Consider the following 53,301-nt stretch of genomic DNA (forward strand, 5'->3'; position numbering starts at 1 on the left):
TGGGCTTTTCGAGCGGCATCACCACCGGCGTGTGGATGGGGCGCGACGACGCGCGCGCGGTCGGCGGACTGCAGGGCGGCCGCGCGCCGGCGCGCGCCTTCCACGATTTCATGGAAGTCGCGGTCGCCAAGCGCCCCGTCGAGACCTTCGACACGCAGGTGACGCTGCCCGAATGGCAGCTCGAGCCCGACGAGGAAGCCTATTTCGGCGAGCCCGATCCGGGCAATTATGCCGGCGGCTATCCGGGCGGCGACTTTGTCGACGAGGACGGCAACCCGATCCAGTTCGAGCCCGGCTTCGACGGTCCGCCGCCGGTGACGGCGCCCGAGGACGGCGAGGATGTCGTCGCGCCGGAGCGGATGGACCAGGAATGGATCGACCGCATGCTGGACCGGCCGGTGCGCCAACCGCCGGGCCGTCAACCGCTGCAGGAGCAACCTGCCGAGGAGCGCCGCATCGCCCCGCGCCGCGATCAGGAGCCGGCGCCCACGCCGATCCCCTGAATCGCCGCGCCGTGCCGCGCCAGCCAGGCGCGCGCGGCCTTTGGGTCGCCATCGGCGATCTCCGCCACCAGCGCATGGAAGCGCGGCGAGTGATCCATATGCACCCGGTGCGCCACTTCGTGCGCGACGGTCGCGCGGCGGACATGCGCGGGCGTCAGGATCAGGCGCCAGCTGTAGCGGATCGCGCCCGAGGCGGCGCAGCTGCCCCAGCGTGACTTGGGATCGCCCACGGACACGCGCGTGACGCGGACGCCCGCGCGCGCGGCGAACTCGGCGGTCTCGGCCGACAGCAGCCGCAACGCTTCGGCGCGCAGCCAGCGGAGCGTAGCCGCGGCCAGCCGATCGGGCGCGCCGCCGATGTGCAGCACGTCGCCCTTGCGCAGCACGCCGCGCTTCCGCGACGGATCGTGACGCAGCGTCAGCGTTCCGTCGCAGAAGGGGATCGCCACGCCATCGGCCAGCGGCAGCGCGGGCGGCATTCGCCGGCTCTGCGCCTCGACCCAGCCCTCCTGCGTTCGCGCCCAGGCGATCGCGCGGTCGAGCGAGGCGCGCGGCGGCAGGCTCAATCGCAGCGTCCCCGACCGCATGTCGAAGGCGAGCCTGGCGCGGCGCGAACGCGGATGGCGCCGCACCGTCACCGCCAGGCCGGCGATCTGGATCACAGCTCGCGTTCGACCAGATGGTGCTCGAAATCGACCACGTCGCTTTCCGACACGGTCCAGCCGCGCACCGACTGGCCCGCGCGGTGCACCGCGTCGCGATCGCCGCACACCAGATAATGCCAGTCAGGGAGCGGCTTGCCGTCGCCGCGCAAGCGATAGGCGCAGGTCGCGGGCAGCCATTCGATCTCGCGCACCAGCCGCGGCGTCAGCCGGACGCATTCGGGGACGAAGGCGCGCCGGTGGCGGTAGTCCGCACATTGCCCGCTGCGCCGGTCGAGCAGCTTGCAGGCGACGTTGGTCGGATGCAGCTCACCCGTCTCGTCATCCTCCAGCTTGTGGACGCAGCATTTGCCGCAGCCGTCGCACAGCGCCTCCCACTGCGCGCGGTCGAGCCGGTCGAGCGGCAGGTCCTCCCAGAATTTTCCGGTCAGCGCACCCATCGCGCCAGCTCCGCCGCCACCGCCTCGGGGCTTTCGTCCTGGGGCAAGAGCGCGATCGGCTTGCCGTCCGGCCCCATCAGATAGGTCTGGCGGCTGTGGTCCATCAGATATTCGCTGGCGCCTTCATTCTCCGCCTTGCGGTAATAGACCGCATAGGCCTTGGCCGCGGCGGCGACCTCCGCCTCGCTGCCGGTCAGGCCGACCAGCCGCGGGTGGAAGGCGGCGACATAGGTCTTGAGCGCCGCCGGCGTGTCGCGCACCGGATCGACGGTGATGAAGAGGGGCTGGACCTTCTGAGCCGCCGCCGGATTCTCGCGTTCGAACAGGCGCAATCCCTGCATCAGCTTTTGCAGGTCGACGGGGCAGACGTCCGGACAATAGCTGTAGCCGAAATAGACGATGCGGTATTTGCCGGCGAAGTCCTTGTCGGTGACGCGCCGGCCGTCCTGGTCGACGAGGCTGAACGGGCCGCCGATGCGCGCCCCGGCGAGCGGGCCCGCCGCGGCCTGCTGATCGTTGCCCGCCTGCGGAGAACAGGCGCCGGCGAGCAGCGCAAGGGCGAAAAACATGCTTCGGTTCATGACAAGGCCAGCCTTGGCCTGCTACGTCCTGCACTGCAAGATCGAATGAATCCGGCAGGGTGGACGATGATTCAAATGATGGTTCGGGCGGCGCTGGCGTTGATCGCGGGCGGCATCGCGATGACGGCGTCGGCACAGAATTATTCCGACGGGTACAAGTTTCTGCAGGCGGTGCGCGAGCGCGACGGCAACACCGTGACCAGCATGATCGAGGCGCCCGGTTCGCGCGTGATCAACTCGCGCGACATCTCGACGGGCGAAAGCGCGCTGCAGATCGTCATCGCGCGCCAGGATCTGACCTGGCTCGGCTTCCTCCTCTCCAAGGGCGCCAATCCCAACCAGCAGGACGATGACGGCGACACGCCGATGCTGCAGGCGGTCGAGGAAGGCTTCTCCGAAGGCGTGCGCCGCCTGATCACCGCCAAGGCCAATATCAACCTGGCCAACCGGTCGGGCGAGACCCCGCTGATCCGCGCGGTGCAGAAGCGCGATCCCGAGCTGGTCCGGCTGCTCATCGCGAACGGCGCCGATCCCGATCGCAGGGACGTGATCGCGGGCATGTCGGCGCGCGACTACGCCAAGGCCAATACCCGGATGCCGATCCTGCTCGAGCTGATCGAGAAGGCGGAAACCAAGCCGGCCAAGGGCGTATCGGGCCCGGTTCTCTAACCCGAAGGCAGCACGGCCGCCTCGGGATCGACCATGAACAGGAGCCGCCGCGCCGCGCGGCGGGCGAAGGCGAGCGTCTCGCGCTTGCGCGCCGCGGCAGACAGCGGATGGCAGGCGGCGTCGCGCAGGATCGCCGCGTCGTAGCGATCGGCGACGATCAGCCCGGCGCGCTCGGGCAGCATGTCCGGCCAGTCGAACGGCGCGCAGTCGAATCCCGCCGGCACCGCCCAGAAGAACCGGTCGCAATGCTGCAGATAGTCGCGCCACTTGGCGTCGCCGAGCAGATCGGCGCGCGAGACCTTGATCTCCACGATGGTGATCTGCCCGCGCGCGTCGATCGCCATCAGATCGGCGCGGCGGCCCGATCCCAGCGCGACCTCGGGCGCGGCGACGATGTCATGCCGCAGCCACAACCGCTGCACGCCGCGCGCGACATCGGCGGCGCACAACCGTTCGTCGAGCGGGGAATCGCAGGCGGCGGGGCGGGTCAGCATCGTCCGCAGGGATAGAACATCCCGCGAACGTCTGCAAATTTGAGGTCTGCCCATCCGTCGCCCCTGCGCAGGCAGGGGCCTCAGTCGGCATAGGCGGTGCTGGATGTGCCACAAACCCGGAAGGCCCCCGCCTTCGCGGGGGCGACGGGTATTGGGCCGCCGAACTCAGCGATAGAAGATGTGATTGCCCACGGCCGCGACCCGCTTCAATCGCCAGCGGGGGGAGACGCGGCGCGCGTGGAAGAACAAGGCGTCGGACGCCTTGCTTTCCCAGGCCTCGTCCTGGGCGATCTGGGCGACCGCCACCGCCTCTTCCCAGGCGTCGCTGTTGCGGTTGACGGGCGGCATCTTGCCGCCGCGAACGAAGGAGAATTGGCCGGGCTGGTGCACCACGCCGCAGATCGAATCGGCGAAACGCCCCGATTCGGCGCGGTTGATGATCACCTCGGCCACGGCGAGCTGTCCTTCGAGCGGCTCGCCGCGCGATTCGAAATATGTGGCGCTCGCCAGGCATTCCAGCTCGCGATCGAGCGTGCCGGGCGTGTCCTGCGCGGCGACCGCGGCGCTCAATGTCGCAAAGGCGACCGGCGCCGCCGCGACGGCGGTGCTGGCGGTATCGACGATGGTGGGGGCCACCAGCGGAGCGGTGCTGGGCGTGGCGGCGATATCGGTCGCCAGATCGGTGCTCAGGGAGGCGTCGGGCGCCATGCCGGCCGCGCGGGTCACGACTGCCGCGCTTTCATCTTCAACCGCGATGCCGGGGCTTGCAAAGGCCAGGGCGGCGGCAGCGGTCAAAGCGGCCGAGATCGCGGCCGCACGGGTGACGAGTTTCATTCGAACTTCGCGCTTTGCGGTTGGCCGCCCGGCCCGGGAGCGAAGATACTGGCTCCGGCGGCTTACCCCCCGACTGCGTAACCGCCCAGGGAACAAAGGGCGGCGCAACGCATTTCAATATGTTGCACCCCTAAGCCTTGTGCGGCGCAACAGAGTCAACCGCCGGCGATCGTTTCAGCGGCGAACCGTTCCGCATCCGCGACGTTCGCCTCCACCACCCACAGGTCCGGATCACGCGCGCGGCGCCGCTCCGCATATTCTTCTATTTCGGCAATGTTTTCAGGTGATTGTGGGCCTGAAACGGCCATCGCATAGCCGCCGTCCAGGCCCATCTGCCGCTCCAGAGCGACGGGATTCCGCCCGTTATGATGTGCCAGAACGAGAATCGCGCCAGAGGTCGCATCCCCCTTGTGGACGATGGTGGCGAAGCCGCCCGCCGCCCCGATTCGCTTCCTGAGCGCGCTGACCAGCACCTCCGCGGTGAGCCGCGGGGTCATGCCGTGCGGGCGTAGCCGGGGAGCGTCGCAAGCGCGATGCGCGAGCGCATGAAGGTGCCCGTGCCCCGCGCCGCCTCCTCGCCTTCGCCGTCGATCAGCCGCGCCTCGGCGACGAACACGCGGCGCTGGCCGCTGATCCAGCGCCCTTCCGCCGTCACCGGGCCGGACTTGATCGGGCGGGTGAACAACAGGCTGAACTGCGTGGTCAGCAGGAAGCGATCGGTGACGAGGCTGTTGGCCGCGTAGAAGGCGGCATCGTCGAGCATCTTGAAATAGGCGGTGCCATGCGCCGCTCCGGCGGCGTGATGGTGCGCCTCGCCGATCTCGAACTCGATCCGCGACGCGCCGGGCGTGTCGATGTGCAGCCGCGAGGGGAACAGGCGGTTGATCGGCGCGGCGGCATAGAGCGATTCGAGCGCGCGGAAATGCGCCTCCGCGCCGCTGTCAGCCCTGCCGCTTCCGTCAGGCGGCATCGCGCGCTTCGACGCCGGCGAGCAGCGCGTAGAGCGCATCGGCCGAGCCGGCGCCGCGCAGCTTGGCGACGAAGGTGCGTTCCCGCATGCGCCGCGACACGCGGGCCAGCGCCTTCAGGTGATCGGCCCCGGCATCGGGCGGCGACAGCAACGCGAACACCAGGTCGACCGGCAAATGGTCGATCGCCTGGAACTCGATTCCCTGGGGCAGCTGGATGAAGAAGGCCGCGACCTCGCTCAATCCGGCCATCTTGGCATGGGGCAGCGCGATGCCGCCGCCGAACCCGGTCGAGCCCAGCCGCTCGCGCTCGCCCAGCCGTTCGACCACCTCGACCGGATCGACGCCGAGACGCGCGACCGCGAGCGCGGCGATCTGCTGGAACAGCGCCTTCTTGCCCGCCACCGCCTCACCGGTGACGACGCTGGCCGGCGTCAGGAGATCACTGAGATCGGTCATCATTGGTCCAACAAAGGGGGATTCAGCCGGCGGCGCGCTGCGGTTCGACCCAGCCGATCGTGCCGTCGCCGCGGCGATAGACCATGTTGTACGATCCGGTGCCCGAATTGCGGAACAGGAGCGCGTTGGTGTTCCTCAAGTCGAGCATCATCACCGCGTCCGATACGCTGGCGTCGGGCACGTCGACGCGGGTTTCGGCGATGATCGGCGGGTGATCCGACGCCTCCTCGCTCTCGGCCTCTTCGCGGAACACGGTGTAGCCCGCGGCATCGGCGGCGATGTCATAGCCGTTCGCGGCGCCCGCGCCCGAGTTGCGGTCCTTGAGGCGGCGCATATAGCGGCGCAGCTGCTTCTCGATCTTGTCGGCGGCGCCCTCGAACGCGGCGTGCGCGTCCATCGCGTCGTGTCGGCCCTTCAGCACCAGGCCCTGCATGACATGCGCGACGATGTCGCAGGTGAAGCCGTTGTCGTGCGGCCCGCTGCCGAAGGTGGCGTGCGCGGAGATGGCGCGCGAGAAATATTTGTCGGCGATTCCCTGGAGCCGATCGGTGACGTGCGTCTTCAGGGCCTCGCCAACGTCGATCTGATGGCCGGATACGCGGATATCCATGATCGGGAACCTCCTCAAAAATGAGGGCGCGACCTAGGGACGCGCCCCCGAAGCGTCAACCAGTGGCTTGGGCGGCGGGCGCCGCGGGCCAGAGCGGATCGTCGAGCGTCGCGACGAAGGCCGCATGGCGGGCGAGCTCGGCGGGTGAAGCGGAATGGGGCCGTGCGGGGCGGATGACGGCCGTGCGCGACGCGGCGGCGACGCTGACGGATTCGACTTCGATCACGGCGGCGTCGAGGCCGAGCCCGATCTGCCGCCCGCCCATCAGCTCGACATAGAGCTGGGCGAGCAGCTGCGCGTCGAGCAGCGCGCCGTGAAGCACGCGGTGGCTGCGGTCGATGCCGTAGCGGGTGCACAAGGCGTCGAGGCTGTGCTTGGCGCCGGGATGCCGCTGGCGGGCGATGGCGAGCGTGTCGACCATCCGCGTCGGGCACACCGCGGGCTGGCCGCACAGCGCCATCTCGTTGTTCAAGAAGCCGAAATCGAATCCCGCATTGTGCGCGATCAGCGGCGCGTCGCCGATGAATTCGATCAGCGCGGCGACGGTTTCGGCGAAGCGCGGCTTGGCCGCGAGGAACGCGTCCGACAGGCCGTGCACCGCATAGGCCTCCGCCGGCATCGCGCGTTCGGGATTGAAATAGGCGTGGAACACCTGCCCCGTCTCGACCCGGTTGATCAGCTCGATGCAGCCGATCTCGACCATCCGGTCACCGCCAGCGGGGCTGAGGCCGGTGGTCTCCGTATCGAAGACGATTTCACGCATGCGGGATGTTATCGGCCTTTCGGCGCGCGGAGGCAAGCGATCACCGCGCGCACCGCCGCTCTGGTTTCGTCGATCGAACCGCCGGTCGGAATGACGTGATCGGCGCGCGCGACCTTTTCCGCGTCGGGCATCTGACGGGCCAATATCGCGGCGAATCTGGCCTCCGTCATGTCCGGCCGGGCGAGGACGCGCGCGCGCTGGACCTCGGCCGGGGCGGAGACCACGACGGTCGCGTCCACCGCTTTGTCTCCGCCGGTTTCGAACAGCAGGGGAATGTCGAACAGCACCATCGGCGCATCGGCGTGGGTCTTGAGGAACCGTTCGCGCTCGGCCCGGACGGCGGGGTGGACGATTCCCTCCAGCCGCTTCATCGCCGCATCGTCGCCGAGCACCGCCGCGCCCAGCGCGGCGCGGTCCACGCCCGCCGGGCCGGTGGCGCCGGGAAACGCCAGCTCGATCGGCGCGACCAGCGCGCCGCCTGCGCCCTGCAGCGCGTGGACGCACGCATCGGCGTCGAACACCGGCACGCCTTCGGCCGCGAACATCGCCGCGACGGTCGATTTGCCCATGCCGATCGATCCGGTGAGGCCGATGCGGATCATGCCATCAGCAGCTCGCGCAGTTCGCCATCGCGATCGCGCGGCGGGGGCTTGCCGAAGAACAGCTCGAACGCGGCGGCCGCCTGACCGACCAGCATGTCGAGCCCGTCGACCGTTTCCAGCCCGAATTCCTCCGCCTTGGCGATAAGCGGGGTGGTCACCGGGTTGTAGACCAGATCATAGACCGTCGCGCTGCTCGGCAGCTGGAAGATGTCGATCTCGAGCGGCGGCTGGCCGATCTGGCCGAGCGGGCTGGCGTTGACTAGGAGCGCGACGGGCTGGATCGGCACGTCGAGCGCCTTGACGTCACCCTCCAGCCCCATCTTGTGGATCAGCACCATGCCCTTCAATGGCTGGCGGCAGCGCAGGGTCACCTTGGCCACCCCCGCCTTTTTGAGCGCGAACAGCACCGCGCGCGCGGCGCCGCCCGCGCCGATCACCGCGACGGTCTTGCCGGAGAGGTCCATGTCGGCGATCGGGGCGTAGAAGCCGGCGGCGTCGGTGTTGGTGCCGATCAGGCCGCCGTCCTGGCGCACGATGGTGTTCATCGCGCCGATCGTGCCGCGGATGTCGCCGGGATCGGCGACATGCTCCATCACCGCGACCTTGTGGGGCAAGGTGACGTTGCAGCCGCGCCACGCGGGATCGTCGCGGCGCCGGGCGATGAAATCGGCCAGTCCCTCGCGCGTCACCTGGGTCGCGCGATAGTCGCCCTCGATCCCCATCGCGTCCAGCCAGAAACGGTGGATCAGCGGCGATTTCGAATGGGCGATCGGATCGCCGATGACCTCGGCATATGCTTTACTCACGACGCGACCAACTTTCTTGTTCTCAGATAATCCAGCACCGGCAGCAGCGGCATGCCGAGGATCGTGAAATGGCTGCCCTCGATCCGGCCGAACAGCTGAACGCCCGGGCCCTCGATCCGATAAACACCCACGCAACCCGAAATCGCCGGCCACTCCCCCCCAATATAATCCTGGATGAAGGCTTCGGACAGGGTGCGGACGTGCATCCGCGCGCAATCGACGTGGCGCCACACCGGCCGGCCGCCTTCAGCGATCACGGCGGCGCTATACAGATCGTGCCGTGTGCCCGACATGCGCCGGAGATGATCCGCGGCCTCCTCGCGCGAGGCGGGCTTGTCGAGCAAGGTCCCGTTCTCCAGCGCCACCACCGAATCGCAGCCGAGGACGAGCGCCTGCGGATGACGCTGCGAGAGCTTCAGCGCCTTCAGCTCGGCGAGCGCATCGGCGAGATCGCGCGGGGGGAGTGCGGCGAGGCTCGCCTTGGCCGAATCCTCGTCGACGCCCGCCGCCATCGCCTCATGCGGCACGCCGGCGGCGTCGAGCATCGCGCGGCGCGCGGCGCTCTTGGAGGCGAGGATCAGCCTCACGCCTCGGCCCGGTCGGAGACCATGCGGATGATCGCCGCGGCGGTCTCCTCGATCGAGCGGCGGGTGACGTCGATCACCGGCCAGGCATTGTCGGCGAACATGCGCCGGGCATAGGCCACCTCGGCGGCGACCGCCTCCTGATCGACATAGGCGGTCTCGGCTGCCTGATTGAGCGACAAGAGCCGGTTGCGGCGGACCTGGATCAGCCGGTCAGCGCTGGTGGTGAGGCCGACCACGAGCGGGTTCCTGAGCGTGAAGAGCGTCGGCGGGGGCGGGCTTTCGACCACGATCGGGATGTTCGCGGTCTTGAACCCGCGATTGGCGAGATAGATCGAGGTCGGCGTCTTCGAGGTGCGCGACACGCCGGCGAGGACGATGTCCGCCTCCTCCCAATCCTCAGGCGTGATGCCGTCGTCATGCGCGATGGTGAACTGGATCGCGTCGACGCGCGCGAAATAGGCGGCGTCGAGCATATGCTGGCGCCCCGGGCGGCCATGCGCCTGCTGGCCGAGCATCGCGGAAAGCGCATCGGTAACCGCGTCGAGCGCCGGCACGGCGGGCAGGCCCAATGCGCGGCAGCGCGTCTCGAGCATCATCCGCGTCTTGCCATCGACCAGGGTGAACAGCACCAGCCCGGGATTCTGCGCGATCTCCTCAAGGATGCGGTCGAGATGGCCTTGGGTGCGCACCATCGGCCAGAAATGGCGGATCGTCTCGACGCCCTCGAACTGCGCCAATGCCGCCTTGGCGATGTTCTCCAGCGTCTCGCCGGTGGAATCGGACAGGAGGTGGAGGTGGAGACGGGTCATTTCGGGATAAGCGTGTGGATAACAACGCGCACCGGCGCAAGCGCGGAACGCGTCTTCGCGCCGGCGTGGACAAGGCGATGAATCGTCCACAACCCCGCCCACAGCGCCCGGTTCCAATCCACAGCCTGTGAATCATGCGGAGGAGACGAGGGAATCGCCGCGCCCCCGCGCCGCCCGACGAGTCAAGCTGTTGGCATTTGCTGGACGCCCGCCTAATCCCCGGCTCCAGCCCGCCCACTACCATCACATCCTTTTTCTAGAATCCTTATATTGAAGAAGAGGAACCGGTTCTGACCGCGATCGATCGCCCGTTGCTCGCCGTGCTGAAAGGGAAGGCGCGCGAACGCCCGCCGGTATGGCTGATGCGCCAGGCGGGCCGCTATCTGCCCGAATATCGCGCGCTCAGGGAACAAAAGGGCGGCTTCCTCGAACTGGTCAACGACAGCGAGGCCGCCGCCGAGGTGACGCTGCAGCCGATCCGCCGCTTCGGCTTCGACGGGGCGATCCTGTTTTCGGACATCCTGATCATCCCCCATGCGCTGGGGCAGGACCTGTGGTTCGAGACGGGCGAAGGCCCGCGCCTCGCGCCGCGGCTGGCCGACAGCGAGCTGGCCGAGCTGGTTCCAGCGAGCGCGAGGCTCGACCCGGTCTATGAGACGGTCCGCCGGGTGCGCGCCGAGCTGCCCGCAGCGACGACCTTCCTGGGCTTCGCCGGATCGCCCTGGACGGTCGCGACCTATATGGTCGCCGGCCAGGGCAGTCGCGACCAGGGCGAGACGCGGCGGCTGGCCTATGGCGATCCGGCGCGCTTCACCCATATCGTCGACGCGATCATCGCGTTGACGGTCGAGTATCTCTCCGGCCAGATCGAAGCGGGTGTCGATGCGGTGCAGCTGTTCGACAGCTGGGCGGGCAGCCTCAGCCCGGCGCAATTCGACCGCTGGGTGGTGGAGCCCAATGCGGGCATCGTCGCAGCCTTGCGCGAGCGTCATCCGGACATACCGGTGATCGGCTTTCCCAAGGGCGCGGGCGGCAAGCTCCGGGCCTATGTCGAGGGGGTGAAGCCCGATGCGATCGGCCTCGACGAGACGGTCGATCCGCATTGGGCAGCGGAAATCCTGCCGGCCGATCTTCCGGTGCAGGGCAATCTCGATCCGCTGGCGCTGATCGCCGGCGGCGCGGCGCTGGACGCGGCTGTCGACGCGATCCTTGATGCCTTCGCCGGGCGACCCCATATCTTCAATCTCGGCCACGGCATCTTGCCCGATACCCCCATCGCGCATGTCGAACGGCTGCTGGACCGCGTGAGGGGAACCACCGCATGATCGCGCTGCTGCAGGCCTGGTATCCCTGGCTGAAGGCCGCGCACCTGATCTTCGTCATCTTCTGGATGGCGGGGCTGTTCATGTTCCCGCGCTTCCTGGTCTATCACCAGGAGGCGGCGCCCGGATCGCCCGAGGAAGCCAAATGGATCGAGCGCGAGGACAAGCTCCGCCGGATCATCCTGGCGCCGTCGATGGTGATCGTCTGGGTGCTCGGCCTGCTGCTCGCCTCCACGATCGGCGCGTGGACGATGGGCTGGTTCCACGCCAAGCTGGCGCTGGTGATCCTGCTTTCGGGCTATCACGGCTGGATGCTGGGCTATGCCCGGCGGCTGGCCAAGGGCGAGCGCAAGCTGTCCGGCAAGGCGCTGCGCATCGCCAACGAGGTGCCGGGGATCGCGGTCGCGATCATCGTCGTGCTGGTGATCGTCAAGCCGTTCTGACGCGCGCTTGACTTGAATCGGGCCCAAGCCTAACCCGCCACTATCCGTGCCGCGGCGTCCGCCGTGGCGCCCGCGAATCCCAATACATCCCCCGCTTGTGCCAGCCGCAATTTCCCTGCCCGGCCACATCCAAACCCCACGCGGACAATATCCATGCATCTGAAAGACTTGAAGAAGAAAGCCCCCGCCGAACTGGTCGAGATGGCCGAGGAGCTGGGCGTCGAGGGCGCGTCGACGATGCGCAAGCAGGATCTGCTGTTCGGCATCCTGAAGGCGCAGGCGGAGAATGGCGACCAGATCATGGGGCTGGGGACGATCGAGGTGCTGCAGGACGGCTTCGGCTTCCTCCGCAGCCCCGAGGCCAATTATCTCGCCGGGCCCGACGACATCTACGTCTCGCCCAACCAGGTGCGCAAGTTCGGGCTGAGGACCGGCGACACGGTGGAAGGCGAGATCCGCGCGCCCAAGGACGGCGAGCGCTATTTCGCGCTGACCAAGCTTTCGACGATCAATTTCGACGATCCGGAAGCCGTGCGCCACCGCGTCAATTTCGACAATCTGACGCCGCTCTATCCCGAAGAGAAGCTGACGCTCGATCCGCAGGACCCGACGATCAAGGACAAGTCGGCGCGGGTGATCGACATCGTCTCGCCCCAGGGCAAGGGCCAGCGCGCGCTGATCGTTGCGCCGCCGCGCGTCGGCAAGACCGTTCTGCTGCAGAACATCGCCAAGGCGATCACCGACAACCACCCCGAGGTGTTCCTGATCGTGCTGTTGATCGACGAACGGCCTGAGGAAGTCACCGATATGCAGCGCAGCGTGAAGGGCGAGGTGATCTCCTCGACCTTCGACGAGCCGGCGCAGCGCCACGTCCAGGTCGCCGAGATGGTGATCGAGAAGGCGAAAAGGCTGGTCGAGCACAAGCGCGACGTCGTCATCCTGCTCGATTCGATTACCCGTCTGGGCCGCGCCTACAACACCGTCGTCCCCTCATCGGGCAAGGTGCTGACCGGCGGCGTCGACGCGAACGCGCTGCAGCGGCCCAAGCGCTTCTTCGGCGCGGCGCGCAACATCGAGGAGGGCGGATCGCTGTCGATCATCGCGACGGCGCTGATCGACACCGGCAGCCGCATGGACGAGGTGATCTTCGAGGAATTCAAGGGCACCGGCAATTCGGAGATCGTGCTCGACAGGAAGGTCGCCGACAAGCGCATCTTCCCCGCGCTCGACGTCGGCAAGTCCGGCACGCGCAAGGAGGAGCTGCTGGTCGACAAGTCCAAGCTTTCGAAGATGTGGGTGCTGCGCCGCATCCTGATGCAGATGGGCACGATCGACGCGATGGAGTTCCTGCTCGACAAGATGAAGGATTCGAAGACCAATGAGGACTTCTTCGACAGCATGAATCAATAGCCGGTTGCCGGCTGGCCACGACCAGCCGACCGCAACCGGCTCGGCCTGCGGGGCTTCAAGCCCCGGCCGGCGGCATGGGCTTCGCTCATGCCTGCGCAACAAGGGGGAACCTAACCGCCCCCGCCCGCGTAACCAAGACAACGCACCGCACAGGGATAGCCGATGCCCGAGATCTGGAACCACATCGTCAACGACATCGCCACGCTGTTTTCGGGCGATGCGAGCGCCTGGTTCGCCTTCGGCCAGGTGCTGATGATCGACATCGTGCTGGCGGGCGACAATGCGATCGTCATCGGCGCGCTCGCCGCGGGCCTGCCCGCCGACCAGCGCAAGAAGGTCATCCTGATCGGCATCATCGCCGCGCTGGTGCTGCGCATCGCCTTCGCGCTGGTGGTGACGCAGCTGCTCCAGATCGTCGGGCTGGTCTTCGCCGGCGGATTGCTGCTGCTGTGGGTCGCGTGGAAGATGTATCGCGAGCTGCAGCCGTCGGGCGGCGCCGGATCGCCCGAGGTGCAGGGCGACGAGACCGAGCACATCAAGCCGGCCAAGAGCTTCGCCGCCGCCGCCTGGGCGGTCGCCATCGCCGACGTGTCGATGAGCCTCGACAATGTGCTGGCGGTCGCGGGCGCCGCGCGCGAGCATCCCGGCATCCTGATGATCGGCCTGGTCTTCGCCGTCGCGCTGATGGGCGTCGCCGCCAACATCATCGCCAAATATATCGAGCGCTACCGCTGGATCGCCTGGATCGGCCTCCTGGTGATCCTCTATGTCGCCGGCAGCATGATCTATACCGGCTTCACCGATCAGGAGATCGGGCTGCAGACGCTGTTTTGATGTCCCGTCGCCCCTGCGCAAGCAGGGGCCGCAGTCGGCAAGTGCGGCTTTGGAAGTGCCACAAACCCGGAGGCCCCTGCCTTGGGTCCCAGCAAAGTAATACTTTGCTGGGTGCCCTGCGCAGGGGCGACGGGCTAGCCTAACCGATCCCCACGGCCTGCCTGACCTCGACCATCGTCGCTTCGGCGCGCGCGGCGGCGGCTTCGGCCGAGCGGTCGAGGATGCGGCGCAGGCCCGCCTCGTCGCCGCGGATCGCGTGGAAGCGCTCGCGGACCGGGGTCAGGCCGGCGATCACCGCGTCGGCGACCGTCGTCTTGAGCTTGCCGTACCCGGCGCCGTCGAACTCGGCCTCGCACTCGGCGCGGGTCTTGCCGGTGAAGGCGCCGTAGATCGCCATCAGGTTGACCACGCCGGGCGACAAGGGCTGCGACAGGTCGACGCCGCTGCCCGAATCGGTCTTGGCCGACTTGAACGCCTTCATGATCGCCGCGGGCTCGTCGAGGATGCCGACGGCATGGCCCCTGGCGCTTGACGACTTGCTCATCTTCGCGGTCGGATCGTCGAGGCCCATGATCCGCGCGCCTTCCTTGCGCGCGAGCATCTCCGGCCGGGTGAACTGATAGCCGAAAAGGTTGCCGAAGCGCTGGGCGATGTCCTGCGCGATCTCCAGATGCTGGCGCTGGTCGTCGCCGACCGGCACCAGATCCGCGTTATAGACCAGGATGTCCGCCGCCATCAGCACGGGATAATCATACAGGCCGACGCCGATCGTCTCGACATTCTCGGACTTGGACTTGAACTGCGTCATGCGGTTCATCCACCCCATCGGCGTGACGCAGTTGAGGATCCAGGCGAGCTCCGAATGCTGGCGCACCTGGCTCTGGACGAAGATCAGCGACCTGTCCGAGTCTATGCCGCAGGCCATGTAGAGCGCGGCGACGTCCAATGTCTTCTCGCGCAGGCCGGCGGCGGTGATCGCCTCCGGGATGGTCAGCGCGTGGAGATCGACGATGCAGAAGATGTTGTCGTGCTTGTCCTGCTCGGCGACCCACAGCGAGAGCGCGCCGATATAATTGCCGATGGTGAGGTTGCCGGTCGGCTGGACGCCGGAGAAGACGGTTTTCTGGTTGGTCACGCACGCCTCGTTCTGTCAGCGACGCGGCGAAGCCGCGTCGTCGGTCGGCGCTGTAGCGCCGCCGGCCGGGCGCGCCACCCCGAGGCGGCGATTTAGCTATGCTAAATCTGCGCGTGGCGCGCTGGAGCGGGCGAAGGGATTCGAACCCTCGACCCCAACCTTGGCAAGGTCGAGCCCGCGAGTCTCTGATAGCGGCCCGAAGTCTCTACCGTATTGCGTAATCCCCGGAAACCATAGCTATTGCGGGCATTTGGCGTTATCGGTTCGTCTCTGGAAGGGCCGGGCAGCGGCGGGGCGTAACCCCTACCGCTAAGACCCTAGCCGTAACCCTAGGAGCCGCTGACCGATGCCCACCGCCGCCGAAAGCCAGTCCGTGAGGGACGTGACGAAGCAGACAAGATTGAGCGCGCAGACTGTCGAGGCGATGCGCCCCGCGCCGACTCGGACGCGAATCGAGCACCGGGACACCGGCTGCCCCGGCCTGCGGCTGCGGGTGAGCCAGCACGGCGCGAAAACGTGGTCGGTCGTCTACCGCGTGCGCGGAACGGGGGCGGACGGCAGCAGCAAGGGCGACCCAAGGCGCGCGTCGCTGGGCGCATATCCGCACATCAAGCTCGACAAGGCCCGCGCGCTGGCGCGGGAGGCGATGGACGCGGCCGATGAGGGGCGTGACTGGGCCGGGGAGCGCAAGGCGGCGGCGGAGACCGCGAAGGCTCTGGAGGCGACGGGCGGGCGCGATCCCAACTGCGTCGAGGTGTTGGCCGGGCAGTTCGTCGAGCGGCACGCCAAGCGCAAGGTGAAGGAATGGCGCAACGTGGAGCGCTGGCTTCAGAACGTCGTGGTGCCGGAGTGGCGCGAGCGCCCAATCCAGAGCATCCGCCGCGCCGACGTGCAGGCCTTGCTCGACAAGGTCGTCCGCGAGCGCACCCCGGCGGCTGCGCTGGAGGTTCGGAAGCACTTGAGTGCCATGTTCAACTGGGTGGTCGACCGAGATGAACACGGCCTCACCGCAAGCCCGATGTTCGGGCTCAAGCGGCCCGAGCGATACGTCCCGCGCGACAACAAGCTGACGCGGGCGGAGCTTCGCCGAGTGTGGGACGCTGCGGGCGACCTGGGCTACCCATTCCGCGAGATGTTCAGGCTGCTGATCCTGACGGGGCAGCGCCGGTCGGAAGTTGCAGAGCTGCAAGTCGGTTGGCTGTTCGAGCGCCAAGACTGCGGGCGCGGCGTTCGCGTGCCCGCGGCGGCCTACAAGACCGGCAAGACGCACGAGTACCCCCTGTCCGCCCCGGCCGCCGCGATTGTGAAAGGCCTGCCGCGCCACAAAGCAGGTCCGTATCTGTTAAGCGGGATGCACTCGAAGTCGCCGCCGGGGAAGGCACCCGTCAGCGGCTTCTCCAAGGCGAAGGACCGGCTGGACAGGGCCATCGCGAAGCGCGCGGAGAAGGCGAGGGAGGAGGGCGTGGAGCTGCCGCCCATGCCGACCTTCACGGTGCACGACATCCGGCGCTCGGTCGCCACCGGCATGGCGGAGATCGGGGTGTCGGTGGAGCACATCGAGCGCGTGCTGGGGCATGAGCTGGGCGGCGTTGCTGGCACGTACAACGTGCACGACTACTTCGCTGAGAAGCTGGCGGCGCTGGAGCTGTGGGGGCGGCAATGGAGCTGACTGACGCTCAGCGGGCGGAGCTCGCGGCCATGACCGAGTTTCTGGAGTTCGGCAGCGACGCGGATATGGACCTCCGACCCCGGGACAAAGGCGAGTATCGCAAGTTGCAGGCGAAGTTGCACGCTTTGAAGAAGGCCTGGAGCGCGCTTGACGATGATGTGCAGTGGCACCTCGTCTGTGGCGTAAACACCATGTTTAAGGACGAGGCGGACGACCATCTTCCAAACATCGCTCCGCTGGTGGACGCGTTGATTGATGAGATGAAGAAGCCGACCGGCGCGCCTATACAGATCGACGGTTTGAGCCCGGTGGTCGAGTTCCTATGGTCAGTGCGATGTCGACAAGAGCTCGGCGGCTATGTCCCGCTTGAGCCTGCCATTGAGCCGATCGCTGCTGAGGTGAGCCGGACCTTTCTCCTGTCCCAGGAAGAGGCTCGGCGGCGCGTTGGTCACATGCTGCGCCGTCTTGAGAAGCAGGGCTGGCTACCGCGCCGCCCGACAGCTCGGGATGAAGTGAAGGGGCGGGGATAAGGGTAACTTCGCCTAACCAGATTACCCGAGAGCCCTAGCGGCCCGAAAAGAGCCCTGACCCCCGCGCGCCAGCGGGCAAGCAAGGAGCAAGCCGCCGTGTCGCAGGCCGTTGAACCCGTCGAGTACATGCCCCTTCGGGAGGTCATGAGCGAGACCTCGCTGAGCAAGCCCGTCCTCTACCGCATGATGCGCGCCGGGGACTTCCCCCGTCAGGTGCCGTTGTCGCCGCGCCGTGTGGCGTGGGTCCGGGGCGAGGTGGAGGCGTGGAAGCGCGCGAAGCAGGACGCCCGCGAGGCCGCCTGAAGATGGTCCCACCCCCGGGAGACTGAGTGGGGGCGGGACCGAGTTCTCAGGCGGTGCCGGGACGATCAAATACCAGCACCGGGGGGAAGTATAGCTCCCCGGCGCGACGGGGCAGAGACCCGTCCCTTGATCGACTTGCCGAACCTGTGAACCGACCCGCTCTGGCCGCCGGGCTGAGCGTGAGTGCGAATTGATGGCCGACGAGCCCAATACCGAAACCGAGACGGCGAGGTTCCTTGCTTGGCTTCGCCCGGCCGAGAGCGCCTTTCCCGGTGTGACGCTGACCGCCATCCCGTTGGGGGGCGGACGAACCACCACCGACACACACTTCGACGCCAAGGCGGGCGCGGGGTGGATCGCCCGCTTCGCCGGGCGGCAGAACTGCTACTACATGGTCAATCCGCCGGTTGGCGCGCCTGAGAAGAAGGCCGCGAAGACGGAGGTCGCGGCGGTCGCGCTGCTCCACGTCGATATTGACCCGGCGAAGGGCGGGGACTGGCAGGCTGAGCGCGAGCGCATCCTTGTGTCCCTTGAGGCATACCGGTCCAGGCCGTCGGCGGTGATCGACAGCGGGAATGGCTTTCAGGCGCTGTGGCGCTTGCCGCCTCGTACCACACCTTGCCGTGGAGCAGGCGGAACAGCGTCATGCCCAGCGCCCAAACGTCCGACTTGGCACTGGTGCCCTTCCCGTTCCAGACCTCGTAAGCGATGTGATCGCTGTACCCGGCCTGCGATGCGTAGCCGAGTACGAGGTCGTCGGTGACGAGCCCGAAGTCGCTGATTTGGGCCTCCGCTTTGATGTTGAGGAGGATGTTCGCGGGCTTAATATCGCGGTGGATCAGCCCCCGGGTGTGCATGGTGCTGAGGCCCATCAGAACGTCCGTGCCAACCTTCCGCACCGCGGAAAGCGTCATCGGCCCATTTTCGAACGGCGTTTGGAGAGACCCCCCGGGACAAAACGCCATGCAGATGACCACGCTGTCACCGTCCGGGGCCTCGACGACATGATGGACTTGGACGACGTTGCGGTGAGTTGCCTTCGCGAGGTTTTGGGCTTCAGCGAGGTAGCCAGCCTTGTAATCGGGCCACGTCGCGTCGTCGTGAAACCACTCGCGCTTGAGAACCTTCACCGCGACCTCGCCGTGTGCCGGGTCGTTGCCCCGAAAGACCTCGCCAAACGCGCCGTTTCCCAGTTTATCGCCGATCTTCAGCCCCGATACGAAATCCGCCACTATGCGTTCCTCGCCGCAATTAGGAGCATCGCGGCCTCGCGGCTGAGCTTCCGCAGGTTTCCGCCCGTGGTCTGGGCCGCCCAGAATGCGTCGTCTGCAACGTACTCATCGACCTTGCGGTCCCCGTAGGTCTTGCTGATCACCGCCTTCGACAGCGCCTTCACCGGGCACTGCGAGGCGGCGGCCGCCAAGACGACGCCCCGGACCTCCGCGCTGAGCAGGAAGCCTAGGGTGGCGGAGCCCTTCCCCGCGACGGCGCTGGCCTTAACGACAACGCTGTCTATCCCATTCTCTCGGACGTAGTCGGCGCATTGCTGGTGAAGCACGTTGTAGGCGGCCGGGCGGTCGCCCTTCTGCACGCGCCATGTGTCGTCCGCGTTGATCAGTATCGGACCGTCGTCGTCCGGTATGGTGGCATCGACCACGACCACCGCCTCCTTTGAGGCCGTAAGCCCCAGCCATCGCTCTGCCATTGAAAACACCCTGTTGTTAGAGCGTTCTGATACAGCGGGCTGGCGACACAGGGAAGCAATGAGAACGGACAGGGTCCGATCGCTCCGATTTGGACGCTAAAGACCGCGGGCTCGCGACCAAGGGCTTCGTAACCCTCGTCGTAACCCCGGAAACACCGAAAATGTCGGAAATTGGAGCGGGCGAAGGGATTCGAACCCTCGACCCCAACCTTGGCAAGGTTGTGCTCTACCCCTGAGCTACGCCCGCTCTGGCGCCTGGCCCGGCATCGACATCCGGGCGGGTAAGGTGGGGGCCACTAGCAGCGGCTTTGCGGGGAGGCAAGGGGTTTAGGAAAGGCTTTGCAGCCTTGCAGGCTGGCCCCCATATGGGCGCGACACGAAGGAGATTGGCATTGGCGACGCTGGGATTGAGTGCGGCGGACAAGGAGGCGGTCGAGCGGTTCCGCAAGGACGTGGTCGAGCCGTCGATGACGAAGCTCGTCATCCTCGATTTCTGGGCCGAATGGTGCGGGCCGTGCAAGCAGGTCGCGCCGATGCTGGAAAAGGTCGCGGCCGATTATGCCGACAAGGGCGTGGTGCTGGCCAAGATCGACGTCGACCAGGAGAAATTCATCGCCGCGCAGTTCCAGGTGCGCTCGATACCGACGATCTATGCGATGTTCCAGGGCCAGCCGGTCGCCGATCTGAGCCAGATCAGGAGCGAATCGCAGCTGAAGACGACGCTCGACCAGATCCTCGGCCAGCTTCCGGTCCAGAGCGAGGCGGCGAGCGCCGAGGCCGAGATCGAGCCGCTGATCGCGATGGCGGAGGGCGTGCTGGCCGAGGGCGACGCCGCGCGCGCGCTCAACATCTTCGACCAGATCGCCGAGATGGCGCCGGGCCATGCCGTCGTCACGGCCGGGCGCGCGCGGGCGCTTATCGCGCTCGGGCGCCATGACGAAGCGGGCGCCGCGCTCGACGCGCTGGGCGAGGAGGCAGCGAGGGCGCCCGAGGTGGCGCGCGCGCGATCGGCGCTGGCGCTGGCGCAGGAAGCGCCGGCGGTGGACGACCTCGCTCCGCTCAAAGCCGCGGTCGACGCCAATCCCGACGACCATGCCGCGCGCTACGAGCTCGCCGGCGCCGAGATGGCGGCGGGCGACAACGACGCCGCGGCGAGCTCGCTGCTCCACATCATCGCCGCGGACCGGGACTGGAACGAGGGCGCGGCGCGCACGCGGCTGTTGAAGCTGTTCGAGGCGGTCGGCCTGGAGGACCCCTGGGTCGGCCAGCAACGGCGCAGGCTCTCCGCGATCCTGTTCGGCTGATGGCGGCGGAGGCGACCCGGCTTTCGGTCTTTCCGCTCCCCGGCGCGCTGCTGTTCCCGCGCATGCACCTCCCGCTGCACATCTTCGAGCCGCGCTACCGCGCGATGGTGAGCGACGCGATGGCGCGAGACCGCCGGATCGGCATGGTCCAGCCGCGCCCCGGCCTCGCCGAAAAGGGCGAGGCGGCGCGGCCGCCCCTGTTCGACATCGGCTGCGTCGGCCGCATCGCCGATGTCGAGATGCTCGAGGACGGGCGATCCAACCTCGTCCTCGAAGGCATCGCGCTGTTCCGCATCATCCGCGAGCTGGAGGTGACCACCGCCTTCCGCCAGGTCGAGGCCGAGCTGCTGCCGCCGCGCGAGGACGAGACGCTGGCGCTCGCCGAGCGGTCCTCGCTCGAGATGGAATCGCGGCGCTTCGCCGACGCGCAGGGCTATGCGGTCGATTGGGAGGCGGTGACGCGGCTCGACGACGAGGCGCTGGTCAACGGCATCGCCCAGATCGCGCCGTTCGACGTCGCCGCCAAGCAGGCGCTGCTCGAGGCGCCCGACCTGTCCTCGCGCGCGGAGCTGATCGTCCAGCTGATGCAGTTCTTCGGCCGCCACGACGGCGAGGACCGGGTGACGCTGCAGTGAGGTTTGGGCAGTGAGCCTCGACCCCTGGCTGCTGGAGATACTGGTCTGCCCGGCGACGCGCACCAGGCTGCGCTATGACGAGGCGGCGCAGCGGCTGGTGTCCGATGAGGCCGGGCTCGCCTATCCGGTGATCGAGGGTGTGCCGGTGATGCTGATGGAAGAGGCGCAGCAGCTGAAGGCGAGGTAGGCGATGACGGAAAATCTCTTCGGCCTGATCGATCCATTCGCGGCCGCGCTCGAACTGTTCGGCGTCGCGGTGATACTGGTTTCGGTGCTGCTGGCGACCGCCAAGTTCGCCGGAGATGCGGCGCGGGGCGCGCGCAAGACCGCTTATGACCGGTATCGCGCCAATCTTGGCCGGGGTATCTTGCTCGGCCTCGAGCTGCTGGTCGGCGCCGATATCATCGCTACGGTGACGGCACCGCTCACGCTGGAGAGCGTCGGCCTGCTGGCGATGATCGTGCTCATCCGCACATTTCTCAGCTTCTCGCTCGAAACCGAGATCGAGGGCACCTGGCCTTGGCGCCGCAAGCAGGACGAGGGCGGCGCGGAGGTGCGGTGACGGACGGTCAGGCCGTTTCCGTAGCCGCGCGGCCGATGCCGAGCGCGACGAAGGCCGCGCCGAGCAGGGTGGCCGCGGCGATGGCGAAGGACAGGCCCGGCAGGCTTGCGATCGACAGGCCGTAAACCCAGCCGAAGAACAAGGGCGATCCGACCCCGGCGATGCTGGCGACGCTGTTGTTGGCGCCCTGCAGCTGGCCCTGCTCGCGCTCCGACACGCGCCGCGTCATCATCGCCTGCAGGGTCGGCATGGCGAGGCCCCACAGCGCGTTGGGCAGCAGCGCCAGCGCGAACAGCTCGGCGGTGGGGGCGATCCCCATCGCCAGGAGGCCGCCCGCGCCGCCGACCAGCCCGACCAGCATCGTCCTGCGATCGCCCAGCCGCTTGCTGGCCGGCCCGACCAGCGCGCCCTGCACCGCCATGTCGAGCAGGCCCGCGGCCGCGAGCATCAGCCCGACTTCGAACGAGCCGATGCCGTAGCGGTGCCCGGCATAGAGGACGTAGACCGCCGAGAAGACGTGATGGGCGAAGTAGAGCAGGAAGTTGACGCTGGCGAGGCCGGTCAGCTCCGGGTGCGAGCGCAGCAGCTTGAGCGCGCCGAGCGGGTTGGCGCGTCGCCAGGAAAAGGCCATCCGCCGGTCCGCGGGCAGCGATTCGGGCAGCACGACCAGGCCGTAGAGAAAGGCGATTCCCGACATGCCCGCGGCGACCCAGAAGGGCAGCCGCGCGTCGAACTCGCCCAGCACGCCGCCCAGCGCCGGCCCCGCGACGAAGCCGAGGCCGAACGCCGCGCCGATCAGGCCGTAGGCGCGGGCGCGGCCCTCGGGCGGGGTGATGTCGGCCATATAGGCGTAGACCGCGGTGAAGCTCGACGAGGTGATGCCGCCCAATATGCGCCCCACCGCCAGCCACCACAGATTGGGTGCGAGCGCCATCAGCACCCAGTCGGCTGCGAGTCCCAGGGTCGAGATCAGGATCACGGGGCGGCGGCCGTACCGGTCGGAGAGCGAGCCGATGACGGGCGAGAAGAGGAACTGCATCGCCGCCCACAAAGCGACCAATGTGCCGTTCCACACCCCCGCGCTCGCGGCCGAGCCGGCGAACTCCTCGATCAGCGCGGGCAGCACCGGGATGACGATGCCCATCGCCATGACGTCGAGCATCGCGGTGACGAGGATGAAGGCGACCGCCGGGCGATACTGACGAGGGGCGATCATGTCCGGCGCTTAGCGCGCCCGATCAGCCGCTGCCATAGGGCCTGGTGATGATTTCGAGGAGATGTCCGTCGGGATCGGGGAAATAGACGCCTCGGCCGCCGTCATGATGGTTGATCTCGCCGGGCCTGGTCCGCGCAGGGTCGGCCCAATATTGCAGGCCGGCGGTCTCGATCCGCGCGAAGGCGGCGTCGAAGCCCGCCTCGTCGGTCAGGAAAGCATAATGCTGGAGCGCGATATCGCCGGTCTTCTCCATGAAATCGAGCGATACCGCATTGTCGAGCGTGACGACCATGAAGTGCATGAAGGGCTCGGGCGGCACGCAGCCGAGAATCCCGGCGAGGAAGGCGGAGGACGCCATCTTGTCATGGCACCAGACGATGGTGTGGTTGAGCTGGACGGTCATCGGCGCACCTGTCGGTCGGGACGCCCCCCTATAACCTAGCTCAGCGCGCGATGCGAAAGCGTGAGGAGCAGCGCCAGCAGCGCGAGCATGGAGGGGTAGAAGGTCAGCGCGAAGCCGAAGGCGCGCGCCGCGGCGCCCCCCGCATAGCCCGCCCAGAACAATGTCCGTCCGATCGAAAACAGCCCGGCCAGCGCGGCGATGGCGAGCGCCGAGCGATCGAGCGCGACCGCAAGGCCGATCAGCACCAGCGCGGCGAGCGCGGCCTGTTCGAGCGTGTTCTGCAGGATCGCCTGGCCGCGTTGGAGCGCCGCGTCGGTCGGATCGTCGGCGCCGCCGGCATCGATCGCCGAGGGCGTATGGAAGCGCAGCCAGGCGACGCGGGCGATGGCGGCGCCGAGCCATGCCGCGAGGACCGCCATGGCCGTCGCCGCCGCGACGAGACGCGTTTCGATCGGCTGCGCCTGTCCCCAGTTGAGCGCCGCCAGCAGCACGACGACCGATACCGCCAGCGCGGCCGCCATGCCGCGCGCGACGCCGCGCTGGGTATCGCGGAAACGCGTGGCGGGCGGGATCAGACCGTCACCCCTTGCAGCAATTTGGGCAGCTGCCCGCTCTCGCCGCGCGCTTCGGCCATGAAGCGATCCTTCAGTGGCCGGATGCGCTGCACCGCGCCGAGGCCGAACCGCCGCACCGCGCTCGCCGTCTTGCCGGGCAGGCCGAACAGGCGGGTGAGGCCGTCGGTCGAGGCGGCGACCATGAAGGTGTCGAGCGCGCGCCAGCGTTCGTAACGCGCGAGCAGTTGGGCGTCGCCGGGATCGAGGCCGAGGCGCATCCCCTCGACGATGACCTCGGCGAGCGCCGCCGCGTCGCGCAGGCCGAGGTTGAGGCCCTGCCCGGCGATCGGATGGATGCCGTGCGCCGCGTCGCCGACCAGGGCGAGCCGCTCGGCGGTGATCTTCGCGGTGTGGTGGAAGCCGAGCGGATACGAGGCGCGCGGCGCGTTCATCGCGATTGTCCCCAGAAAGCCGCCCATGCGCTTTTCGAGCTCATGCGCCAGCGCGCGGTCACTGAGCTTGGCGAGGCCCGGCGCGTCGGCGGCGTGCGTGCTCCAGACGATCGCCGAGCGGTGGCGGCCATCCTCGCCGTCGATCATCGGCAGGATGGCGAAGGGCCCGGCGGGATAGAAGATCTCATACGCGACATTGTCGTGCGGCCGTTCGTGGCTGATGCCGGTGACCATCGCGACATGATCGTAGGACCAGCGCGCGACGTTGATCCCCGCGGCGGCGCGCGTCGGCGAGTTGCGCCCCTCCGCCGCGACCAGCAGCGGCGCGGTGACGGTGCGGCCGTCGTCGAGCGTGACGGTCGCCGCCGCGGCGTCGCGATCCTGCGAGACGGTGCGGTGGCGCATGGCGAGCGTGACGTGCTTCGCCTCGTCCGCCGCGTCGAACAGTGCGCGGCGCAGCGCCCGATTCTCGTACATCGTGCCGAGCGCGCCATCGCCCTCGTCGGGCACGAAATCGAGCGCGCCCGGCTCCAGCCCGTCGGAGACGCGGATCGCCTTGATCGGGCAGCCGAGCCCGGCGATGCGGTCCGCCACGCCGATCGCCTCGAGCATGCGGTGGCTGGCGCTGGCGATCGCCGAGGCGCGGCCGTCGAAGCCGGGCGCGAGCATCGCCTGCGGATCGGCTGGATCGATCACCACGCTCGCGACTCCATGCGCGTCGAGCGCGAGCGCCAGCGTCAGGCCGACCAGGCCTCCGCCGAGGATGATGACGTCGGTGTGCTGCATGGCAGCGGTGTAGAATGTTCGGAGCGGTCCGGAAAGCCACGTCGCCCCTGCGCAGGCAGGGACCTCAGTCCGCAAGCGTGGCGGCCGGTGTGCCACAAACTCGGCGGCCCCCGCCTGCGCGGGGGCGACTGGCTTGGCTGCCGCCTTGACGCCGGACTCCGCATCTGGGATTCTTCGCTGTGGATATTCGGGGGACGAACGACATGGCCAGCCGGGCGCAGAGGCAGGGCACGCCGCTGTGGCGCGAGGCGATGCGCGCGGGCGCGATCCGGTCGGGCGCGCTCATCGGATCGATCGCGCTGTTCGCAGGCGTGGTGCTGACGTTGCTCGCGCTCGCCAGCTACCACACCAGCGATCCGGCGTGGAACACCGCCGCGGGCGGCCCGGTGCGCAACCTGGTCGGCATGCCCGGCGCCTATCTGTCCGACGCCCTGCTGTCGCTGGCTGGCCCGGCGATCGCGCTGGTGCTGCCGCTGGCGCTGGTCTGCGCCGCGCGGCTGTGGCGCGCCGATCCGGTGGGGCCGTGGCCCGGAATGCTGCGCGGCACGCTCGCCGGCATCGCCTTGATGGCGATCGCGCTGACCTTGGTCGAGGGCGACGCGGTCGCCGCGCTGCCCGCCGGCTGGGGCGGGATCGCCGGCCTGATCGGCGCGGCGCTGATCCATTGGGCGACGGGCTTCATCGGCGATCCGGCGATCGCGCTGTGGATCGTGCGCGGCCTGTGTGCGCTGACCGCGATCGGCGGCGTCATCCTGTGGGCCAGGAGCCTCGACCTCGACGTCAGCGAGCGCGACTGGCTGTTCCGCCGCCGCCAGAAGGCGGAGAGCGACGGCGATCTCGATACGCCCGTCATCCGCGCCGAGCCGCTGCCCAAGGCCGCGCCGCGCGCCAGGGCTGTGCTGGAGGACCGCCCCGCGCCGGTGATCGCCGAGCGCGCGCTGGCGCCGTCGGCCGCCAAACCCAAGGCGGCGCAGCAGGCGAGCCTCGACTTCCGCGACGGTTACGACCTGCCCGGCATCGATCTGCTGGTGCCCGCGCCGCCCGCGCCCGCCGGGTCGATCGACAAGAACGGGCTCGAACGCAATGCGCGGCTGCTCGAATCGGTGCTCGACGATTTCCATGTGAAGGGTGCGATCACCGAGGTGCGGCCCGGCCCCGTCGTCACCATGTACGAGCTTGAGCCGGCGAGCGGCATCAAGGCCAGCCGCGTGATCGCGCTGGCCGACGATATTGCGCGCAACATGTCCGCCATCTCGGCGCGTGTCGCGACGATCCCCGGCCGCACCGTGATCGGCATCGAGCTGCCCAACAAGAATCGCGAGACGGTGGCGCTGCACGAGCTGATCGGCAGCCAGGCCTTCGCCGATCAATCCGCGCAACTGCCGCTGATCCTGGGCAAGAACATCGCCGGCGATCCCGTCATCACCGATCTCGCGCCGATGCCGCACCTGCTGGTCGCGGGCACCACCGGATCGGGCAAGTCGGTGGGCTTGAACGCGATGATCCTGTCGCTGCTCTACCGGCTGGGGCCGGACCAGTGCAAAATGATCATGATCGATCCCAAGATGCTCGAACTCAGCATCTATGACGGGATTCCGCATTTGCTCGCCCCCGTCGTCACCGATCCGCCCAAGGCGATCCGCGCATTGAAATGGGCGGTCGAGCAGATGGAGGACCGTTACCGGATGATGGCCTCGGTCAACGTCCGCGGGCTCGCCAGCTTCAACGAGAAGGTGCGCGCGGCCAAGGCCAAGGGACAGCCGCTCGGCCGGCGGGTGCAGACTGGGTACGATCCCGAGACCGGCCAGCCGGTCTATGAGGAGGAGGTGCTCGAATTCGAGCCGTTGCCGCAGATTGTCGTCATCGTCGACGAGCTCGCCGATCTGATGATGACCGCGGGCAAGGAGGTCGAGTTCCTCATCCAGCGGCTGGCGCAGAAGGCGCGCGCGGCGGGCATCCACCTGATCATGGCGACGCAGCGCCCCTCGGTCGACGTGATCACGGGCGTGATCAAGGCAAATTTGCCGACGCGGATCAGCTTCCACGTCACCTCCAAGATCGATTCGCGCACGATCCTGGGCGAGCAGGGCGCCGAGCAGCTGCTGGGCAAGGGCGACATGCTCTACATGCCCGGCGGCAAGGGCATCGTCCGCGTCCACGGTCCCTTCGTCAGCGACGACGAGGTGCGCCGCGTCGCCGACCATTGGCGATCGCAGGGCTCGCCCGACTATATCCAGAGCGTCACCGAGGAGCCCGAGGACGGCGGCTTCGCCCTGGACGGCGCGCCGACGGGCGAGGATTCGGCCGAGGACCAGCAATACAGGAAGGCGCGCCAGCTGGTGGCGGAAAGCCAGAAGGCGTCGACCAGCTGGCTGCAGCGGCAATTGCGCATCGGCTACAACTCCGCCGCGCGCCTCATCGAGCGGATGGAACGCGACGGCCTCGTCTCGCGCCCCGACCATGTCGGCCGCCGCGAGGTGCTGATGGACCCCGAAGGGCGGCCGCTGGGGTAACGGCGGGGGATTCACGCCGTGAATCCGGTGTGTTATCTTGTTTGCGGAGGCACCATGACTGACGCGGCATTGGCTCAGGAAATCGCGCGTAACTTCGATTACTTGCAGCGTAATCTGGCGGCATATCTACCGTTGCACCGGGATCGCTACGCCTTGCTCAAGGCTGGTTCCATCATCGATTTTTTCGATACCGCCGGTGACGCTGACGATGCTGGCGCGACGAGGTTTGCCGATAACCTGTATTCGATCCAGCAAGTGACGAACGAACCCGTCGAACTGGGCCTGTACGCGAATGCCCCTGATTGAGTGGAGCCACAATCGTCAGCGGTTGGTGCTCCCAATTGTCGTTATGGCGCCGCTCCGCGCGGCGAATCCGAATCTATCGATGAGAACGATGGGATTGATTGATACCGGCCCCACCGGAACGGGCATCCGGGCTGACGTCGCTGAGGCATTGGAGTTGCGCGCGAAAGGCCAGCGCCGCGTTCACACGGCCAACGGCATGATGATGGCCGCTGAATATCTCGTTCGGATTGGTTTTGTGTGTGGCGACTATCGTGATCCTGATTTCGTCGCGGATCGACATCAACCTTATGTTCTGGACAAGCAGTATACCGGTTTTGCTTTGCAAAAGGGGGTTCGCCTACCCCTTCTGATTGGGATGGATATTCTTGGTGAGGCGGATCTGTCGTTGTACCGCGATGGCGACGCCCGGCTTCATCTTTATTGATGGCTTCGGCTGAATATCGGCCAACACACGGGTTCAGAGCGCGTTCAAGCCGCGGCCTGCAATAACATCCGCATGATGGAGACACGAATGACCCGCCGCCTCGCGATCGCCCTGGCCGCCGCGCCGCTCGCCCTGCTTGTTCCGGCCACCGCGCCGGTGACGGCGCAGCAGGCGTCCGGATCGCTCGCCCAGGCGCAGGCGCATCTGCGCGGCGTCAACACGATGACCGCCAACTTCACCCAGACCGATCGCGCCGGCAAGGTGCTGACCGGCGTGCTCACGCTCAAGAAGCCGGGCAAGATCCGCTTCCAGTATGAAAAGAGCGTGCCGATCCTGATCGTCAGCAACGGCAAGACGCTGACCTTCATCGACTATTCGGTGCGCCAGGTGCAGCCTTGGCCGATCGGCGATTCCCCGCTGTCGGTGCTGCTCGATCCCAACAAGGACATGAGCAAGGTGGCGAAGGTCGTCCCCTCGGGCGATCCGCGCATCCTGCTCGTCGAGGCGAGCGACCCCAAGCGGCCCGAATATGGCCGCATCACCCTCGCCTTCGCCAGGAACGCGCAGGCCCCGGGCGGGCTGATGCTGCAGGGCTGGGTGGCGCTCGATTCGCAGAACAACCGCACCACCATCCGGCTGACCAACCAGAAGTTCAACGTGCCGGTGAACGACAGGACGTTCCGTTACAACGACCCGCGCCCTCAGGGGGCCCGCGGATGACGGCTTCCGTTCATATTGGTGACAGGTTGGCGGGGCTAAAAGGTTAACGCGGATGTGGGGCTGACCAGTCGGGATTTTCCCCCTGTTGCCCGGCCTTCCCCCATCCCGCCTGCGTGACGAACGCTAGGTCGGCCCTCGCTCCATGCCCCCGGAGCGGGGGCCTTTCCTTTTCTGGCGCTCGGGCGCGTGCGCCGCTACATCGCGGGGGATGACCGATACGCTCAAGATCGCCTCGTGGAACATCAATTCGGTGCGCTTCCGGATCGGCATCGTCGAGCAGTTCCTGAAGAACGAAGCGCCCGACATATTGTGCCTGCAGGAGACCAAGACGGTCGACGAGACCTTCCCGGCCGACGCCTTCCGCCAACTGGGCTATGTCCATCAGGTGCTGAACGGGCAGCGGATGCACCACGGCGTCGCGATCGTCAGCCGGGTGCCGATCGCCGAGGACGACCGGCTCGACTGGCAGGCCAATGGCGAGGCGCGGCACGTGGGCGTGCGGCTGGGCAACGGCCTGAGGCTCGAAAATGTCTATGTGCCCGCGGGCGGCGACATCCCCGACCGCGATCTCAACCCCAAATTCGGCCAGAAGCTCGATTTCGTCGAGCGGATGACGCGCTGGTCCGAAGGGCTGGACGTGCCGACCCTGCTGGTCGGCGATTTCAACATCGCGCCGCTCGAATGCGACGTGTGGAGCCACAAGCAGCTGCTCGACGTGGTCAGCCATACGCCCATAGAGGTCGAGGCGCTGGGCCGGCTGCAGGCGGCGCATGGCTGGATCGACCTCGGCCGCCGCTTCGTGCCCCCGCCGATGAGGCTCTACACCTGGTGGAGCTACCGCGCGAAGGACTGGGCGGCGTCGGACAGGGGCCGGCGGCTCGATCACATGTGGGCCAGCCCCGCCGTGGCCGAGGCGGCGGTGGCGCACCGCGTCTATGAGGATAGCCGGGGCTGGCTGAAGCCGAGCGATCACATTCCCCTGCTGACCGAGTTCAGGCTGTGACCGATCCGCGCCCGAGCGATCCGAAAGCTGCGGCCCGCGCGATCGATGCGGTCCGGCGCGGCTGGCCGGTGGCGGTGGGCGGGCTTGCCTGCCTGGCGATCGAGACCGCGGACGACGCCGGGCTGGCCGCGTTCGATCCCGATGGACGCGCCGACATCCTGATCGGCGCGGGCCGCGCGGCGACCTTGAAGCTCGCCAACCAGATCGAGGCGGCCGATCCGGAGCGGCCGGTGCGCGTCGCGCGCGCGAAGTGGATCGACCTGGATGTGGCGACCGCGCTCGCCGATCCGGGCCGCGACCTCGCCACGCCGCTCAAGGGTCCGTTCCGCGCCGCGCCGCTGGGAGAGGCGGAGGCGGCGGCCGCCGTGCTTCGGCTGGCGCGTATCGCCGGGGTGCTGCCCGCCTACTTCGTGCGCGAAGGCGGAGCCGACACCGTAGTGACGCCAACCGATATCGCCGCGCACGAAGATGCCGCGCGGCTTGCTATCGCGACGCGCGCGCGCCTGCCCGTCAGCGCCGCCGAGGATGCCGAGATCGTCGCCTTCCGGTCGGCGGAGGGCGGCGACGTGCATGTCGCGCTGATCGTCGGGCGGCCCGACGGCAACCCGCCGCTGGTGCGCCTCCACAGCGAATGCCTGACCGGCGACGTGCTCGGCAGCCTCAAATGCGATTGCGGGCCGCAGCTGCACGCGGCGCTCGCCGAAATCGCCGGCGCGCGCTGGGGCATCCTGCTCTATCTACGCCAGGAGGGGCGTGGGATCGGGCTGATCAACAAGCTGCGCGCCTACCAGCTGCAAGACCAGGGGTTCGACACCGTCGACGCCAACACGCGGCTGGGCTTCGCCATCGACGCGCGCGATTTCGGCGTGGCGGCGCGGATGCTGGCGCTGCTGGGGCAGGACAAGGTCCGCCTCTTGACCAACAACCCGGCCAAGGTGGCGGGGCTTGAGGTGGCGGGGATCGCGGTGGTCGAGCGCGTGCCGCACGCGCTGCCGGCCAATCCGTTCAACCAAGCATATTTAGCGACCAAGCGCGACCGCACCGGGCACCAGTTCTAGCGCCGCTTCCCCGCCGCTCTCGCGATCGTCAGCAGCTCCGCCGCCGCGCCCGCTTCGATGGGGTCGGCGCGCATGATCGCGCGCTGGGCGGCGGCGGTGCGGGCGATCGCGGTGGCGATGCGGTCGCTCGTCCAGCCTCGCAGCTGCCGCTGGATCGCGGGCTTCTCCTTCCAGAAGATCGCCTTGGTGTCGGTCACGCGCTCGATGCTGTCGCCGCCGTCCACCTGCGATCGGAAGCCCGCCAGGCGGACGAGGTGGACGCCGAACTGGCGCAGCACCATCACCATCGACGCGCCCTCCTCCTCGAGCCGCTGCAGCTCGCCCGCGACCGCGTCGGTGCGCCCGTCGAGCACCGCGGCGAACAGGCGGTTCATGTCCGCCTCGCCGGCATCCGCGCCGACCGCGTCAAGCGCCGCCATGTCGAGCGTCTGCGGCCGATCGGGCGCGGCGTCGAGATAGAGCGCCAGCTTCTCCAGCTCGCGGCGCAGCAGCAGCCGGTCCGGGCCCATGCCGGCGATCAGCCGCTGGGCGACCTCGGGATCGACTCGCAGGCCGAGCTCGCGCCCGATCGCCGCGGCGAGCGCATCGGCCTTGCCGCCCTCGGGCGCGTAGCTCGCATGGCCGATGGCGAGCGGCGAGGCGGCGACGAGCTTGACCGACTGCGCGGTGGCGCGCAGCGCGCCGGTGAGGATCGCGACCGGGTTGCCGGCGGCCGGAACTTCAAGAAGTTCAGCTATGGACGCGGCGCACTCGTCGCCCGAAGCCGTTACGCGTACGAAACGGATTTCGCCGAACAGCCCCATCGACGCGGCTTCCTCGGCAAGGCGGCCGGGGTTCGATTTGAGCGTGGCGGCGTCGATATCGATGCGCTCGGCCTCGGGCCCCATCGCCCGCGCGAGGCGTTCGAACTGGGCGGCCGATCCGGCCTCGTCGGGGCCGTAGAACAGGTAGAGGCGCACCTGCGGATCGGGCCGGTCGAGCGCGCGCTCGATCTGGCCTTCCTTGAGGATCACTGGCCGCCCTGCGTGCGCTCCGCATAGAGCGCGAGGCGCGCGACGATCTGGTCGGCGACCGCCTCGGTCAGCCGCTCGAGCGCCGAGTTCTCCGCGGCGATGGTGGCATATTCGGATCCGACCGAATCGATCCCCGCGTCCGATCCGGCGGTGGCGTCGAGCACCACCGTGCCCCTGGCCAGCTCGACCAGGCGGTAGCGCGCGCGCAAGGTGCGGCGCTGGCGCGCGATCGAATCGTCGGCGCGCACGCCCAGGCCGACGATCTGGTCGTCGAGCTCGACCTCGAGCCGATAGGCCGGCGTCGCCTCGCCCGACGCGGCGAGGCGGTCACGCAGCGCATTGCTCATCAGCCAGCCGTTCTGGCCGGGCAGCTGATCGACCTCGACCGTCGCCAGCAGGCTCGCCACCGGCCCCGACGTCCCGTTCGAATAGAGCGGGCGCAGGCCGCATCCCGCGAGCAGCGGCGCGATGAGCAGCAGGAGCGCCGCGGCCCTCATGCCACGAGGTTCACGAGGCGATCGGGCACGACGATCACCTTCTTGGGCGCGCGCCCTTCGAGGAAGCGGACGACATTGTCGGACGAGAGCGCCGCCGCCTCGACATCCTCGCGCGCCGCGCCCTTGGGCATGGTCAGCGTGTCGCGCAGCTTGCCGTTGACCTGGATGGCGATCGTCACCTCGTCCTCGACCAGCAGCGCCGGATCGACCTGGGGCCAGGAAGCGTCGGCGATCAGCCCGGTCTCTCCCCAGGCCGCCCAGGCTTCCTCGGCGACATGCGGCGCCATCGGGGCGACGAGCAGCGCCAGTGCGCGGATCGCCGCGGTGCGCGAGGCCGATGGCTGGGCGCGCTCGATCGCATTGACCAGCTCGTAGAGCTTGGCGACGGCCTTGTTGAAGGCGAGCGCGTCGATATCGGCGGCGACGCCGGCGATGGTCTGGTGCAGCTTGCGGTCGAGCGCGGTGTCCGCGACGCCCCCTCCACCATTCGCCTGCGGCGAATGGTCCCCCTCGCCCGCCTTGCGGGGGAGGATTTCAGGGGAGGCGAACAGTCGCCACAGCCGCTGGACGAAGCGCCACGAGCCTTCGATCCCCGCCTCGCTCCACGGCAGGTCGCGCTCGGGCGGGCTGTCGGAGAGCATGAACCAGCGCACCGCGTCCGCGCCATATTGGTCGACGATCGGGCCGGGCTCGACGGTGTTGCGCTTGGACTTGGACATCTTCTCGACGCGGCCCAGTTCGACAGCTTCGCCGGTGGCGATTTCCCTGCCGTTTCGCACTTCGCCCGGGCTCAGCCAGCGGCCGTCCGCCGCCTTGTAGGTCTCGTGCGTCACCATCCCTTGGGTGAACAGCCCGGCAAAGGGCTCGGCGACGTCGAGCTTGCCGAGATGCTTCAGCGCGCGCGTCCAGAAGCGGGCGTAGAGCAGATGGAGGATCGCATGCTCGACCCCGCCGATATACTGGCCGACCGGCAGCCATTTCTCCGCCTCGGCCCGGTCGAACGCCTTGTCATCGGGCTGGCTGGCGAAGCGGATGAAATACCAGGAGGAATCGACGAAGGTGTCCAGCGTATCGGTCTCGCGCCGCGCCTTGGCCCCGCATTGCGGGCAATCGACATGCTTCCATGTCGGATGGCGATCGAGCGGATTGCCGGGCACGTCGAAGCCGACATCCTCGGGCAGCACCACCGGCAATTGATCGCGCGGCACCGGCACCGCGCCGCACGCGTCGCAATGGATGATCGGGATCGGCGTGCCCCAATAGCGCTGGCGGCTGACGCCCCAGTCGCGCAGGCGATAGACCGTCGAGCCGCGGCCCCAGCCTTCCGCCTCGGCGCGTTCGATCACCGCGCGCTTGGCGTCTTCGACGTCCATCCCGTCGAGGAACCCCGAATTCACCACCGCGCCGAGGCCGGTATAGGCGGCATCACCTTCGAACACCGGATCGGCGCTGTCGCCGTCGGCGACGACGCGGCGCACTTCGAGCCCATATCTGCGCGCGAATTCCAGGTCGCGCTGGTCGTGCGCGGGCACGCCCATCACCGCGCCCGAGCCGTAGTCCATCAGCACGAAATTGGCGATATAGACCGGCAGCGTCCAACCGTCGTCGAACGGGTGCAGCACTTCCAGGCCGGTATCGAAGCCCAGCTTCTCCTGAGTATCGAGTTCCGCCGCCGTGGTGCCGCCCGCCTTGCATTGCTCGATGAACGCGGCTGCGTCGGGCTGCCGGCCGGCGATCTCGCGCGCGATCGGATGATCGGGCGAGATCGCGACGAAGCTCGCGCCGAAGATCGTGTCGGGCCGGGTCGAATAGACCTCGATGCTCTCGGCAAGCGGCGCCAGCGGGGCGAAGCGGAAGGTCAGCCCCCGGCTGCGCCCGATCCAGTTTTCCTGCATCAGCCGCACCTTGTCGGGCCACTGGTCGAGCGATTGCAGGCCTTCGAGCAGCTCGTCGGCGAAGTCGGTGATCTTCAGGAACCACTGGTTGAGCTTGCGCTTCTCGACCAGCGCGCCCGAACGCCAGCCGCGCCCGTCGATCACCTGCTCGTTGGCGAGCACGGTATTGTCGACCGGATCCCAGTTGACCGCCGATTCCTTGCGATAGACCAGGCCGGCGTCGAGCAGATCGAGGAACAGCGCCTGTTCGTGGCCGTAATAATCGGGCTCGCAGGTGGCGAGCTCGCGGCTCCAGTCGAGCGCGAAGCCCAGCCGCTTCAGCTCGGCCTTCATCGTCGCGATGTTGGCGCGGGTCCAGTTGCCCGGGTGCACGCCCTTTTCCATCGCGGCGTTCTCGGCCGGCATGCCGAACGCGTCCCACCCCATCGGATGGAGCACGGCATGGCCGGTCATCCGCCGATAGCGCGCCAGGACATCGCCCATCGTATAGTTGCGGACGTGTCCCATATGGATGCGCCCCGAAGGATAGGGAAACATCTCAAGCACATAGGATCGCGGACCGGCGCTGTCGCTGTCCGCGCGGAAGCATTGGGCCGCGTCCCAGGCGGCCTGCCAGCGGGCGTCCGCCGCAAGCGGGTTGAAGCGCACCGCCATTGGAGGGACCTTAGCCGATGGCGCCGCGGCGCAGGTCGCGGGCGCGGGTGAGGATGATATCCTCCAGCTTCTGCACCGTCGCCGCCTGCACCGGCGCATCGAGCCACTGGCCGTTGGTGTTGGTCTGGCGCGCCATCGCGACGCTGAGCGCATCGGCGCGCAGATCGGTGCCGAGCACGGTGACGGTCACCTTGACCCGCTCGTTCGGCGTCTGCGGGTTCACATACCAGTCGGAGACGATCACCCCGCCGTTCGAATCGGTCTGGGTCAGCGGCATGAACGACAGCGAATCGAGCGCGGCGCGCCAGATATAGCTGTTGACGCCGATCGTGGTGAGCTGCGCGGGCGCGAGCTGGGCCGAAGGACGGTCCTTGCCGCCGCAGGCGGTAAGCAGGGCGATCGCGGCGGTGAGCGACGCGGTGCGCAACAGGCGGCGGCGGGACATGGTCGACCTCTTAAGAAAAGCTGGGTTCATACGCACCTCTATAAAGCGCGGAGCGTGCCGGCAAGCGGCACTGACGCGCCCGAGTCTGTGGGCCTTTTGCCACAGGTCGCGGAAAAGGAGTCTTCGGCGTGGCGCGGCCGGAACGAATCATGGTAGCGAAGGTCTTGAAGGGGTGAGGATTCGATGATCGCACGTCGCGCGATTGCAGCTGGAACGCTGGGGGCATTGATCGCCGCCGGCGTCGCGCTCGCGCCCGCGACCGGCGCCCCGCAGGACGGCCGCGTGACCAAGCGGTCGCCGTCCCTGGCCCGCGGAATCGGCAGTTTTACGCCCGCTGCGGGCGATCCCAAGCTCGCCGCGGCGCTCGCCGCCGCGGGTGTCGACGGCAATGGCTTCCGCTTCACCCCGTCCGAAGCGCGGCGCAACGGCAAGCGTCCGATCACCGTCGCGGTGCGCGCGCGCAGCAACACGAGTCGCAGCCAGGCCGAGCGAGTCGCAGCCGCCGCGCCGACGGTGGGCCTGACGCCGATCGCGTATAATCTGGGCGTCGCCGTCGGCTGGAAGCGTTTCGCGCTCTCGGGCGACCTCGCGCGCGTCGACCTCGCCGGGCTGCCGGGCAGCCGCGAATCGGTCGATGTCGGGGTCAGCTATACCGGCAAGCGGGCGAGCGCGCGGGTCAAGGCGGGGGCGGACCGGCCGGTCGGATCGGCGCCGGCGCTGGTGGCCGAGGATCCGAGCTATTCGGTCGATCTGGGCGGCTCCTATTCGCTGACCCGCAACCTCGATGTGACCGCGGGCGTGCGCTATTCGAGCGACCGCGAGCGGATCCAGCCGATCGAGGACAATCGCCGCGATTCGCAGGCGGTCTATATCGGAACGGCGTTCCGCTTCTGAGTTCGCTGGAGTTTGGTTCGCCCAACCCGCGCCCCGGAACATGCCTGTCCTGAGCCTGTCGAAGGGTCCGGGGTGACGATCACTCCTCTTCCGATGACTTTGGCTTGGGCATCCAGGCGTCGATCGCCGCCCATCCGTGCAGCCTGAGCGATCCGAGGCGTCGGAAACCGCGCGCATCCATGCCGCCGAGCGCGACTGCGGGAATTTCGATCCCGCGCAGCATCAATCCCAGCCTGACCGGGCCCAGCGTCCGCGCGCCGGGGTGCGAACGAGTCGGGAAGACGGGCGATACGAAGATCAGGTCCGCGCCGGCGCGGGCGGCGGCGATCGCTTCGATGCGCGAATGGACCGGGCGGGAGAGCAGGCCGTGAGAGCGACGGGCCGTACGGCCGTGAATCCCGTCCGCGCCCGGCAGCGCGTCGCCGGTCACTAGCAATGTCAGCCGCCGCCGCCGCGCGATCCGGCGGATGCGCTCGAACAGCGCGCGCCGCTCGGCCGGGGGCGTGGCATAGTGACGGAACACCACGCCCGCGCCGCGCGGCAACCGCGCGAGCGCGTCCCACAACCCCTCCCCCATCCGCTCGTCGGTCATCAGCCACAGCCGGGGCATTGAACGGGGGTGGCGGGCGCGCATGGGGCTGCCTATAGCGGCGCGCGATGACGACCGACACCGCCGCGAGCCGCCTTGCCGATATTCAGACGCGCATCGCCAGGGCGGCCGGGCTCGCCGGGCGCGAACCCCGCGACGTCGCGCTGATCGCGGTGTCCAAGACGCACGACGCCGACGCGATCCGCCCGCTCATCGCCGCGGGAGCCCGCCTGTTCGGCGAGAATCGCGTGCAGGAGGCCGAGGCCAAATGGCCCGCGCTGCGGGCCGAGGCGCCGGATATCGCGCTCCACCTTGTCGGCCAGCTGCAATCGAACAAGGCCGAGGATGCGGTGCGGCTGTTCGACGCGATCCACGCGGTCGACCGTCCGTCGCTGGTCGAGGCGCTGGGCAAGGCGATGGCGCGCACCGGCAGGCGCCCCGATTGCTTCATCCAGGTCAATATCGGCGACGAAGCGCAAAAGGGCGGCTGCGCCGTCGCCGATCTGCCCGCGTTGCTCGATCGCGCCCGCGAAGCCGGCCTGCCGGTCGCCGGGCTGATGTGCCTGCCGCCCGCCGGTCTGGAGCCCGCCCCCTATTTCGCGCTGCTGGCGAAGCTGGCGCGCGAGCATGGGCTGGCGGGGCTCAGCATGGGCATGTCGGGCGATTTCGAGACCGCGGTGACGATCGGCGCGACGCATGTTCGCATCGGCGCCGCCCTGTTCGGTGAGCGCGCATGAAGCCCAACGCGATAATCTTCGATTTCGACGGCGTGCTGCTGGAGAGCGAATATGCCGGAAATCTGCACCTGGCCGAGACGTTGACGTCATTGGGCCATCCGGTCTCCACCGAGGAGGCGATGGCCAGGTTCATGGGGCTCGCCGGTCCTGATTTCCACGCCGCGATCGAGCGGCATATCGGCGGGCCGATCCCCGAGGCGTTCCACGACAGCCGGCGCGCCGAGGATGCGCGCGTGGCGGCCGACGGGCTGGAGGCGGTGGCCGGCGCGATCGCCTTCGTCCGCGCGCTGCCGGCCGATCTGCCGCGCGCGGTCGCGTCCTCCAGCTCGATCGCGTGGATCGACCGGCACCTGCGCCATCTCGGCCTGCGCGAGGCGTTCGGCGAGCACATCTATTCGGGGCGCGAGCATGTCGCGCGCGGCAAGCCGGCGCCCGATATCTATCTTCATGCCGCCCAGCAGCTCGGCGTGCCGATCGAAGATACGCTGATCATCGAGGATTCGCCCGTCGGCGTCACCGGCGCGGTGGCGTCCGGCGCGATGGTGGTGGGCTTGTGCGCAGGGCGTCACTGCCCGCCCGATCATGCCGCGGTGCTGCGCGCGAAGGGCGTCGAGCACATCGCCCGCGGCTTCGACGAGATCGCCGCGATGATCGGGCTGACGCTTCCCGTTTAGTTTGGGCCCATGGCATGGGCAAAGCCCATGCCCGCCGGTCGGGCAGCGCCCGCCGGCCGGCTTGCGCTGGTCGGGCGGACCTTCGGTCTGCCCGGCGCTGCGCCCTAGATCCGCTCGCCCGACAGCCGCTGGCAGATCATGTCGAGCTGGTCGAGCGTCGAATAGGCGAGGCTGAGCGTGCCGCCCTTGGGGCTGTGCGCGATCCTGACCTTGAGGCCGAGCAGGTCGCCCAGCTGGGTCTCCAGCGCGGCGACGTCGGAGGGCATGCTCTTGAACTCGAGCGGCGCCTGGCGCGGGCGGCGCGATCCCTTGGCGGCGCGCGCGAGCGATTCGGCCTCGCGCACCGAAAGCCCCTCCTCGGCGATGCGATCGGCCAGCGCCTCGGCCTCGGGCGCGCCGACCAGCGCGCGGGCATGGCCCATCTGGATCTCGCCACGCACGACATGGTCGAGCACCGGCTTTGGAAGTTCAAGCAATCTCAACAGGTTGGCCACATGGCTGCGCGACTTGTGGACCAGCCGCGCCAGCGCTTCCTGGGTGTGGCCGAACTGGCCGATCAGCTTGGCATAGGCCTGCGCCTCCTCGACCGCGTTCAGATCCTCGCGCTGGATGTTCTCGACGAGCGCGATCTCGAGCGTTTCGGCTTCGGTGAAATCGCGGACGATCGCGGGGATCTCGTGCAGATGCGCGCGCTGCGCCGCACGCCAGCGGCGCTCGCCCGCGACGATCTGGTAGCGGTCGTCCTTCGGCCGCACCACGATCGGCTGGATGACGCCGCGCGCGCCGATCGAACGGGCCAGCTCGTCGAGCGCGGCGTCGTCGAAATGCCGGCGCGGCTGTTCGGGATGCGGCGCGATCGCGCCGACCGGCAGCATGCGGATCGATCCGTCGGCGGGCGCGCCGTCTTGCTGCGGGCCGATCGGCTGCTCGCGCGCGACATCGCCCAACAGCGCGCTCAATCCCCGCCCCAGCCCGGCGGGCCGCTTGCCCCTCGCCGCCTCGCTCATGCCGCCTCCGCCGGTTTGGGCAGCCGGCCGATCAGCTCGCGCGCCAGTGCCATATAGGCCTCCGATCCGGCGCAGCGGATGTCGTAGATCAGCGCCGGCATGCCGTGGCTGGGCGCCTCGGACAGGCGCACGTTGCGCGGGATCACCGTCTTGAACACGGCGCTGCCCAGGCAGGCGCGGACATCGTCGGCGACCTGGTCGGTCAGGCGGTTGCGGCGGTCGAACATGGTGAGCGCGACCCCGAGGATCGACAGATCGGGATTGAACCGCTCGCGGATGCGCTCGACCGTCTGGAGCAGCTGGCTCAAGCCTTCGAGCGCGAAGAACTCGCATTGCAGCGGCACCAGCAGCGCGCGCGCAGCGACCATCGCGTTGATCGTCAGCAGCCCGAGCGACGGCGGGCAATCGATCAGCACGATATCCCAGCGATGCTCGGCTTCGGCGAAGGCGCGTTCGAGACGGTGGGTGCGCTGTTCGTAATCGACCAGCTCGATCTCGGCGCCCGAAAGGTCGACCGTCGCGGGCACGATATCGAGCCGGGGAACACGCGTCGCTATGGCGGCATCCGTCAACGTCGCCTCGCCGATCAGCACGTCATAGGTGGAAGCGGTGCGATCGGCCTGGGCGATGCCCAGACCCGTGGAAGCGTTTCCCTGCGGATCGAGATCGACGAGCAGCACGCGCCACCCCGTGGCTGCAAGGGCGGTGGCGAGATTGATCGCCGTGGTCGTCTTGCCCACCCCGCCCTTCTGGTTGGCGATCGCGACGCGAATCATGGAGTTCTCCTCGCTACCTTGGTGGCGACAATGATTTTCGAGCCCGGTTCGGTGATGCTCTGTTCCACGTGAAACACACCATGCCACGTCGCTCGTGCGCTTACCAGTTCATCATCCGCATTTCGCCCCTTGGGAAGCACCCAGATCGTGTCGGATGCGGCGAGATGGTGCGCCATGTCGAGCAACATCGGGAGAGAGGCTACCGCGCGCGCGGATATCACCGCCGCCTTACCGTCGATCTTGCGGATGTCTCGCTGTTCGACCTGGACGTGCGGAAGATCAAGGGCCCGCGCTGCCCTGTCGAGGAAGTCGGCACGCTTGCGGCGAGGTTCGACCAACACCATCGGCGCATCTCGCAAGATCGCCAGAACCATCCCCGGCAATCCCGCGCCCGAGCCGATATCGACCCATAAGGCGGGCGAGGAAGCCCAGCTCAACAACTGCGCCGAATCGGCGATATGGCGCGTCCAGATATGCTCGACCGAAGCGGGCGCGATCAAATTCTGCCGGCTGTTCTCGGAGATGAGCAGGCCGACGAACCTCTCCAGCTTAGCCCATGCTCCACGTGAAACATCGAAGCTGCTGCGAAGCCACTCGCGCGCCTGTTCTTCGGTCATGCCGCGCGACGCTTGAGCGACACGAGGAGCGCGGCGAGGCCCGCCGGCGTGATTCCCCGAATTCGCGACGCCGCCGCCAGATCGTCTGGTCGGGCGGCCTGGAGACGTTCGCGCATCTCGTGGGAGAGGCCCGCCACCGCGGCATAGTCGAATCCGCGGGGAATCCGGATCGCGCGGTCCCGCGCCTCGACCTCCCTCTCCCGCTCCATGCGTTGGAGATAGGGCGCATATCGCCCGTCGATGACGATCTCGTCCAGGACGTCGGTCGCCACGCCTTGCAACTCCGGCGCCGCAGAGAGCAGCGTCGGCCGGTCGATCGCCGGAAAGCGCAGCCAGTCGAACAGCGAACGCCGCGCGCCGTCGTCGGCGACGGCAGGGCTGAGGGCCGCGCCCCGAAAAGATCGCTCCAGCAGCCGATAGGCATCGGCGCGAGCGCGCTCGCGCGCCTGCTGATGGCAACGGCGGTCTCGGCCGAGCAGGCCGGCCTCCCCGGCGAGCGGGCCGAGTCGGGTCTCGGCATTGTCGGCGCGCAGCGCAAGCCGATGCTCGGCGCGGGCGGTCAGCATCCGGTAAGGTTCGGTGATACCCTGCAGCACAAGGTCGTCGATCATCACGCCGATATAGCTGGTGGTGCGATCGAACCGCACCGGCGGCCGGCCCAGCGCGTGCGCCGCCGCGTTGGCCCCCGCCACCAGGCCTTGCGCCGCCGCCTCCTCATAGCCGGTGGTGCCGTTGATCTGCCCTGCGCAGAAGATGCCGGGGATCGCCGCGAGCGCGAGCGCCGCGTCGAGCGCGCGCGGATCGATATGGTCGTACTCGACGGCATAGCCCGGCTGGACGATGCGCGCCCGCTCGAGACCCTCGATCGACGCGATCATCGCGGCCTGGGCCGCATCGGGCAGCGAGGTCGAAATGCCGTTAGGATAGACGAGATGATCGTCCAGGCCCTCCGGCTCCAGGAAGATCTGATGCCCCTCTCGATCGCCGAAGCGCGACACCTTGTCCTCGATCGACGGGCAATAGCGCGGCCCGCCGGCGCTGATCGCGCCCGAATGGAGCGGCGAGGCATGAAGATTGTCGGCGATTATCGCGTGCGTCCGCGCGTTGGTGCGCGTCACCGCGCAGAACAGCTGCGGCGCGGTGCGGCCCGGCGACATCGGCGACATCGTCCAGCCCTCCCCGTCCGAAGGCTGCTCTTCGAGCCGCGCCCAATCGATCGTCCGTCCGTCGAGCCGCGGCGGCGTGCCGGTCTTGAGCCGACCCATCGGCAGATCCAGCGCGCGCATCTGCACGCCGAGGCGGGTGGCGGCGCGCTCGCCGACCCGCCCGCCCTCGCCGGCCCAGGCGCCGCGGAACATCCGCCCGCCCAGGAAGGTGCCAGTCGCCAGGACGATCGCGGGCGCGTCGATCAGCCGGCCATCCGCCAGCATCAGGCCTCGCGCCGCGCCGCGTCCGTCGAGCATCAGCTCGGCCGCCTCGCCTTCGATCACGGCCAGCCCGGCCTGATCCGCCATCATCCGCTGGATCGCCGCGCGGAACAGCCGCCGATCGGCCTGAACGCGCGGGCCCTGCACCGCGGGTCCCTTCGAGCGGTTGAGCATCCGGTAATGAATGCCCGCAGCGTCGGTGGCGCGGGCGATCAATCCATCGCAGGCGTCGACCTCGCGCACCAGATGCCCCTTGCCCAGCCCGCCGATCGCCGGGTTGCACGACATGGCGCCGATCGCGCCGGCATCGAATGTGACCAGCGCCGTATTTGCGCCCATGCGCACGGCCGCCGCGGCCGCTTCGCAGCCGGCGTGACCTCCGCCCACAATGACAACATCGAACCGCGCCATGCCGTCGCGCCTAGGGCCTAGCGTTGCGGTAAGTCAAAAGCGTTCCACGTGGAACATCACTTTCCGATGCAGAAGCGGCCGAACAGGGCGTCGAGCATCTCCTCCGCGCCGACACGGCCCAGCAACCGGTCGAGCGCGTATCGCGCCGCGCGGAGATGCTCCGCCACCACGAGCATGTCGGAAGACTCCATATCGGCGAGTGCGCGCTGGGCCTCGCGCAAGCACCCGCGTTGTCGGGCATTGAGGGCGAGATCGTCCTCCGAAGGGAGCAGCGCCGAACAGCGATCCGCGATCAATCGCCAAAGCTCCGCCAATCCCTCTCCGGTCACTGCCGAGAAGGCCAGCGCGCGGCCGGGCCGGAGCGCCGACCTGCCGGCGAGGTCCGAACGCGGCTGAAGCCAGAGGGTCGTGGCCGCAACCTCGGGAGGCGATTCGTCACCGAGCCATAGCAGCAGATCGGCCGCCTCGACGGCGAGCCGTGCCCGCGCCATCCCCTCCTCCTCGATCTCGTCGTCGCCGCGCGACCGCAGGCCGGCGGTGTCGACCAGCCGATAGGCGCGCCCCTCGCGAACCACGGCGAGTTCGATCCGATCGCGCGTGGTGCCCGGGATGGGCGAGACGATCGCGGCATCGCGACCCGCAAGCGCGTTAAGCGTGGTCGATTTGCCCGAATTGGGCGGGCCGGCAAGCGCGATCAGCGGACCTTGATGGAGCCTCTCGACCGGCGGCTGGTCGAGCACCGCCGCCATCTCTTCCGCCAGAGCCAGGGCCTCGCGGCCGATCGCGGCTTCATCCACGGCAACATCATCCTCGTCGCCGAAGTCCAGGATGGCCTCGGCGCGGGCCGAGAGACCGAGAACGCGATCCGCCCACAGCCCGATCCGCCGGCTGACATGGCCCTCCGCCGCGTCGAGCGCGCGCCGCCGCTGGCTCTCGGTCTCGGCGGTGAGCAGGTCGGCGAGCCCTTCGGCTTCGACCAGGTCGATCCGGCCGTTCTCCAGCGCGCGGCGGGTGAACTCGCCCGCTGCGGCCGCGCGGCATCCCGCTTGCGCGACAAGCGCGCCTTCGACCGCCGCCGCCACGGCGCGGCCGCCATGCACGTGAAATTCGACAAGATCCTCGCCCGTCGCCGAACGCGGCCCCGGAAAGACGAGCACGAGCGCGCGATCGAGCGTCGAGCCGTCCGCCGGATCGCGCAGCGTGCGGAGGGCGGCCCGGCGCGGCGGCGGCAATGTCCCGGCGATCGCCTGGGCCGCGGCGATCGCCGCCGGCCCGCTCGCGCGCAGCACGGCGATCGCTGCGGGCGGCCGCCCGGACGATAGGGCGACGATCGTGTCGGCCCGGTCGTTCAGCTGCGCGGCCCCGCGACCTCGAACAGCTTGCGCCAGGCGGCGAAGCCCGCCTCGCCCATCGGCGCCCAGCTCTTCATCATCGTTTCGAGGAATTCGGGCGTCACCCCCTGTTCCATCGTCTCGACGAGGCTGGCGACGTATTTCTCATGCACCGGGGTGAAATCGGGCAGTCCCATCGCGCGGCGCGCCTCCTCGGGCGTGCAATCGACTTCGACATTGATCTTCATGACGGCTTCCTCGGCGGTACGCTTGCGGCCGACCTTGTCGCGCGAAGCGGGGGGCGCGGCAATGGGGTCTATCGCGCGGAAGGCGCGATGTCGCCGTCGGCGATGCCGCCCGCGCGCAGGCGTTCGATGAGCATCGCCCTGTAATCGGGGGCAAGATAGGAATAGCTCAGCACCTGGTCGATCGTGTCGCGCGGGCGGGGGGTGAGTGCGACCAACCGGCGCCACCGGGCTTGCGCTTGGTCCTCTTGTCCGCGCGCGATCGCGCCCAAGGTCTGCGCGACGAGATATTGACGGAGCATGCCCCGGCCGGGCGGGCGCATCGCGTCGGCGATCGCCGCGGCCTCGGCCGGGCGTCCCGCATCGAGCTCGAGCAGCACCAGCGCGCTCACATAGAAGGTCGTCAGATCGGGATCGAGAGCGCGCGCGCTGCGCAGCAGCTCAAGCGCGCGCGGGCGATCGCAGCGGACCAGCAGCATGCCGATCAGCCCCAGCGTCTCGGGATCGTGCCGGCCGAGATCGACCGCGCGCGAAGCCAGGGCGCCGCCGCGTACGCAATTGCCCTCCATGAAGGCGATCCGCGCCTCGGCCACCAGGGCGGCCGGCGAATAGGGATTCGCCGCCGATGCGCGTCGCGCCAGCGCCAGCGCCCTGCCCCTCATCTCGGCGGAGATCGGCGCCTCGGCGGGGTCGACCGCGATGAACGATGCCGCGGCGAGCGCCTCGACATGGTTGGGATCGAGCGCGATCGTCCGCGCGACGCATGCCGCCACCGGCTCGCGCAGCTCGGGCGCCCGTTCGCGAAAATAGCGGTCATAGTGCAGCAGGCATGGGTAGCCGGGGCGGTAGTCGTCGTTGAGCTCGGTTCGCTGCCTCGCCGCGATGATGCCGCTGGGGCGGACGAGCGCGGAGATGTCGGGGCGGATCGCCTCGGCCAGCTGGGCGGGGTCTTCGGGCAGCGTGACCATCTCGCTCCATTCGAGCATGCCCGTCCTGCGATCGATCAGCCGCATCGACAGCGAAACGCCGTCGGTGCCGAGATCGAGCAGCAGGGTGTAGCGCGCATCGACCGCCGCGGCGCCATATGCGACGGTCGCGATGCGCGAGCGGGTGAAGGCGGCGCCGGCGCGCCGGGTGACGTCGGCGATCCTTGCCCGCTCGGCGGGCGACTGTGCGGTCTCGCCGCTCTCGATCGAGATGGTCGGCGGCGGGACGACCGCCGGTTGCAACGCGGCCGGGGCCGAACCGCGGCCCCAGTGCAGCCAGCTCACCACGCCGAGCGCCGCCAGGGCCAGCAGCAGCGACAGGAGGATGGCGGCAGAAGGGATGCGTCCATCCAGCGCCGGGCGCGGTCGCTCGCGGTCTCGATCTTGCGATGCGGGCGGGGCATCGGCGCCGTCGCCGCCCTCGTCCGCGAACAGCACCCGATAGGCGCCGAGCGGGATGCTGATCCTGAGCGGCACGTCGGCGCCCGCCGCGTAGAAGGCGTCGAGCATGCGGCGAAGCCGGCCGACCTGGACGCGCGGATAGCTGTCCGCCTGGGCGTCGAAATCGGCGCCGCGGCCAAGCGCGTCGACCGCCACCGAATAGGCCTTCAGCCGGTCTCCCCTGCCTGCCAGCGTTTCATCGACCAGATAGCCCAGCAGGTGCCGCATCACCGGCGCACGCGTGAATTCGGGGCTGGCGTAAATCGCCGCCAGCGTCGCCGCCACGCGCGCGGCATCGGGCAAGGCCTCCCTCACGCGCCAATCTTATCATATAGATCAGCCGAAGCGATACCAATTCGTGTTACCTCCAAAGACGGGGTAATTTACTCCCCCGGAAAGAAGGTTAACAGCGCACTAGCCATCATCCGCTCACAATTCGGCAGAAATGCCCATATATTGGCGCTCGCGACGCGATGAACGATGCGTATCCACGGCGATTTTCGTTAGGGAATCCGCCATTTGGGGGCAATTCACATCGAGAGACTGGGAAACCGGTATCCATCGGCTAAAACAGCACCGTCGACGCCAGTAAACCGGCTATCCGATCCAAACGACAACGCGCGGGCGAACCCCACTTCAACCGCGCGCAGGATTGCCGGAAAGATGGGCGTCGATCGGTGAAGCGGGGGCTTCGATCCGGCCGTGCGTGTCTGGTCTCGCATGGCGACAGGGGCGCCCACGACATCGCCCGATCGCCACGGCGGCAGTCCGGCCTATCCCCACAGGCGGCTGTCGCGGGCTTTGGGACCTCAGAACCGGGCGCGGCCACCCCCACTCGGCCCGCCCGGTTCTAATCCTTTCATCGCTATTTCCGGATTGCCGCAGCGCTCGTCGTGCGCGGATGGAGGCATGGCCAGGCGAATCGGCCGGACAAACTTCAGCCGCGGCTGGGCGCGCCCTTGTCGGCCATCACCGGGCGCGTGCTGCGGCAGCGCGCCTCGATCGTCGGGAAGGAGAGATCGCTGTTCGCCATCAGCTGCTCGTCCATCGCCAGCTGGCACGCCTGGTAGGAGGTGTAGCGCGGCTGGGCGACGCGCGCCTCACTGCACATGCCGCCGCCGTCGGCGCAGCCGAATATCGCCATGACATAGAAGAGCGGTTCCATAAGGCTTCAATCCGCGAGGCCCGCGCAAGGTTCCGCGATTGCATCGTGCGCACGCGCGCCTATCTGGTGGCATGATGCCGCCCGAGCCGACCATGCGCGCCGTCGAGCCGCCGCTGTTCGGCTCGTTGAAGCGCTTCCTCCCCTATCTCTGGCCCGCCGACGCGCCGCAGCTGAAGGCGCGGATCGTCGGCGCGATGCTGCTCGTGCTCGCCTCCAAGCTGGTGCAGGTTTACGGCGCGCCCTTCGCGCTGCAGGGCGCGGTCGACGGGATGGCGCCGGGCACGGACACCGCCGCCGCGCTCGTCCTCGCGCTGGTCGCGGGCTATGCCGCCGCGCGCTTCGGCGGGGTGTTGTTCGACAATCTCAGGAACACGGTGTTCGAGCGCGTCGGCCAGGACGCGACGCGGCGGCTGGCGGGACAAGTCTTCGCGCACCTCCACGCGCTGTCGCTGCGCTTCCATCTCGAACGCCGCACCGGCGCGGTCACCAAGGTGGTCGAGCGCGGCACCAAGAGCATCGACACGATGCTCTATTTCCTGCTGTTCAACATCGCCCCGACCCTGCTCGAGCTGGTCATGGTGCTCGGCATCTTCTGGACCAAGTTCGGCTGGGAGCTGGCGGCGGCGACGCTGGTGATGGTCGCCGCCTATATCGCCTTCACCCGCTGGGTGACCGACTGGCGGGCGAAGCTGCGCGCGGAGATGAACGATCTCGACACGGGCGCGGTGGCGCACGCGGTCGATTCGCTGCTCAACTTCGAGACGGTCAAATATTTCAACGCGGAAAAGCGCGAGGCGCGGCGCTATGCCGCGGCGATGGCGGCCTATGCCGACGCGGCGGTCAAATCGGAGAACTCGCTCGCCTGGCTCAATATCGGCCAGAGCGTGATCACCAACCTGATGCTCGGCTTCGGCATGGGCTTCGTCGTCTGGGGCTGGAGCGAGGGGCGCTTCACCGCGGGCAACGTCGTGCTCGTCTCGACGCTTCTCGTCCAGCTGTTCCGCCCGCTCGATCTGCTCGGCATGGTCTATCGCACGATCCGCCAGGGGGTGATCGACATGGCGGCGATGTTCGATCTGGTCGACACGCCCGCGGAGGTGGTGGACGCGCCCGGCGCGCCGCCGCTCCTCGTCTCGCAGGGCCATGTCCGCTTCGAGGCCGTTCGTTTCGGCTACGACGCCGATCGCGATATCCTGAAGGGCATCGATCTCGACGTGCCGCCCGGCAGCACGCTCGCGGTGGTCGGCCCCTCGGGCGCGGGCAAGTCGACGCTCGCGCGGCTGCTCTACCGCTTCTACGATCTGACCGGCGGGCGGATCACCATCGACGGGCAGGATATCGCGCTGGTGCGACAGGCGTCCCTGCGCGCCGCGATCGGCATCGTCCCGCAGGATACGGTGCTGTTCAACGATACGATCGGCTACAACATCGCCTATGGCCGCGAGGGCGCGACCGAGCTGGAGGTGGCGCGCGCCGCGGACGGCGCGGCGATCGGCGGCTTTATCGCCAGTCTCCCGGAGGGGCTGAACACCCGCGTCGGCGAGCGCGGGCTGAAGCTGTCGGGCGGCGAGAAGCAGCGCGTCGCCATCGCCCGCACTTTGGTCAAGGACCCGCCGATCCTGATCCTCGACGAGGCGACCAGCGCGCTCGACAGCCGCACAGAGGCCGAGATCCAGGAGACGCTCGCCCGGATCGAGCGCGGCCGCACCACCATCGTCATCGCCCACCGCCTCTCGACCGTGGTCGACGCGGACCAGATCGTCGTGCTCGACGCCGGCCGCGTCGCCGAACGCGGCACCCATGCCGAGCTGCTCCGCAAGGCCGGCCTCTATGCAGAGATGTGGGCCCGCCAGGCGCAGGAACGCGCCGCCGCGCTGGCGGCGGAGTAGGCGGCCGAACTCGCCGGTGTTGGCGATCGGCCGGAGCGCCGCCTCTTCCGGGCGGAATTCACTTCCGCGCCCGCGCCGCTAGAATTCGGCGATGCGCGCGCGCAATCCGCTCTATGTCATGGCCAAGCCGCCGCCTGCGGTGCAGGCGCAGATCGCCGCGTTGCCGCGCAACGATCCGCGGCGCGGCGCGGCGCTGCTGCACGTCACCCTGCTCTCGCTGTTCGACCTCCACCACGCGCCGCCCCAATGGCTTCCCGCCGTAAAGCAGGCGCTGGACGTGTTCGACGCCGCGTCCTTCCCGCTGGCGTTCGACCGCATCGAGAACCGCAAGGCGGTGACGCTGCGCACCCGCGCGCCGCTTGCCGAGGCGCGCGCGTTCCAGGCGGCGCTGGTCCGCCACCTGGTGGAGCGGCGCGCGCCGCTGATGCTCGGCACCACCCCCGAGCCGCATGTGACGATCAACTATGCCGGCGACCGGCTCGGCGGGCAGAAGATCGCGCCGATCGGCTGGACGGTGGGTGAGATCCTGCTGGTCGAAAGCGTCGTCGGCAAGACCACCCATGTCGAACATGGCCGCTGGCCGCTTCGCCCGGCGGAAAACTGAACGGCCCCATGGGCAGGCAAGGCGTCCACCGCGCCGCGATGCTCACCCGGGGCTGAATCATTCAGCTCTTTGAGGGAATCACCACTCCCACCACCGTCACCCCGGACTTGTTCCGGGGTCCATCGCGCCACGAGAGTAGCGTTCACGCCTCTTGGTTCTGCCCAAGCCGCCTGATGGAATCCGGAACAGGCCTGTCCTGAGCCTGTCGAAGGGTCCGGGGTGACGTGGAAATCGGGCGCATCCTATGCTCGAACGCTGAATGGCGGCCTGCCCCCTATCGCAGGATCTTCTCCATCTTCTTGCCCCGCGCCAGTTCGTCGATCAGCTTGTCGAGATAGCGCAGCTCGCGCATCAGCGGGTCCTCGATCTCCTCCACGCGGATGCCGCAGATCACGCCGGTGATCTGCTCGCGCGCGGGGTTCAGCGCGGGCGCGCGCGCGAAGAAGGTCTCGAAATCGGTGCGCGCGTCGAGCTCCGCCTGCAGCGCCTGGGGCGAATAGCCGGTCAGCCATTCGATGATCTGGTCGACCTCCGCCTTGGTCCGGCCCTTCTTCTCCGCCTTGGCGATATAATGCGGGTACACGCTGGCGACGGCGATGCTGAAGACACGGTGCTTGGCCACGGCCGATCCCCTCCGCTCCGCAGGATGCGGGCGGGGCGATGCTAGCCGGCATTTCACCGCTGTCCACCCGCTCCGGCGATGGACGCGCCCGCGCGCATGCGCCATCCTCCCCGCGCCGCCGTCAGGAGTCGCCCATGTCGCTCGCCGCCGCCCGTCCCGTCGCCTTCGTCATCACGCGCGATCGCGCCGCGGCCGAGCGCTTCTACGGCGAAACGCTGGGCCTGCCGCGCCTGCCGGGCGATGATTTCGCCGCGGTGTTCGATCTCGCCGGGGTGCCGCTGCGCCTCACCGAGGCGCCCGATCACGCGCCGTCGCCGCACCCCGTGCTCGGGTGGCAGGTGGCCGATATCGCCGTGGCGGTCGATGCGCTGGCCGCAAAGGGCGTCCGGTTCGCCATCTACCCGGGCATGGGCCAGGACGATCGCGGCATCTGGACCGCGCCCGACGGAAGCGCGAAGGTCGCCTTCTTCGCCGATCCCGACGGCAACGGCCTCAGCCTGACGCAGGGCTAGTCACCCAAGCTCACCCCCCCCGCCGATGCGCCGCGCGCACCGCCAGGATCACGATCCGCTCGTCCCCGATCCGCGCCACCACGCGGTAATCGCCGATCCGCCAGCGCCGGCAACCGGCATGGCCGCCGGCCAGCGCGCTGCCGATCGTGCGGGGATCGTCCGGCACCGCGATGCGCCGTTCCAGCGTCTTGACGATCCGCGCGGCCGCTGTGCGGTCCAGCTTCCCCAGTTCCTTCGCCGCCTCCGGCAGGAACTCAATCGCCCAGGCCAAGCTCGGCCTTCAGCGTCTCCAGCGGGATCAGTCGGCATACTCCCCTTCAATCCGGCAGCGGCCTCAGCCTGGCGCAGGGTCGGCCGCCGCCTTGCGCCCGTCCGCCCACACCAGCGCCGCGCCCACCAGCAGCGTCACCGCCAGCATCGCGACGCTGTTGCGCGCCAGCTCCGCCGCGCCCAGCTTGTCCGCATCGAAGAACCAATAGGCGTACCAGCCCTCCGCCCGGCCCCGCGCCAGCGCGTAGACCGCATAGGCGGCGGGCAGCGCTGGCGCCCACAGCGCGTCGCGCCATGCCAGCCGCCCGGTCCGCCGCATCCACCACAGCAGCAGGAACAGCACGGGCTGCACCCGGTGGAGCAGCATGTCCGCCAGCAGGTGCGCGCCGGCGAGGTTCACCAGATGCGCCAGCAGCACGCCATAGACGATGCCGACGATCAGGATCGCCGCCGCCACCGCCAGCTCGAAGCGCGGATCGTTCACCCCGCCCCGCGCATCGGGCCGGATCGCCGCGCGCGTCGCGACGATCGCGACCAGGATGTTGGTCAGGATGGTGAAATAGCCGAGAATGCGCCACAGCGCGCCGCCCGGGCTGAAGCCGTTCGCGGTCATGCCGGCCAGCGACAGCCATAGCTGCAGCGCCAGCGCGCTCCAGCCGGCCGCCGCCACCAGCACCGCCAATATCTGCCGCCGCGTCACCCTGTTCGTCCCCTTCCCGCCAACGGACCATGATGGATGCCGATCTGCAACACCCAAATCCCATTTCATCCAACATGGCCGTATTGATCTGTCCTACACGAACCAAATAGGTTTATAACGCCGGGATGACACAGCGACGCCCTCCCATTCCGCCCGCGCCTCCGCGCGATGACGAAGCCCGAGCCGCGGACTTCGATCCCGTCCCCACTCGCCAGCGCCATGACGGCTGGACGCCCGACAAGCAGGTCGACTTCATCGAAGCGCTGGCGGAAACCGGCTGCGTCGATCACGCCGCGCGCGCCGTGGCGATGAGCCCGACCGCGGCCTATCGCCTGCGCGCGCGGGCCGATGCGCAGAGCTTCCGCGCGGCGTGGGACCATGCGCTCGAATATGCCGTCTCGCGCCTGTCGGACGCCGTGATATCGCGCGCCATCCATGGAGTCGCGCGTCCGGTATTCTTCCAGGGCGAGCAGATCGGCGAACGGCGCTATTATGACGAACGCCTCGCCATGTTCATCCTGCGCACGCGCGATTCGATGCGCTACGGCCGCTGGATCGATCAGATGGCGGCGACCCGCCACCCGGAGGCGCCGCCGCTCGGGCTGGCCCGCGCGGTCCATCGTCTGGCGGACGATGCCTGGGCCGATGCGCTTGGCGGACCGCGTCCCTGCACCCAGATCGTCTTCCCGCGAACCCGCATCGAAAAGCCCGATCCCGATGCCGAGGAGGCGGCGCTGCTCGCCGAGCACGACGACGACATCAAGCGCATGCAGAACCTGATGTGGGAGGCCGAGGAGCGCGCCGACGCCGCCGAGGAGGCGCTCGCCCGCGCCCGGCGCGCGGACGCACCGGCAAAGGGCGAAGGGGATGGCGCCTAGTCTCACCTTCCTCACCTTCCACGGGGCCACCTTTTACGAAAGCCTCTTGCCCGCAGTCCCCTTCTGATATAATGATGATATCATGATTATGGAGGGCGTGATGGGAGTGACGGGTGACAAGGCGCTCAGGCTGAGCGTGGAACGGCCGGCGAGCACGGCGAGCGGCTACGGCATGCTGCTGGTGCTGCTGCTGGTCCTGGTGGCGGCGCCGGCGCTGGCGATCTGGCGCGGCAATGCGGGGGACGGGCTGGGCGCCGGGCTCAGCGGGCTGATCGGCGGCCTCGTCTTCCTCTTCCTCGCCGCGGGCTTCTACCTGCTCCAGCCCAATCAGGGCGCGGCGATCCTCCTGTTCGGCGATTATCGCGGCACCGATCGCGTCACGGGCCTGCGCTGGACCTGGCCGTGGATGGTCAAGAAGAAGATCTCGGTGCGCATCCACAACGTCACCTCGGACAAGCTCAAGGTCAACGATCTGCGCGGCAATCCGGTGGAGATCGCCTCCAACGTGGTGTGGCGCGTGACCGACACCGCCCAGGCGCTGTTCGACGTCGACGATTATCGCGAGTTCGTGAACATCCAGATCGAAAGCGCGGTGCGCGCGATCGGATCGCGCTATCCCTACGACGATTACGAGCATGACGAGAAGACGCTGCGCGGCGACGCCGAGCATATCGCCGACGAGCTGCGCGTCGAATTGCAGGAGCGCGTGATCGCCGCGGGCGTGACGATCGACGAATGCCGCCTGACCCACCTCGCCTATGCGCAGGAGATCGCCCAGTCGATGCTCCGCCGCCAGCAGGCGCAGGCCGTCGTCGCGGCGCGGCAGACCCTGGTCGAGGGCGCGGTGGGCATGGTCGAGATGGCGCTCGACCAGCTCAGCGCCAAGAATGTCGTCGAGCTGGACGACGAACGGCGCGCGGCGATGGTCTCCAACCTGATGGTCGTGCT

The 53,301-nt window shown here is 68.6% G+C and carries 64 protein-coding genes and 1 tRNA gene (2 of these 65 only partly in view); 27 read left to right on the plus strand and 38 right to left on the minus strand.

Annotated elements, in window-relative coordinates; all coding sequences use genetic code 11:
* A protein-coding gene (locus tag D1610_RS09365) for a transglycosylase domain-containing protein (RefSeq protein WP_245942087.1) crosses the window boundary here: on the plus strand, positions 1 to 503 show its end. 1,591 nt of this gene lie to the left of the window's left edge; the window shows 503 of its 2,094 coding nt (coding positions 1,592-2,094); the start codon falls outside the window, past its left edge; it ends in the stop codon at positions 501 to 503.
* On the opposite strand, the gene D1610_RS09370 is transcribed toward D1610_RS09365, so the two are convergent.
* From D1610_RS09370 to D1610_RS09380, 3 genes are read right to left on the minus strand one after another with little or no spacing between them, the layout of a single operon-like run.
* A complete protein-coding gene (locus tag D1610_RS09370) occupies positions 473 to 1,165 on the minus strand; it encodes a M48 family metallopeptidase (protein ID WP_342768330.1) in 693 nt (230 codons plus the stop codon). The two genes, D1610_RS09365 and D1610_RS09370, sit on opposite strands and share 31 nt — an antisense overlap.
* Positions 1,162 to 1,605, minus strand: a complete 444-nt coding sequence (locus D1610_RS09375) for a YcgN family cysteine cluster protein (RefSeq protein WP_118863909.1) — start codon at positions 1,603 to 1,605, stop codon at positions 1,162 to 1,164. The genes D1610_RS09370 and D1610_RS09375 overlap by 4 nt, the downstream gene beginning before the upstream one ends.
* The gene (locus D1610_RS09380; RefSeq protein ID WP_245942089.1) at positions 1,593 to 2,174 is read right to left on the minus strand and encodes an SCO family protein; all 582 of its coding nucleotides are present in this window, start codon (positions 2,172 to 2,174) and stop codon (positions 1,593 to 1,595) included. Before D1610_RS09380 ends, D1610_RS09375 begins: the two co-directional genes overlap by 13 nt.
* Before the next feature lie 87 nt (positions 2,175 to 2,261).
* On the opposite strand from D1610_RS09380, the gene D1610_RS09385 reads away from it, so the two are divergent.
* On the plus strand, positions 2,262 to 2,855 hold the full coding sequence (locus D1610_RS09385; protein WP_245942091.1) for an ankyrin repeat domain-containing protein: 594 nt from the start codon (positions 2,262 to 2,264) through the stop codon (positions 2,853 to 2,855).
* Here the strand turns inward: D1610_RS09385 and D1610_RS09390 are convergent.
* From D1610_RS09390 to D1610_RS09440, 11 genes are all read right to left on the minus strand, one after another.
* The gene (locus tag D1610_RS09390) at positions 2,852 to 3,349 is read right to left on the minus strand and encodes an MmcB family DNA repair protein (RefSeq protein ID WP_118863912.1); all 498 of its coding nucleotides are present in this window, start codon (positions 3,347 to 3,349) and stop codon (positions 2,852 to 2,854) included. The genes D1610_RS09385 and D1610_RS09390 overlap by 4 nt on opposite strands.
* Positions 3,350 to 3,514: 165 nt before the next feature.
* Positions 3,515 to 4,183: a cell wall hydrolase gene (locus D1610_RS09395; RefSeq protein WP_118863913.1), complete on the minus strand. Its 669-nt coding sequence runs from the start codon at positions 4,181 to 4,183 to the stop codon at positions 3,515 to 3,517.
* 155 nt (positions 4,184 to 4,338) lie between these two features.
* Positions 4,339 to 4,680 carry a DUF1491 family protein gene (locus D1610_RS09400; protein ID WP_118863914.1) on the minus strand — a complete coding sequence of 114 codons (342 nt, stop codon included), beginning with the start codon at positions 4,678 to 4,680 and terminating at the stop codon, positions 4,339 to 4,341.
* A complete protein-coding gene (locus tag D1610_RS09405) occupies positions 4,677 to 5,153 on the minus strand; it encodes a PaaI family thioesterase (RefSeq protein WP_118863915.1) in 477 nt (158 codons plus the stop codon). Before D1610_RS09405 ends, D1610_RS09400 begins: the two co-directional genes overlap by 4 nt.
* Positions 5,143 to 5,610 (minus strand): PTS sugar transporter subunit IIA, encoded by a 468-nt coding sequence (locus D1610_RS09410; protein ID WP_118864056.1) that lies wholly within the window; start codon positions 5,608 to 5,610, stop codon positions 5,143 to 5,145. Before D1610_RS09410 ends, D1610_RS09405 begins: the two co-directional genes overlap by 11 nt.
* Before the next feature lie 22 nt (positions 5,611 to 5,632).
* Entirely contained in the window at positions 5,633 to 6,220 is a 588-nt protein-coding gene (gene hpf, locus D1610_RS09415) for a ribosome hibernation-promoting factor, HPF/YfiA family (protein WP_118863916.1), read from the minus strand.
* Between the two features lie 55 nt (positions 6,221 to 6,275).
* A complete protein-coding gene (dnaQ, locus tag D1610_RS09420; protein ID WP_118863917.1) occupies positions 6,276 to 6,983 on the minus strand; it encodes a DNA polymerase III subunit epsilon in 708 nt (235 codons plus the stop codon).
* A gap of 8 nt (positions 6,984 to 6,991) precedes the next feature.
* Positions 6,992 to 7,585 (minus strand): dephospho-CoA kinase, encoded by a 594-nt coding sequence (gene coaE, locus D1610_RS09425; protein ID WP_118863918.1) that lies wholly within the window; start codon positions 7,583 to 7,585, stop codon positions 6,992 to 6,994.
* A complete protein-coding gene (locus D1610_RS09430; protein WP_118863919.1) occupies positions 7,582 to 8,391 on the minus strand; it encodes a shikimate dehydrogenase family protein in 810 nt (269 codons plus the stop codon). Before D1610_RS09430 ends, coaE begins: the two co-directional genes overlap by 4 nt.
* A complete protein-coding gene (locus D1610_RS09435; protein WP_118863920.1) occupies positions 8,388 to 8,978 on the minus strand; it encodes a Maf family protein in 591 nt (196 codons plus the stop codon). Before D1610_RS09435 ends, D1610_RS09430 begins: the two co-directional genes overlap by 4 nt.
* On the minus strand, positions 8,975 to 9,787 hold the full coding sequence (locus D1610_RS09440) for a pyruvate, water dikinase regulatory protein (protein WP_118863921.1): 813 nt from the start codon (positions 9,785 to 9,787) through the stop codon (positions 8,975 to 8,977). Before D1610_RS09440 ends, D1610_RS09435 begins: the two co-directional genes overlap by 4 nt.
* A 290-nt stretch (positions 9,788 to 10,077) precedes the next feature.
* Between D1610_RS09440 and hemE the strand changes: the two genes are divergently transcribed.
* The 4 genes from hemE to D1610_RS09460 all read left to right on the plus strand — a co-directional run bounded on the left by hemE (position 10,078) and on the right by D1610_RS09460 (position 13,796).
* Positions 10,078 to 11,112, plus strand: coding sequence for a uroporphyrinogen decarboxylase (gene hemE / locus D1610_RS09445; protein ID WP_118863922.1), 1,035 nt, complete (start codon positions 10,078 to 10,080; stop codon positions 11,110 to 11,112).
* Complete coding sequence (locus D1610_RS09450; RefSeq protein ID WP_118863923.1) at positions 11,109 to 11,552, plus strand: CopD family protein; 444 nt, start codon at positions 11,109 to 11,111, stop codon at positions 11,550 to 11,552. The genes hemE and D1610_RS09450 overlap by 4 nt, the downstream gene beginning before the upstream one ends.
* Positions 11,553 to 11,705: 153 nt before the next feature.
* Complete coding sequence (gene rho / locus D1610_RS09455) at positions 11,706 to 12,962, plus strand: transcription termination factor Rho (RefSeq protein ID WP_118863924.1); 1,257 nt, start codon at positions 11,706 to 11,708, stop codon at positions 12,960 to 12,962.
* Positions 12,963 to 13,124: 162 nt separating this feature from the next.
* Positions 13,125 to 13,796, plus strand: coding sequence for a TerC family protein (locus D1610_RS09460; protein WP_118863925.1), 672 nt, complete (start codon positions 13,125 to 13,127; stop codon positions 13,794 to 13,796).
* A 139-nt stretch (positions 13,797 to 13,935) separates the two neighbouring features.
* On the opposite strand, the gene trpS is transcribed toward D1610_RS09460, so the two are convergent.
* Entirely contained in the window at positions 13,936 to 14,931 is a 996-nt protein-coding gene (gene trpS / locus D1610_RS09465) for a tryptophan--tRNA ligase (RefSeq protein ID WP_118863926.1), read from the minus strand.
* A 346-nt stretch (positions 14,932 to 15,277) separates the two neighbouring features.
* Here trpS and D1610_RS09470 point away from each other — a divergent pair, with 346 nt between their 5' ends.
* The 3 genes from D1610_RS09470 to D1610_RS09480 all read left to right on the plus strand — a co-directional run bounded on the left by D1610_RS09470 (position 15,278) and on the right by D1610_RS09480 (position 17,433).
* The gene (locus tag D1610_RS09470) at positions 15,278 to 16,600 is read left to right on the plus strand and encodes a tyrosine-type recombinase/integrase (RefSeq protein WP_118863927.1); all 1,323 of its coding nucleotides are present in this window, start codon (positions 15,278 to 15,280) and stop codon (positions 16,598 to 16,600) included.
* A gap of 29 nt (positions 16,601 to 16,629) precedes the next feature.
* Positions 16,630 to 17,130, plus strand: a complete 501-nt coding sequence (locus tag D1610_RS09475) for a hypothetical protein (RefSeq protein WP_147414306.1) — start codon at positions 16,630 to 16,632, stop codon at positions 17,128 to 17,130.
* A 144-nt stretch (positions 17,131 to 17,274) separates the two neighbouring features.
* The gene (locus tag D1610_RS09480) at positions 17,275 to 17,433 is read left to right on the plus strand and encodes a helix-turn-helix transcriptional regulator (RefSeq protein ID WP_222926983.1); all 159 of its coding nucleotides are present in this window, start codon (positions 17,275 to 17,277) and stop codon (positions 17,431 to 17,433) included.
* 395 nt (positions 17,434 to 17,828) lie between these two features.
* Here D1610_RS09480 and D1610_RS09485 read toward each other — a convergent pair whose 3' ends face one another.
* The 3 genes from D1610_RS09485 to D1610_RS09495 all read right to left on the minus strand — a co-directional run bounded on the left by D1610_RS09485 (position 17,829) and on the right by D1610_RS09495 (position 19,385).
* A complete protein-coding gene (locus D1610_RS09485) occupies positions 17,829 to 18,665 on the minus strand; it encodes a serine/threonine-protein kinase (protein ID WP_245942093.1) in 837 nt (278 codons plus the stop codon).
* Positions 18,665 to 19,090, minus strand: coding sequence for a hypothetical protein (locus tag D1610_RS09490; protein ID WP_245942095.1), 426 nt, complete (start codon positions 19,088 to 19,090; stop codon positions 18,665 to 18,667). The genes D1610_RS09485 and D1610_RS09490 overlap by 1 nt, the downstream gene beginning before the upstream one ends.
* A 220-nt stretch (positions 19,091 to 19,310) precedes the next feature.
* Positions 19,311 to 19,385, minus strand: a tRNA-Gly gene (locus tag D1610_RS09495).
* A 160-nt stretch (positions 19,386 to 19,545) separates the two neighbouring features.
* Between D1610_RS09495 and D1610_RS09500 the strand changes: the two genes are divergently transcribed.
* The 4 genes from D1610_RS09500 to D1610_RS09515 are packed head-to-tail and all read left to right on the plus strand — an operon-like array spanning position 19,546 to position 21,639.
* A complete protein-coding gene (locus D1610_RS09500) occupies positions 19,546 to 20,442 on the plus strand; it encodes a tetratricopeptide repeat protein (RefSeq protein WP_118864057.1) in 897 nt (298 codons plus the stop codon).
* Positions 20,442 to 21,077 (plus strand): LON peptidase substrate-binding domain-containing protein, encoded by a 636-nt coding sequence (locus D1610_RS09505; protein WP_118863931.1) that lies wholly within the window; start codon positions 20,442 to 20,444, stop codon positions 21,075 to 21,077. Before D1610_RS09500 ends, D1610_RS09505 begins: the two co-directional genes overlap by 1 nt.
* Positions 21,078 to 21,087: 10 nt before the next feature.
* A complete protein-coding gene (locus D1610_RS09510) occupies positions 21,088 to 21,264 on the plus strand; it encodes a Trm112 family protein (protein ID WP_118863932.1) in 177 nt (58 codons plus the stop codon).
* Positions 21,265 to 21,267: 3 nt separating this feature from the next.
* Positions 21,268 to 21,639: a DUF1622 domain-containing protein gene (locus D1610_RS09515; protein ID WP_118863933.1), complete on the plus strand. Its 372-nt coding sequence runs from the start codon at positions 21,268 to 21,270 to the stop codon at positions 21,637 to 21,639.
* A 7-nt stretch (positions 21,640 to 21,646) separates the two neighbouring features.
* On the opposite strand, the gene D1610_RS09520 is transcribed toward D1610_RS09515, so the two are convergent.
* From D1610_RS09520 to D1610_RS09535, 4 genes are read right to left on the minus strand one after another with little or no spacing between them, the layout of a single operon-like run.
* Entirely contained in the window at positions 21,647 to 22,855 is a 1,209-nt protein-coding gene (locus D1610_RS09520) for a TCR/Tet family MFS transporter (RefSeq protein WP_118863934.1), read from the minus strand.
* Positions 22,856 to 22,877: 22 nt separating this feature from the next.
* Positions 22,878 to 23,258 (minus strand): VOC family protein, encoded by a 381-nt coding sequence (locus tag D1610_RS09525; RefSeq protein WP_118863935.1) that lies wholly within the window; start codon positions 23,256 to 23,258, stop codon positions 22,878 to 22,880.
* A 35-nt stretch (positions 23,259 to 23,293) separates the two neighbouring features.
* Positions 23,294 to 23,779: an MAPEG family protein gene (locus tag D1610_RS09530; RefSeq protein ID WP_118863936.1), complete on the minus strand. Its 486-nt coding sequence runs from the start codon at positions 23,777 to 23,779 to the stop codon at positions 23,294 to 23,296.
* A gap of 50 nt (positions 23,780 to 23,829) precedes the next feature.
* Positions 23,830 to 25,050 (minus strand): FAD-dependent monooxygenase, encoded by a 1,221-nt coding sequence (locus D1610_RS09535; RefSeq protein WP_118863937.1) that lies wholly within the window; start codon positions 25,048 to 25,050, stop codon positions 23,830 to 23,832.
* A 203-nt stretch (positions 25,051 to 25,253) separates the two neighbouring features.
* On the opposite strand from D1610_RS09535, the gene D1610_RS09540 reads away from it, so the two are divergent.
* From D1610_RS09540 to ribA, 6 genes are all read left to right on the plus strand, one after another.
* A complete protein-coding gene (locus D1610_RS09540) occupies positions 25,254 to 27,563 on the plus strand; it encodes a DNA translocase FtsK (RefSeq protein WP_118863938.1) in 2,310 nt (769 codons plus the stop codon).
* A 54-nt stretch (positions 27,564 to 27,617) separates the two neighbouring features.
* The gene (locus tag D1610_RS09545; protein WP_118863939.1) at positions 27,618 to 27,869 is read left to right on the plus strand and encodes a hypothetical protein; all 252 of its coding nucleotides are present in this window, start codon (positions 27,618 to 27,620) and stop codon (positions 27,867 to 27,869) included.
* Between the two features lie 79 nt (positions 27,870 to 27,948).
* Complete coding sequence (locus tag D1610_RS09550; protein ID WP_222926984.1) at positions 27,949 to 28,293, plus strand: aspartyl protease family protein; 345 nt, start codon at positions 27,949 to 27,951, stop codon at positions 28,291 to 28,293.
* An 87-nt stretch (positions 28,294 to 28,380) separates the two neighbouring features.
* On the plus strand, positions 28,381 to 29,013 hold the full coding sequence (locus D1610_RS09555) for a LolA family protein (protein WP_118863941.1): 633 nt from the start codon (positions 28,381 to 28,383) through the stop codon (positions 29,011 to 29,013).
* A gap of 208 nt (positions 29,014 to 29,221) precedes the next feature.
* Positions 29,222 to 30,016, plus strand: a complete 795-nt coding sequence (locus D1610_RS09560; RefSeq protein ID WP_118863942.1) for an exodeoxyribonuclease III — start codon at positions 29,222 to 29,224, stop codon at positions 30,014 to 30,016.
* Entirely contained in the window at positions 30,013 to 31,074 is a 1,062-nt protein-coding gene (gene ribA, locus D1610_RS09565) for a GTP cyclohydrolase II (RefSeq protein ID WP_118863943.1), read from the plus strand. The genes D1610_RS09560 and ribA overlap by 4 nt, the downstream gene beginning before the upstream one ends.
* Here the strand turns inward: ribA and holA are convergent.
* From holA to D1610_RS09585, 4 genes are read right to left on the minus strand one after another with little or no spacing between them, the layout of a single operon-like run.
* Positions 31,071 to 32,087, minus strand: a complete 1,017-nt coding sequence (gene holA / locus D1610_RS09570; protein ID WP_118863944.1) for a DNA polymerase III subunit delta — start codon at positions 32,085 to 32,087, stop codon at positions 31,071 to 31,073. The genes ribA and holA overlap by 4 nt on opposite strands.
* A complete protein-coding gene (gene lptE, locus D1610_RS09575) occupies positions 32,084 to 32,584 on the minus strand; it encodes an LPS assembly lipoprotein LptE (protein WP_118863945.1) in 501 nt (166 codons plus the stop codon). The genes holA and lptE overlap by 4 nt, the downstream gene beginning before the upstream one ends.
* Positions 32,581 to 35,133, minus strand: a complete 2,553-nt coding sequence (gene leuS / locus D1610_RS09580; RefSeq protein ID WP_118863946.1) for a leucine--tRNA ligase — start codon at positions 35,131 to 35,133, stop codon at positions 32,581 to 32,583. The genes lptE and leuS overlap by 4 nt, the downstream gene beginning before the upstream one ends.
* A gap of 10 nt (positions 35,134 to 35,143) precedes the next feature.
* On the minus strand, positions 35,144 to 35,578 hold the full coding sequence (locus D1610_RS09585; protein ID WP_118863947.1) for a DUF3576 domain-containing protein: 435 nt from the start codon (positions 35,576 to 35,578) through the stop codon (positions 35,144 to 35,146).
* A gap of 183 nt (positions 35,579 to 35,761) precedes the next feature.
* Here D1610_RS09585 and D1610_RS09590 point away from each other — a divergent pair, with 183 nt between their 5' ends.
* Positions 35,762 to 36,472 carry a porin gene (locus tag D1610_RS09590; RefSeq protein ID WP_182466771.1) on the plus strand — a complete coding sequence of 237 codons (711 nt, stop codon included), beginning with the start codon at positions 35,762 to 35,764 and terminating at the stop codon, positions 36,470 to 36,472.
* 79 nt (positions 36,473 to 36,551) lie between these two features.
* Here the strand turns inward: D1610_RS09590 and D1610_RS09595 are convergent, their stop codons facing one another.
* Positions 36,552 to 37,082 carry a thiamine phosphate synthase gene (locus D1610_RS09595; protein ID WP_245942096.1) on the minus strand — a complete coding sequence of 177 codons (531 nt, stop codon included), beginning with the start codon at positions 37,080 to 37,082 and terminating at the stop codon, positions 36,552 to 36,554.
* Between the two features lie 47 nt (positions 37,083 to 37,129).
* Between D1610_RS09595 and D1610_RS09600 the strand changes: the two genes are divergently transcribed.
* Together D1610_RS09600 and D1610_RS09605 are read left to right on the plus strand one after the other, a co-directional pair.
* Positions 37,130 to 37,798, plus strand: a complete 669-nt coding sequence (locus tag D1610_RS09600; RefSeq protein ID WP_118863949.1) for a YggS family pyridoxal phosphate-dependent enzyme — start codon at positions 37,130 to 37,132, stop codon at positions 37,796 to 37,798.
* Positions 37,795 to 38,472, plus strand: a complete 678-nt coding sequence (locus D1610_RS09605) for an HAD family hydrolase (protein ID WP_118863950.1) — start codon at positions 37,795 to 37,797, stop codon at positions 38,470 to 38,472. Before D1610_RS09600 ends, D1610_RS09605 begins: the two co-directional genes overlap by 4 nt.
* Before the next feature lie 104 nt (positions 38,473 to 38,576).
* On the opposite strand, the gene D1610_RS09610 is transcribed toward D1610_RS09605, so the two are convergent.
* The 8 genes from D1610_RS09610 to D1610_RS09645 form a co-directional block, all read right to left on the minus strand.
* Positions 38,577 to 39,479 (minus strand): ParB/RepB/Spo0J family partition protein, encoded by a 903-nt coding sequence (locus D1610_RS09610; RefSeq protein WP_118863951.1) that lies wholly within the window; start codon positions 39,477 to 39,479, stop codon positions 38,577 to 38,579.
* A complete protein-coding gene (locus D1610_RS09615; RefSeq protein WP_118863952.1) occupies positions 39,476 to 40,255 on the minus strand; it encodes a ParA family protein in 780 nt (259 codons plus the stop codon). Before D1610_RS09615 ends, D1610_RS09610 begins: the two co-directional genes overlap by 4 nt.
* Positions 40,252 to 40,872, minus strand: a complete 621-nt coding sequence (rsmG, locus tag D1610_RS09620; RefSeq protein ID WP_118863953.1) for a 16S rRNA (guanine(527)-N(7))-methyltransferase RsmG — start codon at positions 40,870 to 40,872, stop codon at positions 40,252 to 40,254. Before rsmG ends, D1610_RS09615 begins: the two co-directional genes overlap by 4 nt.
* A complete protein-coding gene (gene mnmG / locus D1610_RS09625) occupies positions 40,869 to 42,710 on the minus strand; it encodes a tRNA uridine-5-carboxymethylaminomethyl(34) synthesis enzyme MnmG (protein ID WP_118863954.1) in 1,842 nt (613 codons plus the stop codon). Before mnmG ends, rsmG begins: the two co-directional genes overlap by 4 nt.
* Positions 42,711 to 42,766: 56 nt before the next feature.
* Positions 42,767 to 44,062, minus strand: a complete 1,296-nt coding sequence (gene mnmE / locus D1610_RS09630) for a tRNA uridine-5-carboxymethylaminomethyl(34) synthesis GTPase MnmE (RefSeq protein ID WP_118863955.1) — start codon at positions 44,060 to 44,062, stop codon at positions 42,767 to 42,769.
* Positions 44,059 to 44,289, minus strand: coding sequence for a DUF6489 family protein (locus D1610_RS09635; RefSeq protein ID WP_118863956.1), 231 nt, complete (start codon positions 44,287 to 44,289; stop codon positions 44,059 to 44,061). The genes mnmE and D1610_RS09635 overlap by 4 nt, the downstream gene beginning before the upstream one ends.
* Before the next feature lie 68 nt (positions 44,290 to 44,357).
* Entirely contained in the window at positions 44,358 to 46,028 is a 1,671-nt protein-coding gene (locus D1610_RS09640) for a hypothetical protein (protein ID WP_147414307.1), read from the minus strand.
* 622 nt (positions 46,029 to 46,650) lie between these two features.
* Positions 46,651 to 46,878, minus strand: coding sequence for a hypothetical protein (locus D1610_RS09645; RefSeq protein WP_118863958.1), 228 nt, complete (start codon positions 46,876 to 46,878; stop codon positions 46,651 to 46,653).
* Positions 46,879 to 46,952: 74 nt separating this feature from the next.
* Here D1610_RS09645 and D1610_RS09650 point away from each other — a divergent pair, with 74 nt between their 5' ends.
* Positions 46,953 to 48,767, plus strand: coding sequence for an ABCB family ABC transporter ATP-binding protein/permease (locus D1610_RS09650; protein ID WP_182466781.1), 1,815 nt, complete (start codon positions 46,953 to 46,955; stop codon positions 48,765 to 48,767).
* Positions 48,768 to 48,858: 91 nt separating this feature from the next.
* The gene (locus D1610_RS09655; protein ID WP_118863960.1) at positions 48,859 to 49,371 is read left to right on the plus strand and encodes a 2'-5' RNA ligase family protein; all 513 of its coding nucleotides are present in this window, start codon (positions 48,859 to 48,861) and stop codon (positions 49,369 to 49,371) included.
* Positions 49,372 to 49,645: 274 nt separating this feature from the next.
* Here D1610_RS09655 and D1610_RS09660 read toward each other — a convergent pair whose 3' ends face one another.
* Positions 49,646 to 49,993, minus strand: a complete 348-nt coding sequence (locus D1610_RS09660) for a DUF2200 domain-containing protein (RefSeq protein ID WP_118863961.1) — start codon at positions 49,991 to 49,993, stop codon at positions 49,646 to 49,648.
* 134 nt (positions 49,994 to 50,127) lie between these two features.
* Between D1610_RS09660 and D1610_RS09665 the strand changes: the two genes are divergently transcribed.
* The gene (locus tag D1610_RS09665) at positions 50,128 to 50,505 is read left to right on the plus strand and encodes a VOC family protein (RefSeq protein WP_118863962.1); all 378 of its coding nucleotides are present in this window, start codon (positions 50,128 to 50,130) and stop codon (positions 50,503 to 50,505) included.
* A 10-nt stretch (positions 50,506 to 50,515) separates the two neighbouring features.
* On the opposite strand, the gene D1610_RS09670 is transcribed toward D1610_RS09665, so the two are convergent.
* Complete coding sequence (locus D1610_RS09670; RefSeq protein ID WP_118863963.1) at positions 50,516 to 50,776, minus strand: type II toxin-antitoxin system RelE family toxin; 261 nt, start codon at positions 50,774 to 50,776, stop codon at positions 50,516 to 50,518.
* A 63-nt stretch (positions 50,777 to 50,839) separates the two neighbouring features.
* Positions 50,840 to 51,475, minus strand: a complete 636-nt coding sequence (locus tag D1610_RS09675) for a Pr6Pr family membrane protein (RefSeq protein ID WP_118863964.1) — start codon at positions 51,473 to 51,475, stop codon at positions 50,840 to 50,842.
* A 125-nt stretch (positions 51,476 to 51,600) separates the two neighbouring features.
* Here D1610_RS09675 and D1610_RS09680 point away from each other — a divergent pair, with 125 nt between their 5' ends.
* Both D1610_RS09680 and D1610_RS09685 read left to right on the plus strand, forming a co-directional pair.
* Positions 51,601 to 52,353, plus strand: coding sequence for a hypothetical protein (locus tag D1610_RS09680; RefSeq protein ID WP_245942097.1), 753 nt, complete (start codon positions 51,601 to 51,603; stop codon positions 52,351 to 52,353).
* Positions 52,354 to 52,435: 82 nt separating this feature from the next.
* Positions 52,436 to 53,301, plus strand: the 5' portion of a protein-coding gene (locus tag D1610_RS09685; protein ID WP_425453210.1) for an SPFH domain-containing protein. 55 nt of this gene lie beyond the right edge of the window; the window shows 866 of its 921 coding nt (coding positions 1-866); its start codon is at positions 52,436 to 52,438; the stop codon falls past the right edge of the window.

Origin of the sequence: Sphingomonas gilva (genome assembly GCF_003515075.1) — a bacterium.
In the GTDB taxonomy this organism is placed as follows: Bacteria; Pseudomonadota; Alphaproteobacteria; order Sphingomonadales; family Sphingomonadaceae; genus Sphingomonas; species Sphingomonas gilva.

What these genes read in the sequence shown, in the direction of transcription:
- D1610_RS09375 (WP_118863909.1), bottom strand. Translation starts at nt 1,605, where the DNA reads ATGGGTGCGCTGACCGGAAAATTCTGGGAGGACCTGCCGCTCGACCGG.
- D1610_RS09380 (WP_245942089.1), bottom strand. Translation starts at nt 2,174, where the DNA reads ATGTTTTTCGCCCTTGCGCTGCTCGCCGGCGCCTGTTCTCCGCAGGCG.
- D1610_RS09385 (WP_245942091.1), top strand. Translation starts at nt 2,262, where the DNA reads ATGATGGTTCGGGCGGCGCTGGCGTTGATCGCGGGCGGCATCGCGATG.
- D1610_RS09390 (WP_118863912.1), bottom strand. Translation starts at nt 3,349, where the DNA reads ATGCTGACCCGCCCCGCCGCCTGCGATTCCCCGCTCGACGAACGGTTG.
- D1610_RS09395 (WP_118863913.1), bottom strand. Translation starts at nt 4,183, where the DNA reads ATGAAACTCGTCACCCGTGCGGCCGCGATCTCGGCCGCTTTGACCGCT.
- D1610_RS09400 (WP_118863914.1), bottom strand. Translation starts at nt 4,680, where the DNA reads ATGACCCCGCGGCTCACCGCGGAGGTGCTGGTCAGCGCGCTCAGGAAG.
- D1610_RS09405 (WP_118863915.1), bottom strand. Translation starts at nt 5,153, where the DNA reads ATGCCGCCTGACGGAAGCGGCAGGGCTGACAGCGGCGCGGAGGCGCAT.
- D1610_RS09410 (WP_118864056.1), bottom strand. Translation starts at nt 5,610, where the DNA reads ATGACCGATCTCAGTGATCTCCTGACGCCGGCCAGCGTCGTCACCGGT.
- hpf (WP_118863916.1), bottom strand. Translation starts at nt 6,220, where the DNA reads ATGGATATCCGCGTATCCGGCCATCAGATCGACGTTGGCGAGGCCCTG.
- dnaQ (WP_118863917.1), bottom strand. Translation starts at nt 6,983, where the DNA reads ATGCGTGAAATCGTCTTCGATACGGAGACCACCGGCCTCAGCCCCGCT.
- coaE (WP_118863918.1), bottom strand. Translation starts at nt 7,585, where the DNA reads ATGATCCGCATCGGCCTCACCGGATCGATCGGCATGGGCAAATCGACC.
- D1610_RS09440 (WP_118863921.1), bottom strand. Translation starts at nt 9,787, where the DNA reads ATGACCCGTCTCCACCTCCACCTCCTGTCCGATTCCACCGGCGAGACG.
- D1610_RS09450 (WP_118863923.1), top strand. Translation starts at nt 11,109, where the DNA reads ATGATCGCGCTGCTGCAGGCCTGGTATCCCTGGCTGAAGGCCGCGCAC.
- rho (WP_118863924.1), top strand. Translation starts at nt 11,706, where the DNA reads ATGCATCTGAAAGACTTGAAGAAGAAAGCCCCCGCCGAACTGGTCGAG.
- D1610_RS09460 (WP_118863925.1), top strand. Translation starts at nt 13,125, where the DNA reads ATGCCCGAGATCTGGAACCACATCGTCAACGACATCGCCACGCTGTTT.
- D1610_RS09470 (WP_118863927.1), top strand. Translation starts at nt 15,278, where the DNA reads ATGCCCACCGCCGCCGAAAGCCAGTCCGTGAGGGACGTGACGAAGCAG.
- D1610_RS09475 (WP_147414306.1), top strand. Translation starts at nt 16,630, where the DNA reads ATGACCGAGTTTCTGGAGTTCGGCAGCGACGCGGATATGGACCTCCGA.
- D1610_RS09480 (WP_222926983.1), top strand. Translation starts at nt 17,275, where the DNA reads ATGAGCGAGACCTCGCTGAGCAAGCCCGTCCTCTACCGCATGATGCGC.
- D1610_RS09505 (WP_118863931.1), top strand. Translation starts at nt 20,442, where the DNA reads ATGGCGGCGGAGGCGACCCGGCTTTCGGTCTTTCCGCTCCCCGGCGCG.
- D1610_RS09515 (WP_118863933.1), top strand. Translation starts at nt 21,268, where the DNA reads ATGACGGAAAATCTCTTCGGCCTGATCGATCCATTCGCGGCCGCGCTC.
- D1610_RS09520 (WP_118863934.1), bottom strand. Translation starts at nt 22,855, where the DNA reads ATGATCGCCCCTCGTCAGTATCGCCCGGCGGTCGCCTTCATCCTCGTC.
- D1610_RS09525 (WP_118863935.1), bottom strand. Translation starts at nt 23,258, where the DNA reads ATGACCGTCCAGCTCAACCACACCATCGTCTGGTGCCATGACAAGATG.
- D1610_RS09530 (WP_118863936.1), bottom strand. Translation starts at nt 23,779, where the DNA reads ATGGCGGCCGCGCTGGCGGTATCGGTCGTCGTGCTGCTGGCGGCGCTC.
- D1610_RS09535 (WP_118863937.1), bottom strand. Translation starts at nt 25,050, where the DNA reads ATGCAGCACACCGACGTCATCATCCTCGGCGGAGGCCTGGTCGGCCTG.
- D1610_RS09540 (WP_118863938.1), top strand. Translation starts at nt 25,254, where the DNA reads ATGGCCAGCCGGGCGCAGAGGCAGGGCACGCCGCTGTGGCGCGAGGCG.
- D1610_RS09545 (WP_118863939.1), top strand. Translation starts at nt 27,618, where the DNA reads ATGACTGACGCGGCATTGGCTCAGGAAATCGCGCGTAACTTCGATTAC.
- D1610_RS09550 (WP_222926984.1), top strand. Translation starts at nt 27,949, where the DNA reads ATGAGAACGATGGGATTGATTGATACCGGCCCCACCGGAACGGGCATC.
- D1610_RS09555 (WP_118863941.1), top strand. Translation starts at nt 28,381, where the DNA reads ATGACCCGCCGCCTCGCGATCGCCCTGGCCGCCGCGCCGCTCGCCCTG.
- D1610_RS09560 (WP_118863942.1), top strand. Translation starts at nt 29,222, where the DNA reads ATGACCGATACGCTCAAGATCGCCTCGTGGAACATCAATTCGGTGCGC.
- lptE (WP_118863945.1), bottom strand. Translation starts at nt 32,584, where the DNA reads ATGAGGGCCGCGGCGCTCCTGCTGCTCATCGCGCCGCTGCTCGCGGGA.
- leuS (WP_118863946.1), bottom strand. Translation starts at nt 35,133, where the DNA reads ATGGCGGTGCGCTTCAACCCGCTTGCGGCGGACGCCCGCTGGCAGGCC.
- D1610_RS09585 (WP_118863947.1), bottom strand. Translation starts at nt 35,578, where the DNA reads ATGTCCCGCCGCCGCCTGTTGCGCACCGCGTCGCTCACCGCCGCGATC.
- D1610_RS09590 (WP_182466771.1), top strand. Translation starts at nt 35,762, where the DNA reads ATGATCGCACGTCGCGCGATTGCAGCTGGAACGCTGGGGGCATTGATC.
- D1610_RS09595 (WP_245942096.1), bottom strand. Translation starts at nt 37,082, where the DNA reads ATGCCCCGGCTGTGGCTGATGACCGACGAGCGGATGGGGGAGGGGTTG.
- D1610_RS09600 (WP_118863949.1), top strand. Translation starts at nt 37,130, where the DNA reads ATGACGACCGACACCGCCGCGAGCCGCCTTGCCGATATTCAGACGCGC.
- D1610_RS09605 (WP_118863950.1), top strand. Translation starts at nt 37,795, where the DNA reads ATGAAGCCCAACGCGATAATCTTCGATTTCGACGGCGTGCTGCTGGAG.
- D1610_RS09610 (WP_118863951.1), bottom strand. Translation starts at nt 39,479, where the DNA reads ATGAGCGAGGCGGCGAGGGGCAAGCGGCCCGCCGGGCTGGGGCGGGGA.
- D1610_RS09615 (WP_118863952.1), bottom strand. Translation starts at nt 40,255, where the DNA reads ATGATTCGCGTCGCGATCGCCAACCAGAAGGGCGGGGTGGGCAAGACG.
- rsmG (WP_118863953.1), bottom strand. Translation starts at nt 40,872, where the DNA reads ATGACCGAAGAACAGGCGCGCGAGTGGCTTCGCAGCAGCTTCGATGTT.
- mnmG (WP_118863954.1), bottom strand. Translation starts at nt 42,710, where the DNA reads ATGGCGCGGTTCGATGTTGTCATTGTGGGCGGAGGTCACGCCGGCTGC.
- D1610_RS09635 (WP_118863956.1), bottom strand. Translation starts at nt 44,289, where the DNA reads ATGAAGATCAATGTCGAAGTCGATTGCACGCCCGAGGAGGCGCGCCGC.
- D1610_RS09645 (WP_118863958.1), bottom strand. Translation starts at nt 46,878, where the DNA reads ATGGAACCGCTCTTCTATGTCATGGCGATATTCGGCTGCGCCGACGGC.
- D1610_RS09650 (WP_182466781.1), top strand. Translation starts at nt 46,953, where the DNA reads ATGCCGCCCGAGCCGACCATGCGCGCCGTCGAGCCGCCGCTGTTCGGC.
- D1610_RS09655 (WP_118863960.1), top strand. Translation starts at nt 48,859, where the DNA reads ATGCGCGCGCGCAATCCGCTCTATGTCATGGCCAAGCCGCCGCCTGCG.
- D1610_RS09665 (WP_118863962.1), top strand. Translation starts at nt 50,128, where the DNA reads ATGTCGCTCGCCGCCGCCCGTCCCGTCGCCTTCGTCATCACGCGCGAT.
- D1610_RS09680 (WP_245942097.1), top strand. Translation starts at nt 51,601, where the DNA reads ATGACACAGCGACGCCCTCCCATTCCGCCCGCGCCTCCGCGCGATGAC.